General features: G+C 74.1%; 42 protein-coding genes (2 of these 42 cut by a window edge). 17 read left to right on the top strand and 25 right to left on the bottom strand.

Annotation, left to right across the window (positions count from 1 at the left end; all coding sequences use genetic code 11):
- Window positions 1-7: the end of an FAD-binding oxidoreductase gene (locus tag ABD126_RS02885; protein ID WP_343931995.1), read on the top strand. 1,310 nt of this gene lie to the left of the window's left edge; the window shows 7 of its 1,317 coding nt (coding positions 1,311-1,317); its start codon lies off the left edge, out of view; the stop codon is at window positions 5-7.
- A 634-nt stretch (window positions 8-641) separates the two neighbouring features.
- On the opposite strand, the gene ABD126_RS02880 is transcribed toward ABD126_RS02885, so the two are convergent.
- The 15 genes from ABD126_RS02880 to ABD126_RS02810 all read right to left on the bottom strand — a co-directional run bounded on the left by ABD126_RS02880 (window position 642) and on the right by ABD126_RS02810 (window position 29,185).
- Window positions 642-1,601 carry a class I SAM-dependent methyltransferase gene (locus tag ABD126_RS02880; protein ID WP_343931994.1) on the bottom strand — a complete coding sequence of 320 codons (960 nt, stop codon included), beginning with the start codon at window positions 1,599-1,601 and terminating at the stop codon, window positions 642-644.
- Window positions 1,602-1,644: 43 nt separating this feature from the next.
- Entirely contained in the window at window positions 1,645-6,006 is a 4,362-nt protein-coding gene (locus ABD126_RS02875; protein WP_343931993.1) for a non-ribosomal peptide synthetase, read from the bottom strand.
- Complete coding sequence (locus ABD126_RS02870) at window positions 6,003-7,313, bottom strand: MFS transporter (RefSeq protein WP_343931992.1); 1,311 nt, start codon at window positions 7,311-7,313, stop codon at window positions 6,003-6,005. The genes ABD126_RS02875 and ABD126_RS02870 overlap by 4 nt, the downstream gene beginning before the upstream one ends.
- On the bottom strand, window positions 7,310-10,609 hold the full coding sequence (locus tag ABD126_RS02865) for an amino acid adenylation domain-containing protein (RefSeq protein ID WP_343931991.1): 3,300 nt from the start codon (window positions 10,607-10,609) through the stop codon (window positions 7,310-7,312). Before ABD126_RS02865 ends, ABD126_RS02870 begins: the two co-directional genes overlap by 4 nt.
- 2 nt (window positions 10,610-10,611) lie before the next feature.
- Window positions 10,612-11,295 carry a DUF6875 domain-containing protein gene (locus tag ABD126_RS02860; protein WP_343931990.1) on the bottom strand — a complete coding sequence of 228 codons (684 nt, stop codon included), beginning with the start codon at window positions 11,293-11,295 and terminating at the stop codon, window positions 10,612-10,614.
- Window positions 11,292-12,620, bottom strand: coding sequence for an FAD-dependent oxidoreductase (locus ABD126_RS02855; RefSeq protein WP_343931989.1), 1,329 nt, complete (start codon window positions 12,618-12,620; stop codon window positions 11,292-11,294). The genes ABD126_RS02860 and ABD126_RS02855 overlap by 4 nt, the downstream gene beginning before the upstream one ends.
- Entirely contained in the window at window positions 12,617-15,697 is a 3,081-nt protein-coding gene (locus ABD126_RS02850) for an amino acid adenylation domain-containing protein (RefSeq protein WP_343931988.1), read from the bottom strand. The genes ABD126_RS02855 and ABD126_RS02850 overlap by 4 nt, the downstream gene beginning before the upstream one ends.
- On the bottom strand, window positions 15,694-21,471 hold the full coding sequence (locus ABD126_RS02845; RefSeq protein ID WP_343931987.1) for an amino acid adenylation domain-containing protein: 5,778 nt from the start codon (window positions 21,469-21,471) through the stop codon (window positions 15,694-15,696). The genes ABD126_RS02850 and ABD126_RS02845 overlap by 4 nt, the downstream gene beginning before the upstream one ends.
- Window positions 21,472-21,592: 121 nt before the next feature.
- Window positions 21,593-21,805, bottom strand: a complete 213-nt coding sequence (locus tag ABD126_RS02840; RefSeq protein WP_343931986.1) for an MbtH family protein — start codon at window positions 21,803-21,805, stop codon at window positions 21,593-21,595.
- Window positions 21,806-22,058: 253 nt separating this feature from the next.
- Window positions 22,059-23,225 carry a metallophosphoesterase gene (locus tag ABD126_RS02835; RefSeq protein WP_343931985.1) on the bottom strand — a complete coding sequence of 389 codons (1,167 nt, stop codon included), beginning with the start codon at window positions 23,223-23,225 and terminating at the stop codon, window positions 22,059-22,061.
- A gap of 64 nt (window positions 23,226-23,289) precedes the next feature.
- The gene (locus ABD126_RS02830; RefSeq protein ID WP_343931984.1) at window positions 23,290-23,955 is read right to left on the bottom strand and encodes a TetR/AcrR family transcriptional regulator; all 666 of its coding nucleotides are present in this window, start codon (window positions 23,953-23,955) and stop codon (window positions 23,290-23,292) included.
- Between the two features lie 160 nt (window positions 23,956-24,115).
- Window positions 24,116-24,679: a hypothetical protein gene (locus ABD126_RS02825; RefSeq protein ID WP_343931983.1), complete on the bottom strand. Its 564-nt coding sequence runs from the start codon at window positions 24,677-24,679 to the stop codon at window positions 24,116-24,118.
- An 85-nt stretch (window positions 24,680-24,764) separates the two neighbouring features.
- Window positions 24,765-26,372: a DUF885 domain-containing protein gene (locus tag ABD126_RS02820; RefSeq protein ID WP_343931982.1), complete on the bottom strand. Its 1,608-nt coding sequence runs from the start codon at window positions 26,370-26,372 to the stop codon at window positions 24,765-24,767.
- 165 nt (window positions 26,373-26,537) lie between these two features.
- Window positions 26,538-27,929 (bottom strand): pyridoxal phosphate-dependent decarboxylase family protein, encoded by a 1,392-nt coding sequence (locus tag ABD126_RS02815; RefSeq protein ID WP_343931981.1) that lies wholly within the window; start codon window positions 27,927-27,929, stop codon window positions 26,538-26,540.
- Window positions 27,926-29,185 (bottom strand): MFS transporter, encoded by a 1,260-nt coding sequence (locus tag ABD126_RS02810; RefSeq protein WP_343931980.1) that lies wholly within the window; start codon window positions 29,183-29,185, stop codon window positions 27,926-27,928. The genes ABD126_RS02815 and ABD126_RS02810 overlap by 4 nt, the downstream gene beginning before the upstream one ends.
- Before the next feature lie 105 nt (window positions 29,186-29,290).
- Between ABD126_RS02810 and ABD126_RS02805 the strand changes: the two genes are divergently transcribed.
- The 3 genes from ABD126_RS02805 (at window position 29,291) to ABD126_RS02795 (ending at window position 30,862) form a co-directional block, all read left to right on the top strand.
- The gene (locus ABD126_RS02805) at window positions 29,291-29,431 is read left to right on the top strand and encodes a hypothetical protein (RefSeq protein WP_343931979.1); all 141 of its coding nucleotides are present in this window, start codon (window positions 29,291-29,293) and stop codon (window positions 29,429-29,431) included.
- 88 nt (window positions 29,432-29,519) lie between these two features.
- Window positions 29,520-29,930, top strand: a complete 411-nt coding sequence (locus tag ABD126_RS02800) for an Hsp20/alpha crystallin family protein (RefSeq protein WP_343931978.1) — start codon at window positions 29,520-29,522, stop codon at window positions 29,928-29,930.
- 65 nt (window positions 29,931-29,995) lie between these two features.
- Window positions 29,996-30,862 carry an LLM class flavin-dependent oxidoreductase gene (locus ABD126_RS02795; protein WP_343931977.1) on the top strand — a complete coding sequence of 289 codons (867 nt, stop codon included), beginning with the start codon at window positions 29,996-29,998 and terminating at the stop codon, window positions 30,860-30,862.
- Window positions 30,863-31,546: 684 nt separating this feature from the next.
- Here the strand turns inward: ABD126_RS02795 and ABD126_RS02790 are convergent.
- Together ABD126_RS02790 and ABD126_RS02785 are read right to left on the bottom strand one after the other, a co-directional pair.
- Complete coding sequence (locus ABD126_RS02790; RefSeq protein ID WP_343931976.1) at window positions 31,547-32,917, bottom strand: pyridoxal phosphate-dependent decarboxylase family protein; 1,371 nt, start codon at window positions 32,915-32,917, stop codon at window positions 31,547-31,549.
- An 89-nt stretch (window positions 32,918-33,006) separates the two neighbouring features.
- Window positions 33,007-34,233: an MFS transporter gene (locus ABD126_RS02785; protein WP_343931975.1), complete on the bottom strand. Its 1,227-nt coding sequence runs from the start codon at window positions 34,231-34,233 to the stop codon at window positions 33,007-33,009.
- A 93-nt stretch (window positions 34,234-34,326) separates the two neighbouring features.
- Here ABD126_RS02785 and ABD126_RS02780 point away from each other — a divergent pair, with 93 nt between their 5' ends.
- Together ABD126_RS02780 and ABD126_RS02775 are read left to right on the top strand one after the other, a co-directional pair.
- Window positions 34,327-34,806, top strand: a complete 480-nt coding sequence (locus ABD126_RS02780) for a GNAT family N-acetyltransferase (protein ID WP_343931974.1) — start codon at window positions 34,327-34,329, stop codon at window positions 34,804-34,806.
- Between the two features lie 58 nt (window positions 34,807-34,864).
- On the top strand, window positions 34,865-37,105 hold the full coding sequence (locus tag ABD126_RS02775) for a LuxR C-terminal-related transcriptional regulator (protein ID WP_343931973.1): 2,241 nt from the start codon (window positions 34,865-34,867) through the stop codon (window positions 37,103-37,105).
- Between the two features lie 33 nt (window positions 37,106-37,138).
- Here the strand turns inward: ABD126_RS02775 and ABD126_RS02770 are convergent, their stop codons facing one another.
- Window positions 37,139-37,756 carry a response regulator gene (locus tag ABD126_RS02770; protein WP_343931972.1) on the bottom strand — a complete coding sequence of 206 codons (618 nt, stop codon included), beginning with the start codon at window positions 37,754-37,756 and terminating at the stop codon, window positions 37,139-37,141.
- On the bottom strand, window positions 37,753-38,883 hold the full coding sequence (locus ABD126_RS02765; RefSeq protein ID WP_343931971.1) for a sensor histidine kinase: 1,131 nt from the start codon (window positions 38,881-38,883) through the stop codon (window positions 37,753-37,755). The genes ABD126_RS02770 and ABD126_RS02765 overlap by 4 nt, the downstream gene beginning before the upstream one ends.
- A gap of 215 nt (window positions 38,884-39,098) precedes the next feature.
- On the opposite strand from ABD126_RS02765, the gene ABD126_RS02760 reads away from it, so the two are divergent.
- On the top strand, window positions 39,099-39,521 hold the full coding sequence (locus tag ABD126_RS02760; protein WP_343931970.1) for a PH domain-containing protein: 423 nt from the start codon (window positions 39,099-39,101) through the stop codon (window positions 39,519-39,521).
- Window positions 39,518-41,017 (top strand): PH domain-containing protein, encoded by a 1,500-nt coding sequence (locus tag ABD126_RS02755; RefSeq protein WP_343931969.1) that lies wholly within the window; start codon window positions 39,518-39,520, stop codon window positions 41,015-41,017. The genes ABD126_RS02760 and ABD126_RS02755 overlap by 4 nt, the downstream gene beginning before the upstream one ends.
- Here ABD126_RS02755 and ABD126_RS02750 read toward each other — a convergent pair.
- Window positions 40,990-41,265, bottom strand: a complete 276-nt coding sequence (locus tag ABD126_RS02750; RefSeq protein WP_343931968.1) for a hypothetical protein — start codon at window positions 41,263-41,265, stop codon at window positions 40,990-40,992. The genes ABD126_RS02755 and ABD126_RS02750 overlap by 28 nt on opposite strands.
- Before the next feature lie 168 nt (window positions 41,266-41,433).
- On the opposite strand from ABD126_RS02750, the gene ABD126_RS02745 reads away from it, so the two are divergent.
- Together ABD126_RS02745 and ABD126_RS02740 are read left to right on the top strand one after the other, a co-directional pair.
- Window positions 41,434-42,852 (top strand): S1 family peptidase, encoded by a 1,419-nt coding sequence (locus ABD126_RS02745; protein ID WP_343931967.1) that lies wholly within the window; start codon window positions 41,434-41,436, stop codon window positions 42,850-42,852.
- A 79-nt stretch (window positions 42,853-42,931) separates the two neighbouring features.
- A complete protein-coding gene (locus ABD126_RS02740; RefSeq protein ID WP_343931966.1) occupies window positions 42,932-43,906 on the top strand; it encodes a LysR family transcriptional regulator in 975 nt (324 codons plus the stop codon).
- 90 nt (window positions 43,907-43,996) lie between these two features.
- On the opposite strand, the gene ABD126_RS02735 is transcribed toward ABD126_RS02740, so the two are convergent.
- A complete protein-coding gene (locus tag ABD126_RS02735; protein WP_343931965.1) occupies window positions 43,997-46,255 on the bottom strand; it encodes an ABC transporter permease in 2,259 nt (752 codons plus the stop codon).
- A complete protein-coding gene (locus tag ABD126_RS02730) occupies window positions 46,252-46,938 on the bottom strand; it encodes an ABC transporter ATP-binding protein (protein WP_343931964.1) in 687 nt (228 codons plus the stop codon). The genes ABD126_RS02735 and ABD126_RS02730 overlap by 4 nt, the downstream gene beginning before the upstream one ends.
- 202 nt (window positions 46,939-47,140) lie before the next feature.
- On the opposite strand from ABD126_RS02730, the gene ABD126_RS02725 reads away from it, so the two are divergent.
- Window positions 47,141-48,412 carry a sensor histidine kinase gene (locus ABD126_RS02725; RefSeq protein WP_343931963.1) on the top strand — a complete coding sequence of 424 codons (1,272 nt, stop codon included), beginning with the start codon at window positions 47,141-47,143 and terminating at the stop codon, window positions 48,410-48,412.
- On the top strand, window positions 48,409-49,074 hold the full coding sequence (locus ABD126_RS02720) for a response regulator (protein WP_343931962.1): 666 nt from the start codon (window positions 48,409-48,411) through the stop codon (window positions 49,072-49,074). The genes ABD126_RS02725 and ABD126_RS02720 overlap by 4 nt, the downstream gene beginning before the upstream one ends.
- On the opposite strand, the gene ABD126_RS02715 is transcribed toward ABD126_RS02720, so the two are convergent.
- Window positions 49,055-50,302 carry a DEAD/DEAH box-containing ATP-dependent helicase gene (locus ABD126_RS02715; RefSeq protein ID WP_343931961.1) on the bottom strand — a complete coding sequence of 416 codons (1,248 nt, stop codon included), beginning with the start codon at window positions 50,300-50,302 and terminating at the stop codon, window positions 49,055-49,057. The two genes, ABD126_RS02720 and ABD126_RS02715, sit on opposite strands and share 20 nt — an antisense overlap.
- Window positions 50,303-50,659: 357 nt before the next feature.
- Between ABD126_RS02715 and ABD126_RS02710 the strand changes: the two genes are divergently transcribed.
- The 5 genes from ABD126_RS02710 to ABD126_RS02690 all read left to right on the top strand — a co-directional run bounded on the left by ABD126_RS02710 (window position 50,660) and on the right by ABD126_RS02690 (window position 55,237).
- On the top strand, window positions 50,660-51,787 hold the full coding sequence (locus ABD126_RS02710) for an acyltransferase family protein (protein WP_343931960.1): 1,128 nt from the start codon (window positions 50,660-50,662) through the stop codon (window positions 51,785-51,787).
- 107 nt (window positions 51,788-51,894) lie between these two features.
- A complete protein-coding gene (gene hisG, locus ABD126_RS02705) occupies window positions 51,895-52,758 on the top strand; it encodes an ATP phosphoribosyltransferase (protein WP_343931959.1) in 864 nt (287 codons plus the stop codon).
- A 124-nt stretch (window positions 52,759-52,882) separates the two neighbouring features.
- Entirely contained in the window at window positions 52,883-53,431 is a 549-nt protein-coding gene (locus ABD126_RS02700) for an NADPH-dependent FMN reductase (RefSeq protein WP_343931958.1), read from the top strand.
- Window positions 53,432-53,444: 13 nt separating this feature from the next.
- Window positions 53,445-54,395: an ATP-binding cassette domain-containing protein gene (locus tag ABD126_RS02695; RefSeq protein WP_343931957.1), complete on the top strand. Its 951-nt coding sequence runs from the start codon at window positions 53,445-53,447 to the stop codon at window positions 54,393-54,395.
- Window positions 54,392-55,237 (top strand): ABC transporter permease, encoded by an 846-nt coding sequence (locus tag ABD126_RS02690; protein WP_425542718.1) that lies wholly within the window; start codon window positions 54,392-54,394, stop codon window positions 55,235-55,237. The genes ABD126_RS02695 and ABD126_RS02690 overlap by 4 nt, the downstream gene beginning before the upstream one ends.
- 105 nt (window positions 55,238-55,342) lie before the next feature.
- Here the strand turns inward: ABD126_RS02690 and ABD126_RS02685 are convergent, their stop codons facing one another.
- Both ABD126_RS02685 and ABD126_RS02680 read right to left on the bottom strand, forming a co-directional pair.
- Window positions 55,343-56,320, bottom strand: a complete 978-nt coding sequence (locus tag ABD126_RS02685; protein ID WP_343931956.1) for an isopenicillin N synthase family dioxygenase — start codon at window positions 56,318-56,320, stop codon at window positions 55,343-55,345.
- Window positions 56,321-56,388: 68 nt separating this feature from the next.
- Window positions 56,389-57,671 carry the 3' end of an ATP-binding protein gene (locus tag ABD126_RS02680; protein ID WP_343931955.1) on the bottom strand. It continues 1,636 nt past the right edge of the window, so 1,283 of the gene's 2,919 nt are visible here — the last part of the coding sequence; the start codon falls outside the window, past its right edge — the gene reads right to left on this strand; its stop codon occupies window positions 56,389-56,391.

Raw genomic sequence — 57,671 nt, 5'->3', positions numbered from 1 at the left:
GCCGTAGGGCCTCGTGAGGTCACACCCCAACCCGGGCTTCTTGCTTGTGTCATCTCCGTATGGCCTGCCCGCAGGGCTACCACACTTTCCCGGGGTTGGGCCAAAAAGTTTTGCGAGGAACGAGCAAAAGTTTTTCGACCAACCCCGGGAAAGTGTGGTCGGCTCCGCCAGGCCATACGGAGATGACACAAGCAAGAAGCCCCCGCTCTTTCTTTTGCCATCTCCGGCGGCCTGCCCGCCGGCGAGGCTCTTTTGAGCTTTGAACTGAACGCTGACGCTCTCAAGCCCACGCTTCGCGGGTTCTCACGCGACGCGCTCCGCGCTCTCAAGCTCGAACGCGCTTCGCGCTTGGGAGCGCTTCGCGCTTGAGAGCGCGAAGTGCTTGAAAGCGTGAAGTGCTTGAAAGATCAAGAGCGCCTCGCCGGCGGGCAGGCCCCCGGGGGTGAAGGGCGTCGGTTCGTTCCCCGTACGGCCTGCCGGAGGCAACCACCCTTGGGTCTTCCCCGCAACCGGAAAAGCTGGTTGCGGGGAAGACCCAAGCGCGGTTGGGCTGCGCCCAGGCCGTACGGGGAACGAACCGAGGCCCTTCCTGTGCTTGGCAGCCCGCTGGGCCGCTTCGCGGCCGGGGTGGGCGTTTGCGGTCAGGTTGGTTTGGTGGCTGTGATCAAGGATTGGCCGGGGGAGGTGGTTAGGGGGTGGGTGGTGATGGTGGTCAGGCCGGCGGTGTGGAGCCAGTCTTCGATTTCCGTTGTCGGGTAGACCTGGCCGCCTTGCCCGTGGAACAGGTTGAGGCTGAAGACCCTCGCGAAGGCGTCGCCGGCTCGGTCCTCGCTGTGTTCGTCGTGTTCCAGGAGCACCACCGAGCCTCCTGGGCGCAGGGCGGCAGCCGCTCGGGTCAGCAGGGTTCGGTTCGCTTCGGCCGGGCGGCCGTGGACGACGTTGAACAGCAGGATGGTGTCGTGGTCGGCGCCCAGGTCCAGTTCGTCGTAGTCGCCGGGGCGGAGGGTGATGCGGTCGGTCAAGGCCGCGGCGGTTACCGCTTCCTCGCCCACGGCCAGGGCCTCGGGCAGGTCGATGACCGTGGCGTGCAAAGTCGGATTGGCCTTGCACAGGCGGATGGCGTACTTGGCGTGGCCGCCGCCTATGTCCAACAACGAACTGCCTGTGGGGACGTGGGTGGTCACCTCCGGGGCGATGCTGTCCGCGTGGCTGGACAGCATGCGTTGGAAGCGTTCCAACGTCTCCGGGCGGTCGGAGAGCCAGCCGTAGAAGTCCAGGGCGGGCTTGCCGGTGCGGATCGAGTCCTCCAGGCCGTCCCAGGACTCGAACAGCACCGTCGACCAGAAGCGGTCCACCTCGCTGTAGCCCTTGCCGGACAACCACTTCTCCGTGGGCGCGGTGTTGCTGTACGTGTCGCCCTCGCGTTCCAGGTAGCCGAAAGCCACCAAGGCCTCGGCCAGCAGGGCTGTGCCGCGCGGGTCGGTGTCTAGGGTGGTGGCCAGTTGGGGTGCCGTCAGGGGAGTGGGGGAGAGGGCCGCGAAGACGCCCAGGCGCAGGGCCGCGGCCATCGCGCGATAGCCCGCGGTGGCGATGAGGTCCACGAAGGACGGTGGGCCGTCGCCCGGCTCCAGGTGCAGGGGCATGTCAGGACCTTTCCGGCAGGACGCCCGCGGTGGCCAGGAAGTCGATGTGGCGGCCGATCATCTCCGCGTCGGCCGGGGGGAACTCCACGCCGCACTCGGCCGCCGCCGCCCACGTGGCCGTGCAGTCGAACACCGGGTGGGCGCGGCGGGTCGTGGTGAGGCCGAACGCCAGCGGGCCGAAGGCGCTGTCCGGGCTCTCCAGCATCAGGGCTCGCCACTCCTGGTAGTCCAGGGCCTTGGTCGGATAGCCCTTGGCGGTGAGGACGTCGCCCAGGTCGGCGTAGCGGAAGCCGTCGGCCCGGTAGTAGTGGAAGTCCTTGCCGTGGTGCTCGGGACGGGTGGAGATGCCGGCGATGGCGGCGGCGAGCCGGTCCACCGGGAGCATGTCGATCACGTCCTGCGTGCGGGGCACGGCCCCGGTGTGGGCGCAGGTCGCGATCTGGCGGCTCAGGTAGGACTCGGTCTTCGCCGTGCCGGTCCGCACGTCGCCGACGATCGCCGCGATCCGGTGGATCGACACGGGAACGCCGCGGTCGCGGGCCAGCACGCCCATCATGTCGGCCACCCACTTCGTGGTGTGGTAACCGGTGTCCAGGCCCGCCGGGTCCTCCGGCCGGTCGGTCTCCTTGACCACCTGCTGGTCGTAGGAGGCGCCCAGGAAGACCCCCAGCGTGGACATCAGGTGCAACGGCTTCGTGCGGTAGCGGGTGGCCAGGCGCAGGACGTCCACCGTGCTGCCCACGTGCGGCGGCATCATCCACTGGTAGGTCAGCACGAAGTTCATCACCGCGCCGTTGTGGTAGACGGCGTCCATGCTCTCGGCCAGGCCGTCGAAGTCGTGTTCCGACAGGCCCAGCATGGGTTTGGACATGTCGCCGACCACGGGGACGATGCGCGTCAGGACGTCCTCGGGGACGTCGAGGTGTGCTCGGCGCAGGTTGGCGCGGATGCGGGCGGACGCCACCGCCGGGGTTTCCGCCCGGACCAGGCAGTGGATCTCGGCGTCGGTCCGGGTGAGGAGTTCGGCGACCAGGTGTGCGCCCAGGAAGCCGGTCGCGCCGGTGAGCAGGACTCGCTGAGCCGGGCCGGTCACGGCCGGGGCGGTGGGGGCGATGTCGTCGGGTGGCGTGGCGTCGCGCCACATCTGCTCGACGCTGGGCAGGCCGGACTTGTAGCGCTTGGCGAAGGTGTGGTCCGACGCCGCCGCGCTCTCCACCACCTCGGCCAGCTCCGCCAGGTCGGCGGTGGCGAACAGGGCCCGCAGCGGCACGGTCACGCCCAGCAGGGTCCGGACCTTCGCGAGCACGGCCGCCGCGATCAGCGAGTGCCCGCCCAGCCCGAAGAACGAGTCGTGCCGCCCGACCAGCGGCGCGTTGAGCACCTCCGACCAGATTTCCGCCAGCACCCGCTCGACGGCCGTGCGCGGCGGCTCGTACGGCTTCGCGTCCACCACCGGCTCGGGCAGCTTGCGCACGTCCACCTTGCCGTGCGCGGTGAGCGGCAGCTCGTCCAGCGCCACCCGGGCGCCGGGCAGCATCGACTCGGGCAGGTGCTCGGCGCAGAACGCCCGCAGCTCGTCCAGTTCCGGCGCGGTCTCGCCGGGGCGCGCGACCACGTACGCCACCAGGGTGTCCGACCGCACCGCCACGGCCGCGTCGACCAGCTTGGGGTGCTTGAGCAGGGCCGCGCGCACCTCGCCGGGCTCGATGCGGTGGCCGCGCAGCTTCACCTGGTCGTCCACCCGGCCCAGGAACTCCAGCGTCCCGTCGGGCAGCAGGCGGGTCAGGTCGCCGGTCGCGTACATCCGGCCGCCCGGCACGGACGGGTCCGGCAGGTACACCGACGCCGTGCGGGCCGGGTCGCCGCGGTAACCGCGCGCGGGGGCCCGGCCGCCGATGTAGAGCTGCCCGGGGACGCCCACGGCGACCGGGCGCAGGTCGGCGTCCAGCACGTACGCGCGGACACCGGGCAACGGCCGGCCGATGGGCAGGGTGGCCGAACGGGCATCGACCTCGCCCGCGTCCCGCGTCCGGTACGCCGTCGCGCACACCGTGGTCTCGGTCGGCCCGTAGTGGTTGACCAGCGCGACCCCGGTGGCGGCGGCCCAGGCGGCGACCGTGGCGGGCGGCACGGCCTCGCCGCCGATCATCATGACCCGGAGCGGGCCGCCGGTGTCGGTGATGCCCTCCAGGTCGGCCACCCACCGCTTCCACAGCGCGGCCGGCGCGTCCACGGCGGTCAGCCCGTGCTCGGCGCACAGCCGCAGCAGGTCCGGGCCGCCGATCGCGGCCGGTTCCGGGTGCACGGCCACCGCCGCGCCGGCGCACCACGCCGGGAACACGTCACCCACGGACGCGTCGAAGCTCAACGGCGGGACCATCAGGATCCGCTGCCCCGGACCGAAGTCGTGCAGCTCGACGAACGCCCGGGCGAGGTTGGCCAGCGTGTCGTGCTGGACCTGCACGCCCTTGGGCACACCGGTCGAACCGGACGTGTAGATCACGTACGCGAGCCGGCCCGGGTGCGCGTCGAATGCCGGCGGTTCCCCGGCCTCCCCGGTGAACGCGTCGTCGGCGGTGTCCAGCAGGGCCCCGTGGAACTCGCCGAACCGGTCGCGCGTGCCCGGCGCGGTGATCACCACGGGCGCGCCGCAGTCCGCGAGCAGGCCGGCGAGCCGGGCCGGCGGGTGCGCCGGGTCCAGCGGCACGTACGCGCCGCCGGCCTTGAGCACCGCAAGCAGCGCCACGAACGCGTCCACCCCGGCCTTGAGCGCGAGCCCGACCGGGACCTCCGGCCCGACACCGAGGTCGGCCAGGACGTGCGCGACCTTGTTGGCCCGCCGGTCCAGCTCCGCGAAGGTCAACGACGACCCGCCGACCTCCAGCACGGCGGTGGTGTCGGGGTGCGCCCGGACCTGCTCGGCGATCCGGGTCAGCACGTCCGCGCCGTCCGGTGCGGGCTGGGCGTTGAGCAGTTCCGCCGCGACCCGGTCGGCCTCGGTCGTCCACTCCACTGTGGACAGCCGGCTCCCGGCGGTCCACGACGCCAGGACGGTCAGGAGCTGCTCGGCGAACCGGGCCACGGTGTCCGGCTCGAACAGGTCGGTGCTGTAGTCGAGGTTCGCGGGCCAGTCGCCGTCGGTCTCCCGCACGTGCAGGGTCAGGTCGAACCGGCTCGTGCCCCGGTCCACGGTCAGCGGCTCGGCGGGCAGCCCGGCCCACCGCCCCGCGCCGCCACCCCGGTTGAGCACCAGCATCACCTGGAACAGCGGGTGGTGGGCGAGGTCGCGGCGGGGCGCGACGCGCGCGGCCACCTCGTCGAAGCTGACCTCGGCGTGGTCGAGCGCGTCGACGGCGACGGCCTTGGCCCGCGCGAGCAGCTCGGCCACGGTCGGGTCGCCGGACAGGTCCATGCGCAGCGCGGTCGTGGTGACGAACATGCCCACCGACCGCTCCAGCTCCGGGAACGGCCGGTGCGTGGTCGGCGAGCCGACGACCAGGTCGTCCGTGCCCGACCGCCGCGACAGCACCAGGGAGAACGCCGCCAGCAGCCCGGCGAACGTCGTGCAGCCGTGCGCGCGGGTCAGCTCGGCCAGCCGCCCGGTCAGCGCGGCGGGCACGACGAACCGGTGGCTGCCGCCCGCGACCGTGCGGTTCGGGGTGCGCGCCCGGTCCGCCGCCAGGTCCAGCACCTCCGGCGCGCCGGCGAGCCGGTCCGCCCAGTGGTCGAGCTGGCGCTGCCGCTCGCCGTCCGCGAGCCGCCCGGACTGCCAGTGCGCGTAGTCGGGGAACTGCGCCCCGACCGGCTCCAGCGCCACGCCCGCGTAGGCGTCGCCGATCTCGCGCGCCACCTGTCCCAGCGACACGTCGTCGCACACGATGTGGTGCGCGGTCACGACGAGGGCCGAGGAGCCGGGCGCGACCCGGATCAGCCGCACCCGCACCAGCGGCCCGGCCTCCAGGTCGAACGGCGTGTCCACTTCGGACACCACCACGTCCTCCAGCGACCCGTCGAGGTCGGTCACCACGACCGGCGCCGACAGCGACGGCAGCACCCGCTGCGCCGGCGTCCCCTCGTCGTCCACGATCCGGGTGCGCAGCGCCTCGTGCCGGTCCACGACGACGTCCACGGCTTCCCGCAACCGCGCGGGGTCGAGGTCGCCGGCGATGCGCAGCGCGGCGAACATCGCGTACGCGCCGGCGTCCAGCCCGAGCCGCCCGGTCAGCCACAGGCCGCGCTGGTTGCCGGTCAACGGGACGACCGCGCCCTCCGGCCGGCGCGGCACGCTCTGGCGGCCCCCCAGGCCGCGCTGGGCGAGCAGGCGCTCCAGCAGCCGCTCGCGGTGGTCGGACAGTTCGGTCACGAGTGGGTCCTCTCCGGGTTCGCCCGGTCCGGGTGCGCCTCGGTGGCGGTCACCGCGTCGGGCAGGTCGTCCACGGTCCGCAGCCGGGGCCGCGACCAGGCGAACGCGGTCAGCGCGAGCATCAGCACGCCGACCACGAGGAAGATCAGGGCGATGCCGCGGCCCTCACCGGTGCCGATCAGCGCGCCCAGCGACGACGCCAGCGCGCCGTCGGGGGCCATCAGCGGTTCGGCCACGCCGTCGGACAGCGGGCCGATCACCAGGTAGGCCACGGGCATCGCGGCGGTGGACAGGGTCCGCACCACGCCGAGCACCCGGCCCAGCACGTCCTTGTCCACCTTGGTCTGCAACAACGTCACGCAGCACGTGTTCATCAGCGGCAGCGTGAACAGGAACGCCGGCGCGGCCACCGCGATCAGCCACGGCGAGGGCGCGAGGCTGTGCAGGACCAGGAACACCCCGCCCAGGCCCAAACCGGCGTAGATGCCCAGCACCCGCCGCTTCGGCCCGCCCCACGCGCCCATCACCAGGCCGCCGACGAACAGCCCGCTGCCGCCCGCCGCCATCAGCACGCCCAGCGTCGCCGGCGAGGAGAACGACAGGATCAGCGGCTGCACCAACCCGCCCGCCACGGCGAACAGGAAGTTCCACAGCCCGAACACCACGCACAGCGTGAACAGGCCGGGCGCGCCGCGCAGCCAGCGCAGGCCCGCGCCCAACCCCCGGGCGCCGCCGCCCCGGCCCCCGCTCGCGCCCGCGGGGAGCCGGGCCAGCAGCAGCGCGGCGACCGCGAAGACCATCGACACCACGTCGATGACCAGCACGCCGCGCAGTCCGACCAGGCCGAGCAGCGCACCCGCCACCAGCGGCGCGGCGATCTGCACGCCCTGGGTGAGCTGCATGAGGCCGTTGACGCGTCCCAGGTGCTTGGCCGGCACGAGCGCGGGCACCAGCGCCTGGTAGGCGATGAGGTGGAACGAGTTCAGCGTCGCGGTCAGCGCCGACGCCACGTACACCTGCCACACGGCAAGGGAATCCGTGCTCACCGACACCAGCAGCAACGCGGTCACCACGCCCGCGCCCGTGTCGGCGGCCAGCATGATCCGCCGCCGGTCGTAGCGGTCGGCCACCGCGCCCGCGTAGGGCGCGAGCAGGATGCCCGGCACCACCGCGCAGAACTGGATCAGCACGAACTGGGTCACCGAGCCGGTCCCCAGGTACACCCACACGCCCAGCACGAACGCGGTCAGCGCCGAGCCGATCACGCTGACCAGCTGACCGGCCCAGACGACGGCGAACCGCTTCACGAGCCCTCCCCGAGCATGGCCGCGACCTCCTCGTCGGACAGCCCCGCGAGCTGCACCCGCAGCTGCGCCACGGCCGTGATCCGGTCCGGCTCGTCCAGCGCCAGCAGCGTCGACGCCAGCCCGGCCACCGTCGGCGCGGCGAACATCCGCCCGATCGGCACCGACACGGCGAACGCCCCGTGCACCCGCGCCAACGCCTTCGCCGCCAGCAGCGAGTGCCCGCCCAGCGCGAAGAAGTCGTCGTGCACCCCGACTTCGGGCACGGCCAGCACCTCGCGCCAGATGCCCGCGAGCACCTCCTCGACCGCGTCGCGCGGCGCGACCCGCTCGCCGCCTGCCGTCCAGTCCGGCTCGGGCAGCGCCCGGCGGTCGATCTTCCCGTTCGGGGTCAACGGGAACGCGTCGAGCAGCACCGCGGTCGTGGGCAGCATGTAGTCCGGCAGCCGCCCGGCCAGCGCGGCGCGCAGCCGCGCCCAGTCCAGCGGGTGGTCGGCGACCAGGTAGGCGACCAGGCGGGAGTCCCTGGGCACCACCACGGCCTGCCGGACCTCGCCGGTCTCGACCAGGGCGGTCTCGATCTCGCCCAGCTCGATGCGGAACCCGCGCACCTTCACCTGGTGGTCGGCGCGGCCCAGGAACTCCAGCGTGCCGTCGGCGCGGTGGCGGACCAGGTCGCCGGTGGCGTACAGCCGCGCGCCCGGGGCGCCGGCGAACGGGTCGGGCACGAACCGGCTCGCGGTCAGCTCCGGGCGGCCCCGGTAGCCGCGCGCCACGCCCAGCCCGCCGATGTGCAGCTCGCCCACCACGCCCGGCGGCACCGGCTCAAGGCCCGCGTCCAGGACGTAGAGGCGGGTGTTGCCGATGGGCGGGCCGATCACGACCGGCGCGGGCGACGGGTCCACCAGGCCGGCGGCCGACCAGACCGTGGTCTCGGTGGGGCCGTAGACGTTCCACAGCAGGCAGTCGCCGGTCAGCAGGTCGTCGGCCAGGTCGCGGGGCAGCGCCTCGCCGCCGCAGATCCGGGTGGTGACGCCGGCCGGGACGCCACCGGTCTCGGTCAGCAGCCGCCAGGTCGCCGGGGTGGCTTGCAGCACGGTCACGTCCGCGAGGGCCGCGCGCAAGGCGACACCGTCGGCGGCGACCTCCGGCGGCACGACGGCGACCGACGCGCCGGCGGTGAGCGGCAGCAGCAGTTCCAGCACGGAGATGTCGAAGGACAACGTGGTGACCGCCGCCAGCCGGTCCTCCGGGCCCAGCTCGAACACCTGCTGGAACGACACGAGCAGGTTCACCACGGCCCGGTGCGGCACCTCGACGCCCTTGGGCGTGCCGGTCGAACCGGACGTGTAGATCACGTACGCCAGGTCTTCGGGGTGCACGGGGGTCGGCGTCGGCTCGGCGGGCGTGGCGTCGGCGGGTGTGAGGAACACGCCGTCGAACGGCAGCGGGTCCAGCGCGGGATCGGTCAGCACGACCTCCGCGCCGGAGTCGGCGAGCATGAGCGCGAGCCGGTTCGGCGGCCACCCGGGGTCGAGCGGGACGTAGGCCGCGCCCGCCTTCCACACGCCCAGGACGGCCGCGACCAGGTCCGGCGTGCGCGGCAGGTGCAGGGCGACCAGCGAGCCCCGGCCCACGCCGTGCGCTTGCAGCAGCGCGGCGATGTGGTCGGACCGCTCGCCCAGGTCGCGGTAGCTCAGCGCGGCGGGCGCGTCGGGGTGGCTCGGCGTGCCGACGGCTGGCGCGTCGGGGGCGCTCGGCGGGGCGGCGGCGGGCGCGTCGGGGTGGCTCACTGCGGTGACGGCGGGCGCGTCCGGGTCGCCGGCGATGAGGTCGAGCGCGGTCGTGGCGTCCGGCAGCGGCAGGTCGGTGGCGTTGAAGCCCTCCAGGACCTCCCAGCGGCGCACGCCGGTCAGCGCGTCCAGCTCGGAGATCCGCCGCCCCGGGTGCTCCGCGGCGGCGGTGAGCAGGGCGATCAGCCGGTCGGTGAAGTCGACGATCGTGTCCTCGTCGAACAGGTCCGTGCTGTACTCGACGCCCAGCGCGAGCGTGTCGCCCCGGTGCTCGGCCGCCACCGTGATGTCGAACTTCGAGACGCCCGGGTCGGGCGTGATCGACTCGACCGCCAGCCCGCGCAGGCCGAGCGCGAGCGGCGGCGTGTTCTGGAGGATCAGCTGGGCCTGGAACAGCGGCGCGTGGCCCAGGCTGCGCTGGGGCCGCAGGTGTTCCACCAGCCGTTCGAACGGCAGCTCGGCGTGCGCCAGACCGTCCACAGTGGACGTCTTGGCGCGTTCCAGCAGTTCGGCGAACGTCGGGTCGCCGGCCACCGTGGTGCGCAGGGCGATCGTGTTGACGAAGAACCCGATCAGCCCCTCCAGGTCCGGGTGCGAGCGGCCGGCGACCGGGGTGCCGACCACCACGTCGTCCTGGCCCGCCAACCGCCCCAGCCGGGCCGAGAACGCGGCCAGCAGCACCATGAACAGCGTCACGCCGTGCTTGCGCGCCAACGACTCCAGCGCCGCCAACGTCTGCGCCGGCACGGTGCCGTACCGCAGCGCGCCCCGGTACGTGCTCACGGAGGGGCGCGGCCGGTCGGTCGGCAGGGTCAGCAGTTCGGGCGCGCCGTCGAGGTGCCGCGCCCAGTACTCCAAGTGGTTCTCGGCGACCTCGCCCGCCATCCGGTCCCGTTGCCACACCGCGAAGTCCGGGTACTGCAACCGCAGCTCCGGCAGGTCCGCCGCCCGGCCGTCCAACGCCGCCGCGTAGGCCTCGCCCAGCTCGCCCAGCAGCACCGACAATGACCAGGCGTCGGAGGTGATGTGGTGCAGGTTGAGCACCAGCACGTGGTCGTCGTCGGCGAACCGGCCCAGCGAGGCGGTGAACAGCGGCCCGCGCTGGAGGTCGAACCCGACCGCGCCGCGCTGGTCGGCGAACTCCCGCGCCACCGCGTCCCGGTCACCCTCGGGCAGCGCGAAGTCCTCCAGCGTCGCCGTCCCGGTGGGCGCGACGAGCTGCACGGGTTCGCCGCCCGAGTCCGGGAAGGTGGTGCGCAGGGCCGCGTGCCGCGCCACGACGGCGTCCAAGGCCTCCTTCAGGGCCGCGCGGTCCAGCGGCCCGCGCAGGCGCAGCCCCAGCGGGATGTTGTAGACCGCGCCGCCGGGGGAGAACTTCTCCAGGAACCACAGGCGTTGCTGCCCGAACGACAGCGGGTAGGCGGCCGGTTTCGCCGCCCGCTCGCGCAGCCTGCGGGCCAGCAGCTCCCGCTTGCGCGCGGCGGACCCGGCGTCGGGGTGGGTCATGGTCAGCTCCCGGACGTGGCGAGTCGGTCGGCGGCGGCGCGGACGTCCCCGCGCAGGTGCGTGGGCACCCGGTCGCCGAAGCGCTCCAGGTACGCGGCGAGGGTCACGTCGTCGTCCCGCAGGAACGGGAAGTCGGTGGGCACCATGTGCCGGATGGCCAGCATGGGCACCGGGCTGTTCAACGGCCGGAACACCGGGTTCCACAGGCCCGCCTTGTCCGGCGGGCCCGGGTGGAACTCGCCGACCATCAGGCCGTTCGCGGTGTACTCGGGCTTGAGCAGCTCCTGCGTGCGGTCCACCACCGACCAGTCGGCCGGCTCGCGCAAGCCGGGGAACAGCACCAGGATCGTCTTGAACTGCGCGCCCGGCCCGGTCCGCGGCTCCAGCTCGGCGAACCAGTCGCGGTAGTGCAGCAGCAGCTCGGCCAGCTCCGCGGGGTCCGTCGGCCGGCCCGGGTGCACGGACAGGTAGAACAGGCCCTTCTTCATCGACGTGTCGGTGAACGGGCACACGTCGCCGCGCCGGCCCAGCTCGGGGTGCGGCGCGCACAGGTACTCGGCCGCCCACGCGAACACCGTCCGCAGCGCGGCCTCGTGGGCGGCGACCTGCTCGGGGAGCGTGGCGGCGGCGAAGTCCGACGGCTCGACCAGGGGATGGGCCGGCCGGTTCGGGTGGTGCAGCATCATGTCACCTGCCTCTTGCGGCGGGCTCGGTGTGTGAGCACCGCCAGTGCCGCGCCGGTGAGCGCGGTCGTCGTGGCCAACAGGCGGTCCTGGCGCCGAGAGCGGGCCAGGGCTTCGCCGTAGGGCGTGGTCGTGTGCGCGATCAGGGTGTAGAGCGGCACCCAGGAGCGCGGGAACAGCCGGTGCAGCACCAGGTCGGCCTTCTTGCGGGCCAGGAACAGCGGCGAGCGCAGCTTGTCGCGCAGTTCCACGAAGTTGCGCTTGGACAGCTCCGCCAGCACGTCGGTGTGCGGCCGGCGCGCGGCCTCGAAGGCGGCCAGCGCCGCCGGCAGGTCGCGCGGGTGGGCGGCCAGGCAGCGGTCCAGGACCGAGCAGTCCTCGAACGCCGCGTTCATGCCCTGCCCGAAGAACGGGTACACCGCGTGCGCGGCGTCGCCCAGCAGCACCACCCCGCGGCCGGACCCGGTGGCCAGGTGCCAGGGCGCGGTGCGGATGGTGACCAGGCTCGCGGGCGGGTGCGCCAGGAACTGCTCCACCACGTCCGGGATCAGGGTCAGCGTGTCGGGGAAGCGGCGGGCGAAGAACGCCCGCACCCGCGCGGGCGTGTCCAGCCCGGCGAAGCCCCGGGAGCCCTCGAACGGCAGGAACACCGTCGCGGTGAGCGAGCCGTCCGCGTTGGGGTGGGCCACGATCAGCCCGTCGTCACCCGGCCACACGTGCAGCGCCCGCAACTCCGTGCGCGGCTTGCCGTCGTCGCCGACCGGGATCAGCAGCTCCTTGTAGCCCCACTCCAGGTACTCCTGGTGCAGCGTCATCCGGCGGCCCCGCCCGAGGTGGGCGCGCACGGCGGAGAAGGCGCCGTCCGCGCCGACCACCAGGTCCGCCTCGAACTCGCCGCCGTCGGTCGCCACGGACGGCTGGTCGCGGTCCACGGACACGACCTTGCGGCCCCAGAAGAACTCCACGCCCTGCTTCTCGGCCTCGTCGATCAACGCCACGTTGAGGTCGTGGCGCAGCACCGAGTGCAGGATCTGGTCCTCTTCGGTCCCGTAGGGCTGGAACCGCAGCGCCCCGTCGGGCGCGTGCACCACCCGGCCGCGCATCGGCACGGTCAGGGGCTTCAACGAGTCCAGCAGCCCGATCTCCCTCAGCGCCACGATCCCGCGCTGGGACAGGCCCAGGTTGATCGACCGGCCCGCCTCGCGCGCGCCGGGCGTGCGCGGGTCCTCCCGCCGCTCCAGCACCCGGACGGTGAACCCGCGCCGGGCCAGGTAGACCGACACCAGCGAGCCCGCGAGGCCCGCCCCGACCACCACCGCGTCGCTCACAGCCCGTCCTCGCTCAACGTCCCCAGCAACCGGTCGATCTCCTCGTCGGACAGGTCGTCCAACTGGTCCAGCAGCGGCGCCGGCCCGCGCGCGCCGACCCCCGCGGTGTCCATCGCCGCGCGCAGGCCCGCGATGGTGGGCGCGGCGAACAGGGCCGCCAGCGGCAGGTCCGCGCCCAGCGTCGTGCGGACGCGGGCCAGCATCTGGGTCGCGGTCAGCGAGTGGCCGCCCAGCGCGAAGAAGTTGTCGTGCACGCCGACCTCGCCGGGCAGGCTCAGCACGTCCCGCCAGATCTGCGCGATCCGGGCCTCGGTGTCGTCGCGCGGCGGCACGTGCTCGGTCGCCGCGCCGGTCCACTCCGGCTCGGGCAGCGCGGCCCGGTCGATCTTGCCGGTGCCGGTGCGCGGCAGCGCCGCCAGCTCCACCACGGCCGCCGGGATCATGTACTCCGGCAGCCGGGCCGCCAGGTGCGGGCGCAGGTCCGCGACCGGCCGGTGCAGCACGACGTGGGCGACCAGCCGGACGTCCGCCGCGCCCGCCGACCACGTGGTGACCACGGCGTCGGCGACGTCGGGGTGCGCCCGCAGCACGGCCTCGACCTCGCCGGGCTCGATGCGGAACCCGCGGATCTTGACCTGCCGGTCGGCGCGGCCCAGGAACTCCAGCGTCCCGTCGGCGCGCGGCCGGACCAGGTCGCCGGTGGCGTAGAGCCGGCCGCCGCCGGCCGTGAACGGGTCGGGCAGGAACTTGTCCGCGGTCAGCGCGGGCAGGCCGTGGTAGCCGCGGGCCACGCCCGCGCCGCCGATGTGCAGCTCGCCGATGACGCCGGGCAGCACCGGGCGCAGCAACGGGTCCAGCACGTGCAGGGTCGTCCCGTCGACGGCCGGCCCGAGCCGCACCGGCGCGGGGCTGAGCGGCACCACGCCGGCCGTGGAGTACACGGTGGTCTCGGTGGGGCCGTAGCCGTCGATGAGGGTCGCCCCGCCGGACTGGAGGTCGTCGGCCAGGTCCCGGGTCAGCACCTCGCCGCCGGTCACCCGCAGCCGCACGTGGTCGGGCACCCCGCCCGCCGCCACGACCATCCGCCAACCGGCCGGGCCGCCCTGCACGACCGTCGCCCCGGACTCGGCGATCCGCCGGCGCAGCAGCGCGCCGTCGGCCACGTCCGCCGCGGGCACGGCGGTGAACCGGGCGCCGCTGAGCAGCGGCACGAGCATCTCCACCGTGGACACGTCGAACGCGGGCGTGCTGATGGAGGCCAGGCGGTCCTCGGGGGACAGGCCCAGCAGGCGGTTCATCGACGCGAGCAGCTCGGCCAACCCGCCCTGGGTGACCCGGACGCCCTTCGGCTTCCCGGTCGAACCGGAGGTGTAGATGACGTACGCCAGGCTTTCCGGGATCGGCGGCACGGCGTCGGGCGGCGTGTCGGGTCCCTCCACCCCGGTCAGGTCCACCCCGGTCAGGTCCACCGTCGTCCACGGCCCGTCGAGGGCCTTCTCGGGCGAATCGGTGACCAGCACGGGGATCCCGGCGTCGGTGGCCATCGTGGTCAGGCGTTCGACCGGCCACGACGGGTCCAGCGGCAGGTAGCCCGCGCCGACCTTCCACGCCGCGAGGATGCCGATGATCGTCGGCTCGCCGCGTTCCAGGCACAGCGCCACCGGGTCGTCCGGTCGCGCGCCCGCCGCCTTGAGGGCGTGGGCGAGGCGGTTCGCGGCCCGGTCGAGTTCCCGGTGGGTCATGGTGTCGAGCAGCGCGTCCGGGTGGGCGGCGAGCGCCTCTGCGATCAGGTCCAGGGCGCTGCGCGCGGCCTTGCCGGCGGGCTGTGGCCCGGGAGTCCCGGTGAGGGGGAGTTCGGCGACCTTCGTGCCGGGGTCGATGTCCCCGGTGAGCGCGGCGAAGGCGTCGTGCAGCGCGGCGATCGTCGCTTCCTCGAACAGCTCGGCGTCGTACTGCCAGCGGCCGAACCACGTGTCGCCGTCGCGTTCCACGGTCAGCGACAGGTCGAACTTCGCGCCGCCGTTGGACACCGGCTCGGGCCGCAGGGTCAGCGCGCCCGCCCGCCGCGCCGGCGGCAGCGGTTCGACGGCGAACATCACCTGCACCAGCGGCGCGTGGGCCAGCGTCCGCTCGGGCGCGACCAGGTCCACCACCTGCTCGAACGGCAGGTCCTGGTGCTCCAGCGCGGCCACGGTCGCCTGTTCGGCGGCCCGCACCACCTCACCCAGGGTGGTCTCGGGCTCGAAGGTGGCGCGCAGCGGCAGGGTGTTGGCCACGAACCCGACCAGGCCCTCGGTCTCCGGCCGGGTGCGCGCGGCGACCGGGGTGGCGACCAGGAAGTCGCCCTGGCCGGTGACCCGGTGCAGCACGCACTGGAACCGCGCGAGCAGGTGCGCGAACGACCCGTCGGCGACGGTCAGCTCCCGGCGCAGTTCCGCGCCGCGCCCGGTGGGGGAGTCCGGGCGCGGGCGGTCGCCGGGCAGCGGGAGGACGGTCGGCGCGCCGCGCAGGGCCTCCGACCAGTGGCGGGCGTCGTCGGCGAACGCGCCCGCGTCGACCTGCTCCTGCTGCCACAGCGCGTAGTCCGGGTACTGGACGGGCAGCTCGGGCAGGTCGGCGTCCCCGGCGTAGCACCGGGCCAGCTCGTCGAACAGCACCGCGCACGACCAGCCGTCGGCGATGCTGTGGTGCAGCACCAGGACCAGCACGTCGGCGTTGACCAGGGTGGCGCGCAGCAGCGGTCCGGTGTGCAGGTCGAACGGTTCGCGCACCAGGGCCTTGACCGCGGCGTCCACGTCGTCGGCGGCCACGGTCGGCAGCGGCACGTGCTGCGCCTCCGCCACGACCTGCACCGGGACGCCGTCCTCGGCGGCGAACCGGGTCCGCAGCGCCTCATGCCGGGCGACGACCGCGTTCAGCGCGCGGTGCAGCGCCTCGACGTCCAGCGGGCCGTCCAGCGCCACCCGCCAGCCGATGTTGTAGACCGGGCTGGCCGGCATGAGCTGGTCCAGCAGCCACAGCCGGCGCTGCCCCGACGAAGCGGGGAACCGGAACAGTTCGGGGGTCACCGTGCTCACCGCGTTCCTCCCTGGTGCCAACCCCGGCGGTCGACGGCGACCAGCCGGAACTCCGCGGTGTGCCGGTTGCCCTCGGCGTCGGTCAACCACAAGGCGTCCGGGCCCGGCAGCATCTCGCCGACCGCCAGGGGCGCGTCCGGCTCTTCCCGCTCCAACGCGCGCACCGCGTGCGCGAACAACTCCACCGACGGACCGCTTTCGAGGTCCACGTAGAACGGCTTGTGCTCGATCGGGCTCTTGACGAACACGAACCGCGGGACGCCGTGCTCCCGCCGCCACGCCTGCGCGCCCAGGAACCGGCTCGGCTCGTCCGGGGCGAAGGCGAACTTGCAGGAGGCGGGCGGTAACCGCCAGCTCTCCCGCGCCACCACCAGGCGGTCCAGCGTCACCCGCGGCGTGTGCGCGCCGGCGGGCAGCAGCCGGAACTTCTGGACCAGCTGGGCCATGATCTGCTCGTTGAGCAGTTCCACCAGTTCCAGGTCCACCCGGCCGTCGCGGCTGCGGGCGCGCAGCCGGCCGTCGACCTCGACCACCGAGCACGCGCCGACGGGCACCGCGCCGGCCAGGTCCGGGCCGCACGAGTCGTGCCCGAACACGATGCGCAGGTCGTGCGGCAGCACGAGGGCGTCGGCGAGGCGCTGCGGCGTGCCGCCCTGCTCGCGGGTGGTAGTGAGGACCACGCGCGGGCCGGCCATGTCCCGGCGCATCGCCTCCCGCAGTTGCGCGGGGTCGGGGTGCTGGGACACGAACAGCGCGGAGCGCATCGTGTTGACACCGGGGTGCACCTCGCCGAGCACCCAGTGGAAGTCGCCCGCGCGCACGGCGTCGGCGTCCTTGGCGGCCAGCAGCACGTCCGGGCTGTGCTGCACCGCGCCGCGCCACCCCGGCCGGGGCGCGGCGAACGCCTCCAGCACGGCGTCCCGGACCTCGTCGCTGTCGTAGTGGGCCTTGGGGCCGCCCAGGGCGGTGGCCCAGCGGGACTGGAGGGCGGCGACGAGCCGGTCCAGCAGCCGGTCGTCGAGGCGGAAGATGGCGTCGTTGGCCCACAGCCAGAAGTCGGCGAGGCGCACCTCGGTCCGCCCGGCGGCGTTCTGCCGGAACACCTCGTGCAGGGCCCGCGTGTAGAGGGCCGCGCCCGCGCGGGTGAACCAGCGGGCGGCTTCGAGGACCAGTTCCAGCGCGGGCCACAGGGTGTCCAGCAGCGCGGGGGAGAGGGTGACCTCCAGGTCGCGCCGGCACTCCTCGTGGACCAGCGTGCGGCCCGCGTAGAACAGGCCGGGCCGGCGGACGGCCTCCGCGCCGGTGATGGCGGTGAACTCCTCCTGGAGGTCGCCGATCGCCGCGACGAGCCGGTCCGGGTCGCCGACGGCCCGCGTGATCGCGTCCCGCGCCCGCTCGACGGTGGTCAGCTTCGCGCCGACCCCGTCCCGCAGGTCCGGGTCGCCGATGCGCTCGATCTGCTCGCGCAGGGCCAGTTCCGGGCGCAGCGCCGAGGGCGGCACCTCCATCGTCCACGCGATCCGCTTGGCCTGCCGGAGGCGGTCGAGGGTCTCCAGGACGGTGTCCCGGTCGGCGCCCAGGTGGTCGGCGATGTCCACGGCCCGGCGGCGGCCGTCGCACGCGCCGAGCACGGCGGCGTCCAGCGGCGGCAGCGTGATCGGGTCGGCCAGCGGCACGTGGAGGGTGTCGTGGTCGACGTCGATGAACGGCATCCGGCGCGGGACCGCCCACGGGCGGACGGCGTCGGTGGTCAGGGCCTCGGCGAGTTCGTGCACGGCCCAGTTCTCCAGGTAGACCGTGCGGCGGTCGACCAGGTCCGGGCCGGGCCGCACGGACAGCGCCTGCTCCGCGTCGTCCTCGACCCGCGCCCAGCCGACCGGGCCGAAAAAGCCGATGGTGTCGTTCTTCGCGCAGTAGCGCTGGAGGTAGCTGACGACCGTGTGCTCCCAGCGGCGGTAGTCGACGTTGCGCGTCTTGCTGCGCGTCTTGTGCAGGGCGTCGACGGCGGTCTGGAGGGCGCGCGGGTTCTGCCAGGCGACGGCCTCGCGGAACTTGGGGTCGCCGCTGATCTGGTGCAGCACCTCGGCGGTGTTCGCGCGGCAGGCCTCGAACCGCTCGGTGAAGTGGGCCAGCGCGGCTTCGTGCCGGGCGGCGGCGAGGGCGGCTGCGGCCAGCGCGGCGTCCACCTCGGCCGGTCCGTCCAGCGCGGCCCGCGCCTCGGCGAACCGTCCCTTGCGCACCAGCCTGCCGACGCGCCGGAGCTTGGCGCGCTCCTCGCCCTCGGCCGCGTCCTCGACCGTGCGCAGCACCTTGAACGCGGCCCACCGGGCTTCGCCCACCACGTCGTCGGCGGCGATCACCGCTTCGGCGGCGCGTGCGGCCCGCGGCGAGGCGACGGCGAGCAGCGGCTCGATGCCGAACCCGGTGCCACGCAACTCGACCCAGCGCCAAACCGCCCACTGCCCGGTGCCGCGCGGGACGACCAGGTGATCGGCCGGTGCGACGGACGTGGCGGGTTCGGCGCGCTTGGCGACTTCGACGGGCCCAGTGCCCTCGCTGGCCTCGCTGGCCTCGGCGGGCTTGCGGGGCGCGGGGACGCGGTAGGCCGTGCGGTCGCGGCGGGTGATGGTGGTCAGGGTCCGGGCGTTGCGGGTGCCGTCCACGACCGCCGCGCAGGCCGCCAGGGTCCGCGCGCGGTGCAGCTCCGCGACCGGCACGTCCACGCCGAACTCGTCGCGGACGCGGAACGCCAGGCGCACCGCCAGCAACGAGTTGCCGCCCACCGCGAAGAAGTCGTCCTCGGCGGACACGTCCTCGACCCCGAGCAGCGCCTGCCACAGACCGGCCAAGCGCCGCTGGGTCCCCTCGGCGGGCGGGGTCCCGGCACGCCGGCCCGTGGACCGCAAGGCGCGCAACGCGGCCCGATCGACCTTCCCGCTGCGGTTCAACGGCAGTTCCGGCAGCACCACGTACTGCGCCGGGCACAGGTAGGCGGGCAGGCGGTCGGCGATGTGGCGGCGGACCGCCGGGACGTCCACCTCACCGGTCACGTACGCCACCAGGTGCCGCGCCTCGCCCTCGCCGGACGGCAGCACCAGGGCCTCGACGACCCCGGCGCACTCGCGCAGAGCGCTCTCCACCTCGGCCGGCTCGACCAGGAACCCGCGCACCTTCACCTGCTGGTCCGCGCGCCCCAGGAACTCCAGCACGCCGTCCGGCCGCCACCGCGCCAGGTCACCGGTCCGGTACAGGCGCCCGCCCGGCGCGCCGAACGGGTCGGGCACGAACTTGTCCGCCGTCAACGCCGGGTTGGCCCAGTACCCGCGCGCCAGCCCCGCGCCGCCGGTGTAGAGCTCGCCGGGCACGCCGACCGGCACCGGCCGCATCCACTCGTCCAGCACGTACACCGTGCTGCGCTGGATCGGCGTCCCGATCGGCACCGACGCCCCGACCTGCCGCGGGTCGGTGACCACGCAGCACGACGTGAACGTGGTGTTCTCCGTCGGCCCGTACCCGTTGACCACCGGCTTGCCGCCGCGCGCGACCAGCGCCGCCCGCACGGCGTCCGGCGCGAGCACGTCACCGCCGGCCAGCAGTTGCGCCACCGGCTCCAGCACCTCGGGCGCGTGCGCCACGAGCTGGTGGAACAGCCCGGCGGTCAGCCACAGCACGCTCACGCCGTGCTCGCGCACCAGCGCGCCCAGCACCGCCGGGTCGGGCGGACCCTCGGGCGCGGCCACCACCCGGCCACCGGTCAGCAGCGCGCCCCACACCTCCAGCGTGGTCAGGTCGAACGCCGTCGCCGACAGGTGCAGGAACGTCTGCCCCGGCCCGAACTCCGCGAACGTCGGCCGCGTCACCAGCCGCACGACACCCCGGTGCGGCACCGCCACGCCCTTGGGCCGCCCGGTCGAGCCGGACGTGTAGTTCACGTACGCCACGCCCAACGGGTGCGCCCGCGCGGGCAGCGGCTCGTCGGAACCGTCCACAGCGGACACCGGGACCGCCGAGACGCCCTCGGGCAACGGACGTTCCCGATCGGTCACCACCAGCCGCGTGCCGGACTCGCGCAACGCCACCGCGTCCCGCGCCGCCGGGTTGGCCGGGTCCAGCGGCAGGTAGGCCGCGCCCGTCTTCACCACGGCGAGCATCGCGGTCACCAGGTCCGCGCCGCGCGGCAGCGCCAGGCCCACCGGCTCGTCCGGGCGTGCGCCCCGCGCCAGCAGGGTGCGCGCCAGCCGGTTGGAGCGGCGGTCCAGCTCGGCGTAGGACAGCCAGCCGTCGGGGGAGTGCACGGCGTCGGCGTCCGGCCGCAGCCGCACCTGCTCGGCGAACAACGCCGGCACGGTCGCGTCCGCGGGGTACTCGACGGCCGTGTCGTTCCACTTCTCCAGCAGCCGCACCAGCTCCGCGCCACGCGGCTCGGTCAGCTCCCGCACCGGCCGCTCCGGCGCCTCGGCCATGCCCGCGAGCAGCTCGCGGAACTGCCCGAGCAGCGCGTCCGGCGCCCAGTCGGGGAAGCGGGTGACGTCGTGGATGAGCTGCACGCTCAGGTGCGGCTCGGCGAACGCGTAGAGCGTCATCGCGTAGCCGGGGCTGCGCAGGATGCGGACCGTCCGGCCGGCGGGCGCGGTCGGCCGCGCGGACAGCACGGTGTTGATCTCCCGGTGCTCGAACAGCACGAGGCTGCGCATGAGCTGGTCGTGCCCGGCGGCGCGCTGGATGTCCGGCAACGGCGCGAGCTGGTGGTCCCGCGCGCCGACCGACCGCTCCCGCACCGTCCGCAGCCACTCCGCGACCGGCGCGTCGAGGTCGACGGGCAGGCGCAGCGGCACGGTGGCCAGCAGGAGGCCGACCATGTCCTCCGCACCCGGCACGGACCCGTGCCGGGCCGCGCGGGTGACGCCGAACACGGCTTCGTCGCCGCGGGCGTGCGTGGCGAGCACCAGTCCCCACGCGGCGAGGACGACCGTGTTGACGGTGACGCCGGCGGCGGCGGCCAGGGTGCGCACGGCGGCGGTCTCGGCGTCGGACAGGTCGGCGGCGGCCACGCCCATGACCGGCGTCGCGGAACCGTTGTGCTCCAACGGCAGCAGGCCCGGTTCGGGCAGGTCGGCCAGCTCGCGGGCCCAGAACTCGCGGTCGGCGACGGCCAGGGGGTGGTCGGGCGCGGTGCGCTCGGCGTACCAGCGGGCGTAGTCGGCGAACTCGGGCCGGTCGGGGAAGACGGCCGTGCCGCCGGAGGCGTAGTCGTCGTCGATCTCGGAGAGCAGGATCGCGAGCGACCGGCCGTCGAGGATGGCGTGGTGGAACGTGGCGACCACGACCCCGCCCGGCAACGCCCGCACCCGCAACGGCGGCCCCGAGACGGGATCGACGCCCGCGCGCCGGTCGGCGGCCAGGAAAGCGGCGAGATCGGTGCTGCTCGTGAAGCCGCCGGATGTGGGCGCGGTGCCGCCGGATGTGGGCGCGGTGCCGCCGGCCGTGCCCGCGGTGTCCGCGAGGTCCGCGATCACGGGCACGTCGGCCGCCGGGCCGGCCCACTGTTCGGCCTCCCCGTCGGCGCGCCAGCGGAACCGCGTGCGCAGGATCGGGTGCCGTTCGATCGCCCTGCGCCACGCGGCGAGGTAGGCCTCCGCGTCGAACGGCGCGGCGAACCGCTGCACGCACTGGATGACGTCCGTGCCCGCGGCCGGGTCGCGCAGACCGGCGGCGATCATTCCCCGCTGCAACGGCAGCGCGGGCGTGGTCCGGACAGCCGGATCCGGGTACACCAAAGCCTCCCCCAATAACGGCGCATTCGGGCGTGCCGATTCATCGGCCAATTGCGGGCAGTCTTCGACCGCCCGCAAAAAAGGTGTGCAACCAACCGGTGGAACGGGTGCGACCGGGCCCTCAGCCGTTCGCGGCGAGGTGCTCCCGCACGCTGCGGGGTCGCATGTCGGTCCACACCGCGGTGATGTGGTCGAGGCACTCTTGCCTGGTACCGGTCTTGCCCTCGGCGCGCCAGCCGAGCGGGAGGTCGCGGTCGGCGAACCAGACCGAGTACTGCTCCTCGTTGTTCACCACGACCAGGAATTCGCGGCCATCCGCGTTCTCGATGCCCATGACGGTGTTCTCCTGCCCCTTCGCCGGCGGGCGGTCGCCGGTCAGGCAACGCTACGTGGAGGGCAGACTCCGGTGAAATCCACTGAACGGTCGAACCGCTCATTCAGCAATCGATCGACCGGTTATTTGAATCGGCTATCGATCGTCGCGGTTCGTGGTCGGGCGGTCACGGAAACCGGCGTTGTTGCGACGTTCGAACAAATGACGCTCGCTCACCCGGGGGAGGAGGGCGTGCCGAACGGTCCCGTCCGCCTCAGCGCGAGCGCAACGTCAGCAGCGAGATCTCCGAGGGCGCGAAGACGCGGAAGGGCGGTCCCCAGAACCCCGCGCCCCGGCTGGTGTAGAGGCGCGTGCGGTCGCCGTGGTCGGACAGGCCCCGCACGACCGGCTGTTGCAGCCGCACGAGCAGGTGGAACGGCCAGATCTGCCCGCCGTGGGTGTGCCCGGACAGTTGCAGGTCCACGCCCGCCGCGACGGCCTTGCCGATCTCGCTGGGCTGGTGCGCCAGCAACACCACCGGGTCGGTCGGCTCGACGCCCGCCAGCGCCGCCGCGAGGTCGGCCCCGTGGCCCTGTTCGCCGGAGTGCGCGGCGGTGATGTCGTCGATGCCCGCGAACACCAGGCGCGCGCCGCCGCGTTCCAGGACGCGGTGCTGGTTGTGCAGGGACGTCCAGCCCAACTCGGCCATGTGCTCCATCCACGCCTGCGCGTTGCTCAGGTACTCGTGGTTGCCGGAGACGTAGAACCGTTGCGGCGCTTGCACTTCGGCCAGCGGGGTGGACTGGTCGCGGCGCTGCTCGACGGTGCCGTCCGCGATGTCGCCGACGTGGACCACGACGTCCGCGCCCACCTCGTTGACCCGCTGGACGGTCCGCCGCGACCACTCGGCGCGGTCGATCGGGCCGTAGTGGGTGTCGGCGAGCACCGCGATGGTCAGCCCGTCGAACGCCGGGTCCAGGCGCGGCAGCACGACGTCCGTCCGCCGCACGGGCGGCACGCGCATCGCCTGCCGGTACCCGTGCAGGCCCAGCCCGACGATGAGCGCCAGCAGCAGCACGGCGACGAACCGCGCGCGGAAGGGGTTCTCCACGCCCGCGACCGCCAGGGCGAGCCGCAGCACGTGGGTGACCAGCGTCCACGCGAACGCGATCCACGCGATGCCCAGCAACGGCATGGCGATCCGCGCGACCCGGTCCGAGTGGCGGGTGAACGAGCGCACGAGCAGCAAGGGGAACGCCACCCACGCCGCCGTGATCACCGCCGTGCCGACGACGACCACCGGTACCGGCCACTGCGCACCCGGCGCGAGCAGACCCGTCCACGGCACCCAGAACAGCAGCGTGCTGATCACGGTCAGCACCGCGATGAACACGAGCCGGCGGCGGGTGGACGGCCGGGGCGGGGCGTCGGTGCGGGCCATGGGCGCTCTCCGTGTTCTCGCGGACCGGCTTAACGGACCGGTGGTCTCTTCTGAGGGTACGCGGTCAGCTCGACCGGACGACCAGGCCGATGAGCTGGTCCACCAGGGTCTCCCGCAGGTCGGCGGCGAACACCTCGGCGGCCGGCGGCAGGCCCAGTTCGGCGGCGGCGCGGGCGACGTCCTCGGTCGGGTGGGCGTGCGGCCAGAGCCCGGCGGTGACGACCGCGACCGACCGGGCGAACCGGGTCGCGGCGCGGTCGTCGAGCTGGGGGAGCCCGGTGCGTACGAGGTCGGCCAGGCGGGCGGTGTGGTCGGTGACCCGCGCCTTGACCTCGCGGGCGGTGTCCAGCCCGATGTTGCGCTCCAGCACGCCCGCCATCGAGGCCAGCAGTTCGCACAGCAGCGGGTGCCGGTGCAGCGAGTCGGCCAGCGCGGTGCCGATCGCGATGGCGCGCCCGTAGGGGACCGGCTCGGCCTCGACGGCCCGGACGGCGGCCTCCGCGTCGTCCAGCCACGCGGCCCACCGCCGGTCGAGGACGCCCAGGAAGACGGCCTCGCGGCTGTCGAAGTAGCGCAGCACGTTCGACTTGGCCAGCCCCACGCGGCAGCTCAGCTCGCGCAGGCTGATCCCGGTCAGGGCGGTGTCGGCGAGCATCGCCTCGGCGGTGTCCAGGATCGCCGCGCGCCGCGCCGCGACCTGCTCGGGCCGCCGTGCCCGCCGGAACTCCACCCGACCAGGTTACCGGACCACCGGTCTGTTCCGAGTTGGGCGGAGGCCGGCCGGCCGGGTTGACCGCCGCGCCCCGCCCGCCGTCACCGCCCCGCCCGCCGTCACCGCAGCGGCCGCCGTCACCGCAGCGCCCGCCGTCACCGCAGCGGCCCAGCCGCCGTCACCGCAGCGCGTCGGCCAGCCGGTCCAGCGCGGTCGACCAGGGGCGGGCCGTGAGCAGCGGCACGCCGTGGCGCCCGGCCTCGGCGGCCAGCCACGCGGCGTACTGCGCGCTGTCGTGGGCGCGTTTGCGCTGGGTGCCCGACGACGGTTCGCGGATCAGGTAGTTGCGCTCCAGCTGCCCCGCCTCGGGCTCGTGCACCAGGACCGACCGCACCTCCGGCCCCCACTTCGCGCAGAACTCCGGCAGCAGGTAGTCACCCTCCAGCACCAGCGGCAGGTCGGTGTCCAGGTGGTTCTCGATCACCGCCGCCAGCGCCGGCTCCAGGGCGCGCGCCAGCGCCACCTGCGCCTCCACGACCTCGTCGGCCGTCAACCCCGCGTCGGAGTTCGTGCGCCAGTAGTGCAGGGCGGGTTGCGCGGCGGGCGTCGTGACCGCCTGGGTGGCGACCACCAGGTCGTCCACCTCCACCAACGCCGCACCCCGCGCGCGGGCGGTCGGGTACGACAACGCGCTCTTGCCGCTCCCCGAAGCCCCGCCGATCAACAACACCCGCCAGTCCACGGACCGAAGCGTGTCAACCGCCGCACGCGGCGGCAAGCCGGAAAGACCCGCCCTCAGCCAACGCTCAGGGCGGGCGTGACCCCGGTCACGCGGCGGTCCGGGTCCACGCCGTCACCACCTCCGACAGCAGTCCCAGCGGCACCCGGCCCTCCGAGAGCACGACCTCGTGGAAGTCGCGCGGGTCGAAACGCGCGCCCAGCGCCCGCTCGGCCTGCGTCCGCAGCCGCTGGATCTCCAGCCGCCCCACCAGGTAGGCCAGCGCCTGCCCCGGGTCGGCCAGGTACCGGTCCACCTCCGCCTCGATCGCCGCGTGCCCCATCGGCGTGTGGTCGCGCAGGAACGCCACCGCGCCGCGCCGCGTCCAGCCGTTGGCGTGCAAGCCGGTGTCCACCACCAGCCGCGCCGCGCGCAGCGAGTCCAGTGCCAGCATCCCCAGCCGGGACAGGTCGTCGGAGTACAGGCCCATCTCGTCGGCCAGCCGTTCCGCGTACAGCGCCCACCCGTCGGCGAAGGCGTTCATCGGCGCGGTGCGGCGCAGCGCCGGCAGGTCCGTGCGCTCCTGCCGCAGCGACACCTCCAGGTGGTGGCCGGGCACGCCCTCGTGGAACGCGGTCACCTCGGCCTCGTAGCGCATCCGCTCGCCCGGCCGCTTGGTGTTGACGTAGTAGGTGCCCGGCCGCGACCCGTCCACCGACCCCGTCAGGTACGCGGGCGGCGTGGTCGGCGACCCGGACCTCGGGTAGGCGGCGACGGCGCACGACCGCGTCGGGACGCGGTGGAACCACCGGGGTGCCGCCGCCTCCGCCCGCCGCACCGCCTCCCGCGCGGCGGCCAGCATCTCCGCGCCGTCGTGCCACCGCAGGGCCGGGTCGTCGCGCAGGCGGGCGAAGATGTCGGGCAGGTGCTGCGTGCGGAACACCCGCCACCCCAGTTCGGCGTACTCCTCGGCGAGCCCGGCCAGCACGTCCAGCCCCACCCGGTGCAGCCGCTGCGCGGAAAGGTCGGTGGTGGTGTGGGCGCGCACGGCCGTCTCGTAGGCCGCCTCGCCGCCGGGCAGCCGGCACACGCCCGCGTGGTCGTCGTCGCGGCCGTGCGGCAGCACTTCGGCCAACAGCATGTCGCGGTACTCCAGAATGGCGGTGGTCGCGATTTCCCGGCCTTGCCCGCGGCAGATCTCGTCGATGTTCGCGAGTTGGTTGTCCAAATGCGCGACTGCGGCCCGCACGAGTCGCGCGACCGGCGTTCGACCCGCCGCTGTTCCGGCACGGTGCCGTTCCGAGAGGGTGCGGAAGAATTCGGGCAGTCGCTCGATGCGGCGCAGGTGCGCGGCGCGCTGCCGGCGGGTCCGGACCGGCAGGGTGGCCAAGGTCAGCAACAGGCCGGGCACCGGGGTGGTCAGGGCGTCGCCGATGGTGAACTCCACCCACCGGCACGCGATCCGGTCCCGCTCGGCCCCGACCTGCTGGAGCACGACGTCCCGGGTGATGCGGTCGGTGGCGCGCAGGCCCGCCGGGTCCACCGCCCGCGCGCGCTCGCCCAGCCCGGCCAGCGCCCGGTCGAACTCCGCGTCGCGGTCCTCGCCGAAATCCGGCAGGCGGTCGTCTTCGGTGGTCCCGCGCAGCGCGGCGGTGGTGGGACAGCGGTTCGCCAGGGTGTCGTGAAGTTCGTCGGCAATGGCCCGGACAACGGACATGACGCCTCCCCCAAGGCAATCGGTGTTGTGCCCGGATCGTGCCACGGATTCCCGGAGAACGGGGAAGGAGAGGCGCAGGTGGACCCCGAAGAATTCGCACTCGGGACGATTGCTATGGTTGACGGCGTAGCTCGGGTTGAATCCCGGTCCGGGCGCAGCTGTGCCTCATGAGTACAGCACGCCGAGGAACTCCACCAGCAGCCGTTCGCGCAACGCGGGCCGTGCGGCGGCCAGCAGGGTGTTGACCGTGGCCATCCGCTCGGGCAGCGCCGCCCCGCCCCCCAAGCCCGCCGCCGCGAGCAGCCCGGCGAACTCCTGGGGCGTCAACGCGTCCGGGTCCAGCGCCTCGATGAACGCCACCACCTCCGCCGGCACGTCCACCGGCCCCGCCGCGCGCGCCGCGGCCACCGACGCCCGCAGGTCGGCCAGGAACCCGTCCTCCGCGCCCGCGTTGGCCGCCGTCACGGTCAGGTGCAGGTTCGCAGGCGACGAGCGGTGCGCGAACTGCGGCTGCACGTACCAGTTCCGCGCCCGCATCTCGTCGGCCACCACGAACACGTCCACGTCGTCGGAGGTGAACGCGACCAGCGTGGAGTCCGGCTCGCCCAGCACGCGCAGGCCGTCGATCCCCTCGATCCCGTCCCGGATCACGCGGGTGGACCCCAACGCCGTCGCGGCGAGCGTCCGGTAACCGTCGTCGCCGATGTGCCGCAGCACCGCCCACGCGGCGGCCACCGGACCGCCGGAGCGGGTGGACTGGGTGGTGGAGTTCAGCATCGTGTAGCCGGGCCACGCGGCGCTGGCGAAGTACTGCGGGCGGCGCAGGTCGGCGTTGGCGTGCAGCAGCACGGACGTGCCCTTGGGGCAGTACGCGTACTTGTGCAGGTCCACCGAGATGCTCGTCACGCCCGGCACGGAGAAGTCGAACGGCGGCGCGTCGGGCGCGAAGGGCAGGACCCACCCGCCGATGCACGCGTCCACGTGGCACCGCACGCCCCGCTCCAGGCACGCGGCGGCGATCGGCGGCACCGGGTCCACCACGCCGTGCGCGTACGACGGCGCGCTCACCACGACCAGCACGGTGGTGTCGTCGATCGCGGCGACCATCGCGTCCGGGTCGGCGCGGAAGGTCTTCGGGTCCACCGGCACCGCCACCACCCGCACGCCGAAGTAGTGCGCGGCCTTGTGGAACGCGGCGTGCGCGGTCTCCGGCAGCACGATCGAGGGCGACTCCACGGGCCGGGCGTCCCGCGCGGCGAGCACGGCCAGCAGGCAGGATTCGGTGCCGCCGGAGGTCACCGTCCCGACCGTCTCCGGAGTCCCGCCGAGCAGCCGCGCCGCCGTGGCGACGATGTCGTTCTCCAGCCGCAGCAGGCTCGGGAACGCCGTCGGGTCCAGGCCGTTGACCGAGGACGCCGACGCGTGCGCCCGCGCGGCGAGGTCGTCCAGGCCGGGCACGGCGCTGTCGTAGACGTAGGCCAGCGTCCGGCCGCCGTGCGTGGGCAGGTCACCGGCGCGCAGCGCGGCCAGCTCGGCCAGGACGTCCTCGGGGGTCATGCGGTCTCCTCACGGGGCAGCAGCGGCAGGGCGAGCACGACCAGCAGGGCGGGCAGGGCGGTGAACCCGAGCAGGGCGGCGGTCACGGCGCTGCCGGGCTGCACGGCGTCGCCGGTGCCGGCCACGTACCCGCCCAGTCCCAGCACCAGCCCGTACACCCCGGGTCCCAGCGCCAGGCCGAGCGTCTCGCCGGCCGTCCACACGCCGGAGAACAGCCCGGCGCGGGTGTCGCCGGAGCGCCGTTCCTGCGCGGTGATCACGTCCGGCAGCATGGCCAGCGGGAACACCTGCATGCCCGCGTACCCCACCCCGATCACCGCCATCAGCGCGAGCACGGCGGCCACCGGCAGCGCCCGGGACGCGGTCAGCCCGACCACGGCGGCGGCGAACAGCAGCGACGCCGCCACCAGCCCGAACCGCTTGCCGCGCCGCCGCCCGACCCGTTGCCACAGCGGCATCACCACCAGCGCCGGGCCGACGAACCCGACGAACAGCCAGGTCTGCAACGACTGGTCGCCCAGCACGAGCCGGGCGAAGTAGTCCACGCCCGCCAACATCGTGCCCAGCCCGACCGCCTGCACCACGAACACCGCCAGCAGCAGCCGGAACGCCCGCGACTCCCGCACCGCCCCGACCAGCTCGCGCAACCCCGCCGAGGCGGGCACGTGCCGCGCCACGTCCCGCGTGCCCAGCACCGTCACCACGGTCCCGACCAGGATCAACGCCCCGACCGCCACGCCCATCAGCCCGTACCCGCCGGCCAGGTCCCGCACGGCCGGCGCGCCCGCCCCGCTGACCAGGATCGCCAGCGCCAGGAACGTGATCCGCCACGCCATCAGCCGCGTGCGCTCGTCGTAGTCCTCGGTGAGCTCCGCCGCCATCGCCACGTACGGCACCTGGAAGAACGCGTAGGCCGTCGCGCATAGCAGGAACACCACGGCCACGTACGCCGCGCCCGCCGCGCCGGTGAACGGCCCGGCGAACAGCAGCGCGAACAGCACCGCCACCGCGACCCCGCCGCGCAGCAGGAACGGACGCCGCACGCCCGCCCGGTCGCTGATCCGCCCCGCGACCGGGTTGAACAGCACGTCCCACGCCTTCGGGGCGAGCACCAGCAGCCCGGCGACGGCGGCGGGCACGGCGAGCCGGTCGGTCAGGTAGGGCAGCAGGAGCAGGCCGGGCACGGTGCCGAACGCGCCGGTGACGAGCGAGCCCGTCGCGTAGCCGGCGCGGACCCGGGTGGTGAGCTGGGTCATAGGCGGAAGATCTTCGCATTTCCAGCGTGATCCACCCAACACCCGGGTGTGAACACCCGGGAGCACGGGTACGTGTCCCCGGAACCTGTGAGAGGGAGTACGACGATGGGCAAGCACAGACTCGGCACCGCCGACGGGCAGTGGGGTGGACCGGAACTGGTGGAGGACGCCGAGTCCGCCGCCGAGACCGCGCACCTGCCCGTGGTCGAGGAGCAGTCACCCTCCGGAGCCCCCGACACGGAGTAACAACTTCACCCGTTCGGACGAGAGTGTGCCCGCTTGGAGCGGGTACACCCCGTTCGACGTGCCCGAAACCCACCGAGAGGTGACGGTCGTGGAGTGGCTGACGGTCCACCGGGGTCGACCGGACCCGGGGCCGCTGCGCGAGATGGACCTCTGGTGGAACCTCATCGGCCGGACCCTGGGGCGGGACTGGGACGTCACCACCGACGACGGCGACCCGCACGCGGTGGACGTCGTCGTCACCCGCGACGCCTACCTGATCGCCACCGTCCTGCCCGGCCCGGACGTGCTGGTCGAGGTGCACGACCACGACGTGCGGGCGGACGGCGTGCCGGTGCTGCGCTCGCGCGTCGGCATCACGGCCCGCCGCCCGCCCGACGGCTTCTACTTCTGCGCCACCATCCCCGCCGTGGTCGACGTGGACCGCATCGAGGCGTGGCTGCTCGACGGCGTCCTGGTCGTGCGCGCCCCGCTCACCTGGGCGGGCCGGGCAACCGCGTGAGCCCCGCTTGACACACGAACATCGCGCGTGTTCGATCGAACAGATCGAGTGATTGGAGCTGGGGGATGCGCGCGGGGATCACGATCCTGCCGGAGTACCGCTGGACCGAGGCGAGGCCGAAGTGGCAGGCCGCCGAGCGGTACGGCTTCGCCAGCGCCTGGACCTTCGACCACGTCGCGTGGACCCCGTTGTCCGACGGCCCGTGGTTCAGCGCGGTGCCGACCCTGACCCTGGCCGCCACGGTCACGTCCCGGATCGAACTGGGGATGCTCGTGGCATCACCCAACTTCCGCCACCCGATCCCGTTCGCCCGCGAGCTGACGGCTCTGGACGACGTCTCCGACGGCCGCTTCACGCTGGGCGTGGGCGCAGGCGGCCAGGGCGGCTACGACACGAAGGTCTTCGGCGGCACCAACCTGGTTCGCAGCCCGTCCACCCGCTACGCGGAATTCGTGGAACTCCTGGACCTGCTCCTGACCCAGGACGACGTCACCTACAACGGTGAGTACTACCGAGCCGCCAACGCCCGCAACCTGCCGGGCTGCGTCCAGAAGCCGCGCATCCCGTTCATCGTCGCAGCCAACGGCCCGAAGTCCCTGGCGCTGGCGGCGCGCTTCGGCCGGGGCTGGATCACCACGGGAACCCGCCACGACACCCTGGACAACTGGTGGACGTCCTTGGCGGACCTCTCCGCACGCCTGGACGACACCCTGGGCGACAACCCGAACTTCCGCAGAATCCTCCAAACCGACGCCGCTCCGGTCTACTCGCTGTCCAGCACCGAGTGCTACCGCGACTTCCTGGGCAGGGCGGAGGCTCTGGGCTTCACCGACATGGCCGTCCCGTGGCCACGCGCCTCCGGCCCCTTCGCCGGCAAGGAAGACATCCTAGAAACAGTCGCCACAGACATCCTCCCGACCCTGCACGCCTGAGCGGCGAAGCCGAGCGGGCAGTCACCGGAGGGGACACACCCCAACCCGGGCTTCTTGCTTGTGTCATCTCCGTATGGCCCGCCCGAAGGGCTACCACATTTTCCCGGGGTTGGGCCAAAAAGTTTTGCGAGGAACGAGCAAAAGTTTTTCGACCAACCCCGGGAAAATGTGGTCGGCTTTGCCGGGCCATGCGGAGATGACACAAGCAAGAAGCCCCCGCTTTTTCTTTTGCTTTTGTGTCATCTTTGGCGGCCTGCCCGCCGGCGAGGCTCTTTTACGCTTTGGACTGACGCTGTCGCTCTCAAGCCCACGCTTCGCGGGTCCTCACGGAACGCGCTCCGCGCTAATTGAGGATGAACGCGCTTCGCGCTTGGGAGCGCTTCGCGCGTTGAAGGACGCGCTGGCGCGCTCTCAAGATCAAAAGCGGCTGGGGAGGCCGCCAGTGGGGGGAAGGGCCTGCGTGTTCCCCACCGCATGACCTGGCGGAGCCGACCACACTTCTCGGGGGTCGGTCGAAAAACTTTTTGCTCGTGCCTCGCAAAAACTTTTTGGCCCGACCCCCGAAAAGTGTGGTAGCCCTTCGGGCAGGTCATACGGTGGGGAACACGAAGGCCCCTTGTGGCTGGGAGCCCAGCCGAAAAGCACGCCGCTGCGCGGCGAAGAGCGGCGCTTGCGGCGAAGGGGCTAGTTCGGGAGCGCCTTGACGATCGCGGCGTAGACGCGGTCCGTGTCCTCGTCCGTCGTGCGCCAGTTGCTGAACGCCGCCCGCATTGCCGGCTGCCCGGCATAAACCGTCGGCGTCAGGAACGCCTCGCCCGACCCGTTCACGCGCTCCATCACCTCGCCCACCTCCGCCCCATCCACCGCGAAACACACGACATTCAGCCGCACCGGAGCCAACAACCGCACCCCGGCCGTCCCGTCAAGCAACGCCCCCAACCGCCGGGCCTGTGCCACGCACCGCTCCACCACCTCGCGATGTCCTTCCCGCCCATACGCCGCCAGCGCGAACCAAGCCGCCAACGCCCGCAACCGGCGCGAGTTCTGGGGAGTCAAGTGCACGAAGTCCGGGTCGTCGGTCGGCAGGCCGAGGTAAGCGGCAGCGTTCTGGAACACCCTCACCTGCAAGTCGCGTCGCCGCGTGAACTGCACCGCCGAGTCGTACGGCACGTTGAGCCACTTGTGCAGGTCCACGCACACCGAGTCGGCCTCCGCCAACCCGTCCACCAAGTGCGCGTGCTCGCCACTCAACGCGGCGAACCCGCCGAACGCGGCATCGACGTGCAGCCAGAACGGGTACCGCTCCCGAAGTCGCACCAACGCCCGCAGGTCGTCGAAATCCACCGTGTTGACCGTCCCCGCATTGGCCACCACGACCACCGGCCCCGAAACCGACCCCAGCACCCCCTCCAACGCCCCCACGTCGACCGCCTCCCGCTCGGCCAACGTCGGCACGAGTCGGACGCAACCCCTGCCCAGGCCGAGCATCGACAACGCCTTGTATACGCTCGAATGCGGCGAACCGGACAACACGGTCACCTCACCCAGCGCCGCGACCCCCTGCTCCGCCACCGAAACGCCGCGCTGCTCGCCCAGCCACTCCCGCGCGAGCGCGAGGCCGACGAAGTTCGACATCGTCGCGCCGCTGACGAAAGCGCCGGTGTGACCGTCCACTCCGAACAGTTCGGCCAGCCACCGCACGGTCTCCCGCTCCAGCTCGGTCGCGGCCTCCGCCCCACTCCGCGACGACGGGTTCTGGTCGAACGCGCCGGCCAGCCAGTCGCCCGCCACCGCCGCCGGCGTCGCGCCGCCGGTGACGAAACCCAGGTAGCGCGGACCGGCGGAGGCGGCGAACCCGTCCGCCCACCGCTCACCGAACTCCGCCAGCGCGCCCGCGAAACCCCCGCCCACCACCGGCAGCGCACGCGGATCGGCCGTCACCGCCGGGCTCACCGGGCGGTCACCCAACCCGGCCAGCACGTCCGCCGCGTACCGGCGGGTGGTGTCGAGCACGTCCGGCAGGGCGGCGAGGTCGGCGGCCAGCACGGGGTCCACGGGGTCACTCCAAGGGTCTCGGGGAACGCGTGCCGACCCTGACACGCGCCCGGAACCGCTGTCGCGGGCCACTTCCGCGAAACTGGACTTCAGCCCGACGCCTCCACCGACGCGCGCCGCACCAACCCGCGCACCTGCCTGCTGGACAACGACCAGCACGTGACCAACGCCAACACCACCGCCCCGGCCAGCAACGTCGTCTCCGTGCCGAACCGCGTCCCCAACGGCCCGGCCACCACCTCACCCGCCGGCAACGCGATGAACGACCCCAGCATGTCGTAGGAGTAGACGCGGGCGAGCTTGTCCGGCGGGATGTTCTCCTGCAACGACACGTCCCACGCCACCACGAACACCTCGCCCGACAAGCCGACCACGAACATCGCCAGCAGCAACGGCAGCACGTGCGGCGCCTTGGCGAGCGTGATCAACGGGATGACCTCCAGCAGCACCACCGCCACCCCGGCGAACAACGCCCGCCGGGGCCGCCAGTGCGCCATCAGCACCCCGCCGACCAACGCGCCCATCGTCTGCGCGGCGATCACGAAACCCCAGGCCGTGCGCCCGATGGACTGGTCGGCCACCGCCGGCCCGAGCACGAACAAGCCGCCCGCCAGCACCGCGTTCACGACCATGAACTGCAGCACCACCACCCACACCCAGGTGTGCTCGGTGAACTCGCGCCACCCGTCGGCCAAGTCCTTGAACGCCGACCCGGCCGCGCGCGGCGTCCGCTCGACCCGCACCGCCCGGTACGCCAGCGCCGCCGCGACGAACACCCCCGCGTTGACCGACATCGCCCACCCCGGCCCGAACACGCCGACCAGGACGCCGCCGACCGCCGCCCCGGTGAACCGGCCGCTGTTGACGAACATCCGCGCCACCGCGTTCGCCTGCGTCAGGATCGCCGCGGGCACGGTCTGCGGGGTCAGCGCGGCAGCCGCGGGCAGCGACATCGCCGACGTCACGCCGTTGGCGATGCTGAGCACCACCAGCAGCGGCAACGTCGCGAACCCGCCCAGCACGCCCACCGCGATCACGGCCTGCGTGGTGGCGGCCAGCAGCGCGGTGCCCTGCAGGATCACCGAACGCGGCAGCCGGTCGGCCAGCATCCCGCCGAACAGCACCAGCAGCACCACGGCCAGCGACCGCGCGCCGACCACGACCCCGAGCTGCACCAGACTCCCCGTCACGTCCAGCACGGCGAACGCCAGCGCCACGGGCGCGATCGCGTTGGCCAGCTCAGCGCACCCGCGCCCCGCCACCAACCGCCGGAACACCTGCTCCCGCAACGGTGTGAACAGCCCCCCGTCTCGCACCGCCCGACCCCCTGTCGAGTTTTTCCCGCCATTGTCCCGCTGTGCGGCGGAAAAACCGGCCGGTTTGCCGAACGGACCGGTTGACTGGGGGTCGTGGACGACATCGAGGTGCGTGCCGCGCGACCGCGTGAACTGGCCGCCGTCGGCGAGTTGCGGTGGCGGTGGGTGGAGGAGGTGCACGGGTCGGTGCCCGTGCCGCCGGCGGAGTTCGTGCCGCGGTTCGCGGACTGGGCGGCGGCGAACACGGCCTCGCACCGGTGTTCCGTGGCCGTGCGGGACGGCGTGGTGCTGGGGATGGCGTGGCTGGGCGTGGTGGCGCGGGTGCCGCACCCGCGGTCGTTCGACCGGGCGTCCGGGGACCTCCAGTGCGTGTACGTGCGGCCCGCCGACCGGCGGCGCGGGGTGGCCGGGCGGCTGGTCGGGGACGTGCTGGCGGCGGCCCGCGACCTGCGGCTGGAGCGGGTGACCGTGTACTCGACCGAGCGGGCGGTGCCGAGCTACGTGCGGGCCGGGTTCGCGGTGTCGCCGGTGCTGCTCCAGGTGGACCTGCGGGTGGCGCGCCCGTCCGGGTGATTTCCGCAGAAGGCGTATCCCCCGCCGGCCGGTCCCCTCCTTGTCCCCGGGAGGTGCCATGACCACGAGTTCCACCGACGTGCTGAGACCCGGCGGGCCGCGTGCGGTTCGCGTCGCGGGCGCCGGCCGGTCGCGGTGGCTGGCCGAGCTGGCCGGGGCGGCGCGGCGGGACGGGATGGCCGTGGTCCACGCGCGTGCCGCCGAGGCCGACCGGTTCGTGCCGTTCGGGGTCCTGCGGCGGGCGTTGCGCGGGGTGGAGGCCGTCACCGCGCAGAACGCGTTGTTGCTGCTGGGCGCTGTGCTGCACGCGTCGCTGGACCGTGCCGCGTGCCTGTTCAACGCCGTGGAACGGCACCGCGTGCACCGCACCGCCGCCGAACTGGTCGAGTCGATCGCGCGGACCCCGGGCCTGCTGGTCGCGGTGGACGAGGCGCACCTGGCCGACCCGGCGACCCTGGAACTGCTGGACCACCTGTTCCGCCACCCGCCGACGGCCCACGTGGTGATCGCGGTGGCCGACGACCACCGCCTTCGCCTGCCCGCCGACACCCACCTGGTCGAGACCACCGCCGCGGAGGACCGGAGCCGACCAGACGCCCCTTGCACGGCCGCATCTGCCGCGCCGAGCGGGTCCGGGTCGGGCGGGTCCGGGTCGGGCGGGTCGGCGTCGGGCGGGTCGGCGTCGGGCGGGTTGGGGTTGGGCGGGTTGGGGTCGGTCGAGGGACTGGTGGCCGCGGCCGAGGCTTCCGCCCGCATCGCGCCCGCCGTGGCCGCGCACTGGCTGGACGCCGCCCTCCGCCGCACGCCCCGCGCGGACACCGCCACCCGCCGCGACCTCCTGCGCGGCCTGGTCGCCGCGACCCACGCCGCCGGTCGGCCGCACGAGCACCGCCGGGCCGTGCGCGACCTGCTCGCCCTGTGCCCGCCCGACCGGCCCGAGATCGCCCTGCGCTGCGCCCTCACCGACCGCGCCCAGGGTCGGCACGCCGACGCGAACGCCCTGCTCGAACGCGAGCAGCGCGACCTGACCGACCGGCGTGGCCGGTTGCTGCTGGCGATCGGCCTGGCCGCCGACCCCGCCGCCGACCGCACCCGCGCCGACCACGTCGTGCGCGCCGCCCGCCGGCTGGGCGACCCGGCCCTGCTGGTGGCGGCGCTCGCGGTCCGGCTGGGCAAACCCGTCGACCGCCGCACGCCCCACCTCCTGGAGGAGGCCGTCGCGCTCGCCGCCGGCGCCGACTGCCCGCCGGAGGCCCTGCTGTGGCTGGGCCGCGCCCTCACCGCGCTGGAACGCCCCGCCGACGCCCTGCGCCACCTCGACCGCGCCGTCCGCGCCGCCCGCGACGAGGACCGCGGTGACGTCCTGGGCGACCTCGCCCAAGCGCGCGGCGAGGCGTTGGAACGCCTGGGTCGGCTCGCCGCCGCCGCCGAGTGCTACCGCGACGCCGCCGAGACCCACCGGACGACCGGCGCGTCCGACGCCCTGGCCCTGGCCGGCCTGGCGCGGATCGCCGTGTGGCGGGGCGAGGTCGCCGAGGGGCTGCGGCTGGCCGAGCAGGCGGTCGCGGCGAGCCCCGACTTCCCGGCGCACCACGCGCTGGGCCTGGCCGCCCTGCACTCCAACGACCCCGGCCGGTGCGTGGAGCGGCTCCTCGACGCGGGCGGCAGCCTCGACCTCCCGCTGGTGGACCCGCTGGCCACCGTCGAGTGGTGCGCCCTGCTGGCCCTGGCCGACAGCGCCCGCAACCGCACCGCCGACGCCGTCCGCTGGGCGGAGTACGCCCGGTCGATGGTCGCGGAGTTCCCCGGCCGCCTGCGGCACGGCTTCGCCCGCCTCGCCCAGGCCGCCGCCCTGCGCCACACCGACCCCGCCGAGGCCGCGACCGCCGCCGCCCAGGCCGCCGACCTGCTGGAGAAGGCGCACCACCCGGTCCAGGCCGGCCGGGCGAGGGTCATCGCCGCCGCGCTGTTCCGCCAGGCGGGCCGGCCCGAGCGCGAGCGCCGCGAGCTGGACCAGGCCCGCGCCCTGCTGGACGCCTGCGAACCGGGCCTGTTCGACCGCGCCGGCACGACCTGGGCGGGCACGGTCCCCGACCACGGCCTCACCGAGCGCGAGCACAAGGTCCTGACCGTCCTCGCGCAGGGCCTGACCGCCGAGGCCATCGCCCGCCGCATGGACATCTCACCCCGGACCGTCCACCGCCACCTCCAGAACGTCTACCGCAAGCTGGGCACCACCGACCGCCTGTCCACGGTGCTGCGCGCCCAGTCGATGGGCCTGCTGGTGGAGGCGTGCTGATCCGCCCCCCGGACGGCAACCCCCGCGACACCCCTACGCGAGCAACCCGCGCTCGACGGCGGCCATGACCGCGGCCGTGCGGTCGGACACGTCGAGCTTCTTGAACGACCGCAGCAGGTGCGTCTTCACCGTGGCCTCCGCGATGAACAGCTCGCGGCCGATCTCCGCGTTGCTCAACCCCCGCGCGACCAGCGCCAACACCTCGCGCTCCCGGCTGGACAACGCCTGGGGTCGGGGTGTCCGCGCGCGGAACAGCACCTGCGCCACCGAAGGCGACAGGACCGTCTCGCCGCGCGCCGCCGCCTGGATCGCCGTCACCAGCTCCACCCGCGAAGCGCCCTTCAACAGGTAGCCGGCGGCACCCGCCTCCACCGCGCGCAGGATGTCCGCGTCGCTCTCGTAGGTCGTCAGCACCACGACCCGCGTGCCCGGCGCCTCCGCCACGATCCGCGCGGTCGCCTCGACGCCGTCCATGCCCGGCATGCGCAGGTCCATCAGGACCACGTCCGGCTTCGCCCGCACGGCCAGCGCCACGGCCTCCGCGCCGGACGCGGCCCGGCCCACGACCTCGACGTCCGCCGCCTCCAGCATCGCCGACAGGCCCTCGCGGACCACCGGGTGGTCGTCGGCCAGCAGGACCGTCGTGGTCATCGCGCGCTCCCCACCGGCACGGTGGCCGTGATCATCGTGCCCTCGCCGGGGGCCGTGGTGACGGTGAGGCCGCCGCCGACCTCCTCCACCCGGGCCCGCATCCCGGCCAGGCCGAACCCTCCCGTCGCGGCGGCGGGGTCGAACCCGCGCCCGTCGTCCACGACCGCCAGCTCGACCTCGACCTCCCCGAACACCAGGGTCACCGCGACGCGGGTCGCGCCGGCGTGCTTGCGGGCGTTGGCCATCGCCTCCTGCGCCACCCGTAGCAGCACGACCTGCGTGGCCATCGGCAGCGGCACCTCCGTGCCCTCCACGTCGTAGTCGACGCCCGGCCCGGAGGCCTGGCGGCGCAGGGCGTCGGCCAGCGACCCGCCGCGCAGGGCAGGCGGGCTGAGGGCGGCGACGAAGTGCCGCGCCTCGGCCAAGCCGTCCTCCGCCGCCGCGCGGGCCAGCCCGAGCAGCCGGGCCCGGTCGGCGCGCGGGTCGGACTCAGCCGCGTCGATCAGGCTGATGACGCTGGTCAGGCTCTGCGCCAGGGTGTCGTGGATCTCGCGGGCCAGGCGCTCGCGTTCGGCGGCCACCCCCGCCGCGCGGGACAGGCGGGCGGCCTCCGCGCGGTTGCGGCGCAGCTCGTCGACGAGTTGGGCGCGTTCGCGGTTCTGGCGGACGACCTTGGTGATCCACAGGCCCATCAGGGTCGAGACGGCGATGCCCAGCGCGGTGATCGGCAGCAGCCCCCGCAGCTCGGGACCCGCGCCGAAGTGCCACCACACCACCACCGCGGGCAGCAGGTTGCCGACGGTCGCCAGGACCAGCGCCGGCGCGGTGGGCAGGGTCGTCAACAGCATCGGCACGACCGCGAACAGCGCGAACCCGCTGACCGGCTTGAGCAGCACGGCCACCGCGAACAGTCCGAACAGGACACCGGCGAACACGCCGCCGCGCCGGTCCTCCACCGCCATCGCCGGCCGGCCCGCGACCACGTACCAGACCGCGCCGGCGGTGAGCGGCACGACGGCCGCGCTGTCCAGCACCAGCACGGCCGTGACCAGGTAGGAGACCGCGAAGTAGAGGTCCCACAGGACCAGTCGGCGCTGCGGCGCGACGGCCGTTCCCGCTTCGGACACGCGCCCAGTCCTACCAGAGCCGGGTCACCCGCCGGTGTCCACCGGTCGACGGACAGCCGGGTCCACCGACCGGTCGTCCCGGGCCGACCGCGCGCGGACCTAGCGTCGAAGGCGTCGGCGAGCAGGGAGGTAGGAGTCCGTTGTGGACTGGGGAAGCGGGGCTCCGGCCGCCGCGGCACCGGCTGGACCGCCGGGCGATCGGGTGGTGGACGGCCGTGGGGTCGCTGTGGGCGTTGCCGCCGGTGGTGGTGTTCGGGGTGCTGGCGTTGACGATCCCGCCGACGCGGTTCCTGTTCGGACCGTCGGCGGTGGTGTCCGCTGTGGTCGGTCTGGCGTACGTGGTGGTGATGCCGCGGTGGCGGTACCGGGTGCACCGGTGGGAGGTGACCGAGGACGTGGTCTACGCGCGCAGCGGGTGGTTGTGGCAGAAGTGGCGGGTCACGCCGCTGGCGCGGGTGCAGACCGTGGACTCGCTGCGCGGGCCGGTGCAACAGGCGTTCGGGCTGACCGGGGTCACGCTCACCACCGCGTCCACGGCGGGCGCGGTCACCATCAAGGGGCTGGACCGGGCGGTGGCCGAGCGGTTGGTGGACGAGTTGGCGCAGGCCGTGCGGCGGCACGGGGGTGACGCGACGTGACCGGGTGGGAGCGGCTGCACCCCCGGTTGGTGCTGGTCGGGGTGTCGTGGGTGGCCGGGCCGCTGGTGGCGGCGGTCGGGGTCGTGCTGCTGGACGGGGTGACCCCGGCGGCGGTGATCACGCTGGCGAGCCTGGTGGTGACCTCGCTGGTGGTGGCGGGCGTGGTGGTGCTGCGGTGGGCGACCACGCGGTACCGCGTCACGGCGGCCGGGGTGGAGGTCCGGTCGGGGCTGGTGTTCCGGCGGGTGCGGACGGCGGCGGTGGACCGGATCCGGGGTGTGGACGTGACCGCGCGGCCCGTGCACCGGGTGTTCGGGCTGGCGACCGTCGAGGTGTCGACGGCGGAGGGCGGGCTGCGGCTGGACGGCGTGACCCGGGCGCGGGCGTCGGCGTTGCGGGACCGCCTGTGGCCGTCGGGGCGTGAGGAGCCACTGGCCGTCGTGGACCGTGCGTGGCTGAAGTACGGGCCGTTGACGTTCTGGTCGGTCGGCGGGGTCGGGGTGGCGCTGGGTGGCGCGTACCGGGCCTTGGACGCGTTCGGGGTGGAGCCGTACGAGCTGGGGGTCGTGCGGGGCGTGTACTCCTACGTCGCCGGCCTGCCCGGGTGGGTGGCGGTGCTCGGGTTGGTGGCGGCGGTGGTCGTGCCGGGGGCGTGCGGCTCGACGGCGTGGTTCGTGGAGACGTGGTGGGACTTCCGGCTGTCCCGGGTGGGGGAGGCGTTCCGGGTGCGGCGGGGGCTGCTGACCACGCGGTCGCTGACCGTGGACCGGGCGCGGGTGCGGGGTGTGCAGGTGACCGAGCCGCTGCTGTTGCGGCTGGTGGGCGCGGCGCGGACGAACGTGATCGCGGTGGGGGTGGGCACGGCCGATGACCGGTCGTCGGCCGCCGGGTCGGCGCTGCTGCCGCCCGCGCCGGTGGCGTTGGCGTGGCGGGTGGCGTCGGCGGTGCTGGGCGGAGGCGCGGTGGCCCCGCGGCGGCACCCGGTGTCGGCTCCGGGGCGGCGCCCGGTGGCCTTGCGGCGGCACCCGGTGTCGGCTTTGCGGCGTCGCCTGGGGCGGGTTCCGCTGGTCGTGGTGCCGCCGGTGCTCGTAGTCGCGGCGCTCGGCGTGCTGGCTCCGGTGTTCGCGTACGCGGCGCTGGCGGTGGGCGTGGTCGCGTCGGCGGCCGGCGTGTGGCTGGCTTTCGACGCTTACCGGGCGTTGGGGCACGGTGTGGCAGGCGATGTCGTGGTCATGCGGTCCGGCACGTTCGCCCGGCGCACGGTGGTGCTGCGGCGGGAGGGCGTGGTCGGGTGGCAGCTGACCCGGTCGCCTTTCCAACGCCGCAACGACCTGGCCACCCTGACCTTCGCCACGGCCGCCGGCGTGCACGCTTACCGCGTCCGCGACGTCCCGCTAGCGGATGCGCTCGACCTGGCCCGGTGGTCCCTGCACCCACCCGCGCCCGCTCACGCGCCGGCCGTGCGCCCTCACCCCCCGGTCCGGTCCTCGACGTAGCCGGAGGTGGGCCGGTCGACCCGTCCGCCGCCCGCTTCGCGCTGCTCGATGTGCAGCGCCTGCTCCTCGGGGCCGCCGGAGTAGGCGGTGCCCGCGTCCTGGGCGACCTCGTCCGGCTCGTCGTCCACCGGCTCGCCGCCACCGCCGGGCGTGGTCACCTGGATGGCGTCGCGCGCGTGCTCCTCCGGCAGGTAGTCGGCGCGCTCGACGTCTTCCTGCTGCTCCGACCGGATCCGTTCATCACCCATGACCCCCGACTACCCGCCCGCCACCGGCACAAACACCCGCGGCCGGGCCGGCGCCGGCGGTGCTATGGGTTGTTGTGAGGTACCCGGGCCGGTGGGGCGCGCTTACGTTCCGGGGAACCGGCCGGTCCTGCGCCGTGCCGGGGTTCCCTGCGTCGTGAGGAGAGTCGCGTGTTCGGGTTGCGGTCGTCGCCTGTGGTCGTGTCGGTGGTCGGTGTCGTGGTGGCCGGGTTGGTGGGTGGCGCGCCCGCGGTCGCCGGGGAAGATCGGGTGTTGTCGGCCATCCAGCGCGACCTCGGGGTCGCCGACCCGGTTTCGCTGCTCGCCGCCGAGCGGGTCGCGGCCGGGGTCGACCGGAGCGTGCGTCGGGCGTTGGGGGACGGGTTCGGCGGGAGCTGGTTCGACGCCGAGGCGCGGGTGCTGGTCGTCGGGGTGACCGAGGGGCGGCTCGCGGACGACGTGCGGGCGGCCGGTGGGGTGGCTCGGGTGGTCGCGCGGTCCGAGGCGGAGCTGGACCGGGCCAAGGAGAAGCTCGACGGGGTCGCCGGCCGAGCGCCCGACGGGGTGCCCGGCTGGCACGTGGACGCCGCCGCGAACGTCGTGGTGGTCAAGCACCGGCCCGGCACGCGGGACGCCGTCGCCGCGTGGGTCGCGCGCAGCGGGGCGGACGCGCGGGCGGTGCGGCTGGTCGAGAGCACCGAGCGGGCCCGGCCGCTGATCGACGTGGTCGGCGGGAACCGGTACTGGACCAGCCAGTACGGGTGCTCGGTCGGGTTCTCCGTGGTGGGCGGGTTCATCACGGCCGGGCACTGCGGCGACGTCGGGGAGACGACCACCCAGCCCGGCGGCCGGTTCGAGGGGTCCAGCTTCCCCGTGGACGACATGGCGTTCGTGCGCACCGACGCGGGCAACACCCCGGTCGGCGCGGTGAACGACTACAACGGCGGCCGGGTCGCCGTCGCGGGCGCGGAGGAGGCGCCGGTCGGGGCGTCGATCTGCCGGTCCGGCGGCACGACCGGCTGGCACTGCGGCACCATCCGCTCCCGCAACGCGACCGTCGACTACGGGCCGTCCATCGGCAAGGTCTACCAGGCGATCGAGACCACGGCCTGCGCCGAGCCCGGCGACTCCGGCGGGTCGGCCATCTCCGGCAACCAGGCCCAGGGCGTGACCTCCGGCGGTTCCGGCGACTGCAAGGGCGGCGCGGCCACGACCTACTTCCAGCCCGTGCCGGAGATCCTCCAGCGCTACGGCGTCACGCTGGTGACCTCCGACGGCGGACCGCCGCCCGCCTGCGGCACCGCGTCCACCGGCACCCTGGCCTCCCAGGGCACGGCGGTCGAACCGAAGTCCGGCTACTACGAGGCCGCGGCCGGCGCGCACCGGGCGTGCCTCACCGGTCCGGCGAACACCGACTTCGACCTCTACCTCCAGAAGTGGAACGGCACGGCCTGGCGCACGGTCGCCTCCGGCACCGGCCCGACGTCCACCGAGAAGGTCACCTACACGGGCACGGCCGGCCGCTACCGCTGGCAGTTGCGCTCCTACAGCGGGTCCGGCCAGTACACGCTGGAATCGGCCAAGCCGTAGCCGACCCCTTCCTCACGTGCGCGCGGCGGCGGTACGGTCGCGCCAGCCGCCGCGCCTACGTGGAGCAGGGGAGTGGCCCGTGGAGCTGGAAGTGCGGCACCTGCGCGCGCTGATCGCGATCGACGACACCGGCAGCCTCACCCGGGGCGCCCGCCTGCTGGGGATGTCCCAGCCGGCGCTGTCCGGGCTGCTCAAGCGGATCGAGCACAGCCTGGGCGGCGCGTTGTTCTTCCGCACCGAGTACGGCTGCCTGCCCACCCCGCTGGGCACCGACGTCCTGGCGCAGGCCCGCGTCGTGCTGGGCGGGATGGGCGCGATCGCCGAGCGGGTCGCCGAGTGGTCGCGGCGCGGGAACCCGTCGGACCCGCTGCGGGTGGGCGGGTACTGCGGGTTCCTGCACGTCGTGGTCAGCCGGTGGTTGCGCGAGCAGCCGTGGTGCGCGGACGTGCACCTGGTGGAGGACACCGACGACCGGATCAGCGTGGAGAAGGTCGCGATCGGCGAACTGGACCTCGCGCTGGTCTACCGGCCGCCGCTGCCCGGCACGACCACCCCGCCCGGCGTGGCCAGCGTCCTGGTGCACCCGGCCGAGCCGGTCTTCGTGGCCATGGCCCACGACCACCCGGTGGTGCGGCCGGGACCGGTGGCGCTGGCCGACGTCCTGGACCACCCGTGGGTGGACGAACCGCCCGGCACCACCCGGTGGTCGGCGTACCTGAGCCGGACCTGCCGGGAGCACGGCCTGGTGCTGCGCCAACCGCACAGCACCCACTGCCTGGCCACGATGCTGGAACTGGTGCACGCCAAGCTCGCCGTCGCCCCGGCCCTGGCCACCAGCCGCGACCGGCCGGGCAGCATCGCCGTCCGGGCGCTGGAGGACCAGCCGCTGTGGCAGGAGCTGCGCCTGTACTACCGGCCGGACACGGTGGTGGCGGCGCACGTCGAGGAGATCCACGCCCGGGTCCTGGCCGCGTACGCCGCCCGCGAGGGCTGTAGCCCCGCCTTCGACGCGTGGTGGCACGACCGGGGCCGGGAACTGCTGCCCACCGGCTGACCCCCGGCTCGCTGTCGGGCTTCTGCGCGCCGGCCGGCTTTCGGCCCGCGGGCCGGGCACCCCGAGCGGGCCGGCCGGCTTCCCGTCCGCCTACTCGGTGCGCAGCGCGGTGGCCGTCCGGGTCCGCGCGGCCCACCCGGCGGGTGGCAGCGCGCCCAGCACGGCGATCACCACCCCGCCGGCCACCAGCGCCGCCACCACCCACGGCGAGTACACGGTGAACGCCGCCGCCGGCAGGTTGGTCCCCGCCCCCCGACCCATCGCGGGCACGATCCGGTCGTGCAGGGCCACCCCCAACGGCACCCCCAACCCGCCGCCCACCACACCGACCACGCCCACCGACGACACCACCAGCGCCATGGTCTGCCGCGGCGTCATGCCCAACGACTTGTGGATGCCCAGGTCCCGCACCCGGTCCCGCGTGTCGAGCAGCACCGTGTTCAGCACACCCATCGCCGACACCGCCACCAGCATCAACGTCAGCAGCGCGGTCAGGGCGCCGATCACCGCGATCGTGTCGCTCAGCTGCCCCGCGTCACCGGGCCGCGCCTGCGAAGCCGACCCGAGCGCCGCGTTCAACCCGTCCACATAGGACTGGACAGCCACACCTTCCTTCACCGCCACGAAGAACGTCCCCGCCTTCAGGTCCGGGAACGTCGCCGCGTCAACGTACACCGCCAGGCCGTCGTGCCGGGTGTCGAACAGCTCGCCCACGATCCGCACGGGAACCGCTTCCCCCTTGTGCCGCAGGGTGACGGTGTCCCCGATCCGGCTCCCGGTCGCGGTCAGGAACGCGGTCGGCACGACGGCCTCGCCGGGCCGCGCGTACCAACTCCCGGCGATCATCGGGTGACCGCCCCAGCTCGCGTCCCCGTCGTAGGCGAACACCTGCGAGAACCCCGCCATGCCCGGCACGGTCACCTCCGTCCGCGCCAGGCCGAAGTACCGGTCCGTGCCCGCCTGCGCCGCGATGGCCGCGCCCACCACCGCCGGGTCGGGATCGACCGCGCCGGGCCGCGGCGGACCCTCCCGCCCCACGGTGACGTCGGACGTGTCGTAGTCCCGCGCCCCTTGGATGACGCCCAACGACATCCCCAACCCCATCGCGAAGGTGACGGCGGCGGTGCCGAACACGACCGCCGCGACCATCCCGAACGCCCGCGCCGGCCGCGCGAACGGCCGGGCCAGGCCCAGCGCCAGCGGCAACGGCAGCCCGCCGAACCACCGCAGCGCCGAACGGCCCCGCGTGGCGCCCGTGCGCCCCACGGCCAGCGCGTCCACGGTCCGCAACCGCCCGGCCCGCAGCGCGGCCACCCACGCCGTCCCGGTCACCACGCCCAGCGCGCCGACGACCACCACGACGTCGATCCACAGCGGCACGGACAGGTCCGCGTCGTAGACCTCCTCGGTCTGCCCCAGCACGGGGATCGCCAGCAGGTTGCCCGCGACCACCCCCAGCGCGACCCCGGCGACCGCCGGCACGAGCGCCTGCCCGACGTACGCCCACACCACCTGGCCGGGCGTGCACCCCAACGCCTTGAGCACCCCGATCCGCCGCACCCCGGACCCGACCGCGCCCGCGACGACGTTGCCCACCACCAGCACCGACATCACCAGCCCGAGCACGCCGAACGCCACCAGGAACGGCACGAACAGAGCGCTTTCCCGCACCGCCTCCCGCTTCGCGGTCAACCACGACCGCGACCCCGCGACCGCGTCCGGCGGCACCGCCGCCGTGATCGCCGAGAGAGCGCTGTCCACCTCCAGCGGCGCGGCCAGCCGGTACAGCACCTGGTAGCCCCGCGGCTCGGTGAGCACGGCCGGCGCGACCCACGCCTCGGCGGTGCGCGTGACCGACCGGGCCACGCCGACGACCTCCAGCGACGGCGAGCCGGGCAGGTCGGTGAGCGTCACCCGCCTGCCGACGAACCCCGTCATCGGGAACGAGGTCGCCACGACGATCTCGTCCGGGCCGTCCGCCCACTCGCCGTCGACCAGGGTCAGCCGGTCGACCGGCCCGCCGGGGTCGGCGCGGCCCACGACCGTCACCGGCGGCAGGTCGATCCCGTCGGCGCGCACGGCCGACGACGCGCTCGGGAACGGACCGGCGGACGCCGCCGCCGTGCCCGCGGTGGCCGCCGCCTCCCGCGCCGTCGCGGTGAACTCGACCGACAGGTGCGCGCCCCGCTGGGCGGCGAACGCGTCCTCGAACGGCGCGGACGACACGACCAGCAGCGACCCGCCCAGCACCGCCGCGGTCACCGACATCATCGTCGCCAGCCCGATGACCGCCGACTGCACGCGCCGCCGGGCAACCCCGGCGCGCACCAGGCTCAGCAGAGCGCTCACCGGACGGTCACCTCGTCCAGCGCCACCCGGCCGTCGACCAGCCGCACGGTCCGGGTGGTGCAGCGCCGCGCCAACTCCCGGTCGTGCGTCACCAGCACCACGGTCTGCCCGTCGGCGTTCAGCTCGACCAGCAGGTCCGCGACGTCCGCGCCGGACGCGCCGTCCAGGGCCCCGGTCGGCTCGTCGGCCAGCAGCAGCGGCGGCCGGTTCACCAGCGCCCGCGCCACCGCCACCCGCTGCCGCTCCCCGCCGGAGAGCCGGCCCGGGTGGGCGGCGGCGTGCCGCGCGATGCCCAGCCGCTCCAGCAGCGCGGTCGCGCGCCGCCGGGCGTCGGCCCGGCCGGTCCCGGCCAGCCGCGCGGGCAGGACCACGTTCTCCAGCACGGTCAGGTCGTCGAGCAGGTTGAAGAACTGGAACACCATGCCGACGCCGGCCCGCCGGTGCCGCGCCGCGCCCGCCTCGCTCAGCCCGTCCACGCGCGTGCCGGCCACGGTGATCGTGCCCTCGTCCGGCCGGTCCAGGCCCGCGACCAGGTTGAGCAGGGTGGACTTGCCGCTGCCCGACGGCCCGAGCACGGCCACCGCCTCGCCCTCCCGCACGGTCAGCGACACGTCCCGCAGCGCGGGTGGGCCGTTCTCGTACCTGCGGGTGACGCCGTGCAGTTCGATCAGCGGTGTGGACATCGCTCCCCTTACCCCCGGGATTTTTCGGTGCCGGGGACGCTAGGAGCCGGGCGGGGGCGGGCGCGTCGGTCGCCGGGGGCATTACCGGTACCGCGTCGGGAGTACTCGACACCGTGTCCTCCGAGCGGTGTAGTCGAGGGTCGTACGGCGGGGAGACCTCCGGAGGGGTGTCGTGGCGGGGCGCGTCGGACAGAATGGGCCGGTGATCGACCGACTGCGCGCGTGGGCGGCCCTGGTGGCGCGCCCGACCGGACCGCTGCCGCGGCCCGGTCGCCGCAGCCTGGTCTTCGACGTCGCGGTGGCGCTGGTGCTGTGCGTGGCGTCGCTGGACTTCGCGCTGAACATCACCGACTTCGACGCGCCGGTGGGACTGTTCCCGCCCGGTCCGATGGCGCCCCCGCCGCCGGACGTGGTGGTGCGCGTCGGCGAGCCGGCGTCGGCCTACGCGGGCTCGGAGGTCAGCGCGGTGCTGGTCGCGCTGGTCGCGTCGCTGGCGCTGGTGCTGCGCCGCCGGTACCCGCTGGCCGTGCTGTGGGTGGTCGTCGGCGTCGGCCTGCTGGTGCCGGACGCGCCTCGGCTGACGTTCTACGCGTGCGTCATCGCCGCCTACACCGCCGCCGCGTACAGCCCGTACCGGGTGGCGACCCTGGCGTCCCTGCCGCTGGCGGTGCTCGCGGTGTGGCTGCCCGAGCACCCGGTCCTGCCGACCGTGCCCGACGAGTACGTGCCGCTGCTGGTGGTCGTGCCGCTGGTGCTGGCCGCCAACGGGCTGCGCACGTGGAAGCTGCGCGCCGACGAGCGCCGCACCCGGCTGTCGGTCCTGGAGCGCGAGCAGCGCGACGCGCTGCGCCGGGCCGTCGAGCAGGAACGCGCCCGCATCGCCCGCGAGCTGCACGACGTGGTGACGCACAACGTCAGCGTGATGGTCATCCAGACCGGCGCGGCCCGCAAGGTCATGGGCTCCGCGCCCGACCAGGCCCGCGACGCGCTGCTCGCGGTCGAGGCGGCCGGCCGCGCGGCGATGGCCGAGCTGCGGCACGTGATGGGCCTGCTCACCCCGGACGGCCCGGACGCCGACGACCTCGCGCCGCAGCCCGGCATCGACCGCCTGGACGACCTGGTCGGCCGGATGCGCGGCGCGGGCATGCCGGTGGGCCTGACCGTGGCCGGCGACCCGCGCCCGGTGCCCAGCGGGGTGGGGCTGGCCGCGTACCGGGTGGTGCAGGAGGCGTTGACCAACACCGTGAAGCACGCGTCGGGCGCGTCGGCGACGGTCACCGTCGAGTACACCCCCGAGCACCTGTCCGTGGAGGTCGCCGACACCGGCGGCAAGCCCACCGGTGCGGCCGGCAGCGGGCGCGGCCTGATCGGGCTGCGCGAACGGCTGTCGGTCTACGGCGGCACCCTGCACACCGGTCCGCGCCCGACCGGCGGCTACCGGGTGCGCGCCCTGATCCCGCTGGAGGCGACGTGACGCCGCGGGTCGTGGTCGCCGACGACCAGGTCCTGGTGCGCACCGGTTTCCGGATGATCCTGTCCGCCGACGGCATCGACGTGGTGGCCGAGGCGGCGGACGGGGAGCAGGCCGTGGCGGCGGTCCGGCGCACCCGGCCCGACGTGGTCCTGATGGACATCCGCATGCCCGAGCTGGACGGCCTGGAGGCCACCCGCCGCATCCTCACCGGCCGGCCCGACGAGCCGCGCGTGATCATGCTGACGACGTTCGACCTGGACCACTACGTGTACGCGGCGCTGGCGGCCGGGGCGAGCGGGTTCCTGCTCAAGGACGTGACGCCCGAGCACCTGGTGTCGGCGGTGCGCCTGGTCCGCACCGGGGACGCGCTGCTCGCGCCGACCATCACCCGCCGGCTGGTGGAGCGGTTCGCGCACCGGGACGACGCGGGGGCGTCCGCGGTGCACCGGGACCTGGCCGCGCTGACGCCGCGCGAGCTGGAGGTGCTGGGGATGTTGGCGCGCGGCTTGAGCAACGCGGAGCTGGCGGGTCGGCTGCACCTGTCGGAGGCGACGGTGAAGACCCACATCGCGCGCATCCTGGCGAAGCTGGGGCTGCGCGACCGGGTGCAGGCGGTGATCGCGGCCTACGAGACGGGCCTGGTCACCCCCGGCGGGTCGTGAGGGCGGCGAGGACTTCGTCGTGGGCGCGGGTTTCGGGCAGCGCCAGGACCGGGGACTCGCGGGACAGCGCCGGCAGGTCGCCGACCAGCACCAACTGCTCGGCCGCCCGCGTGGCCGCCAGCGCCGCGCCGGTGCGGCCGAGGTCCGCCCGGTCGCGGGTGAAGCCGTAGAGGACCACCTGCCGGTCGCCGCCGCGGAAGTCCTCCGCGCCGACGTTGCGCCGGGCCCGCGCGTGCGCCCCGACGATCGCCACGATCCGCGCGGTCACCTCCTCCGCCTGCGCGGCGTACGGGACGACCACCGCCCAGTCGCGCCCGGTCGCCTCGTAGTGCGCCGCGAGCCGGGCGAGCAGGTTCGCCTCGACCGGGTTGTAGAAGCCGGGCCGGCCGCGGTCGCGCCGCCGGGCGGGACGTTCGCGCCGCCGCCGCCCGGGCAGGCCGGAGGTGTCGACGAAGGCGAGCGGACCGGCGAACACGTCGTCGCGGCGCGCGGGCCGGGCCACCGCCGCCGGGTCCCCGCCGAGCAGGCGGGCGCAGAACTCGGCGATCTCGGGCGGGGCCGTCCGCCGCCGGCCCAACCGCACGACGTTGCGGCCCGGCAGCCGCGCGGCCAGTTCGGCGAGCAGACCGCCGTCGCCCAGCAGCACCGCCCGATCGACGGTCACCAGCCGCGCCACCAGGTCCGGCAGGCCCAGGCGGTGCGCATCGTCCACAGTGGACACACCGTGGCCCGCCAGGGCCCGCGCCAACCGGGTCTTCCCGCTGCCCGGCCCGCCGAGCACCACCAGCAGGTCGGGGACGGCCAACGCCCGGCGGAACGCTTCCCGCTGGTCCGCGTCGAGTTCGGCGGGCGCGTCCGGGGTCGGCGTGAACGGCGCGACCCGGCCTTCGGACAGCGGCGCCAGGAGCCGGTGTGCGCGCAGGGCGGCCAGCGCCGCGCGCTGCGGCGCGAAGGACGCGACGGCGGGCTCCAGCACCCCGGTCGGCGGCGGCTGCACGGGCTGCTCGAACCGGACCGCCACCGTCCGCGCGTCCACCCGGGTGACCAGGCCGCGCACCCCGCCCAGCCGCACCGCCGTGCCGACCTCGGGCAACGCGGTGCCGGTGACCACGAACCGGCCGTCCGCCAGCCGGTACGGGTACCACGGCTCGACGCGGGCGGCGGCCACGGCGGCGCGCTCGTCCGCCTCGATCGCGCGGGCGATCCGGTCCAGGAAGCCAGTGTTCACGGCACTCACCGCCAATCGGCGAAACAGGGTAGTGGGCGGCGCGCGGGTGGTCCCGGTCGAGGCCGCAACCCGAAGCCGGCTCACCAAAGCCGGCTCACCAAAGCCGGCGCACCGCGACCGGCTCATCGCAACCGGCCCGCCGGAGCCGGCTCACCGAAGGCGCGCATCGCAGCCGGCCCGCCGGAGCCGGCTCATCGCAACCCGCCCGCCGGCCTGGTGCTGCGCTCCCCGTTCACCGCGCCGGCCGACGTGGGCCGCGTGCACTACCCGTTCCCGCCGGTGCGATGGACGGACCGGAACTGCTCGAAGCCATCACGGCCGTCGCCTGAGCAGGCGCGTCGGCGTTACCTTTGACGGATGACCGCGCAGGTGGGACAGCGGTCGCGACTGACCGCGGTGGACAACCTGAAGGTGCTGCTCGTCGCCTGGGTGATCGGCGGGCACGCGCTGCTCGGGTACTCCGCCGTGGGCGGGTGGCCCTACGACGAGGTCAACGAGGTCACCTTCACGCCCCGCGTGGAGGCCGTCCTGGCGGCGGTCCTCGGACCGTCGGGACTGTTCCTCATGGGCACCTTCTACCTGCTGTCCGGGCTGTTCACGCCCGGCTCGCTGGCCCGCAAGGGCCGCGCCCGGTTCGTCCGCGAACGCCTGGCGCGCCTGGGCATCCCGTGGGTGGTGTCGGCGCTGCTGGTGTGGCCGCTGTCGCTGTGGGTGGCCTACCGGGCGGCCGGGCACGACGTGTCGCCGTGGTGGGTCTTCACCCACCGCGACCCGTTGCTGGACTCCGGCTCGCTGTGGTTCGTGGCGATCCTGCTGCTGTTCTCCCTGGTCTACGCGGTGGTCGGGCGACCCTCGGACAGGCCGTTGACCATCAGGACCGGGCACCTGGTCGCGGTGGCGGCGGGGGTGGCGCTGTCCACGTTCGCCGTGCGGCTGTGGGTGCCGGCGCGCAGCGGCCAGGTCGGGGACCTGCACGTCTGGTGGTGGCCGCAGCTGGTCGCCCTGTTCGGGCTGGGCATCGCCGGCGCGCGGGCCGGGTTGGCGGCGCACGTGCCGGAGCGGATGTGGCGGACGTGCCGGGTGGTGGCGTTCGCGGCGATCGCGTCCGTGCCGGTGGCGGCGGTCGCGGCGGGGGTGTCGGACCTGTCCGGGCAGTCCGGGCCGTTCCTGGGCGGGTGGCGGTGGGAGGCGCTGGTGCTCGTGGTCGTGGAGTCGGTGCTGGTGGTCGGCGGGTCGGTGTGGCTGCTCGGGCTGGCGCAGCGGCGGCTCACCGGCGGCGGCGCGCTCGCGGGCGCGTTGGCGCGGTCGGCGTTCGCGGCGTTCGTCGTGCAGGGGCCGGTGCTGGTGCTGCTGGCCGTGGCCGCCCGACCGGTGCCGCTGCCGGCGGAGGGCAAGGCGTTCCTGGTCGCGGCGGCGGCGATCGCGGCATCGTTCGGACTGGGCCGGCTGCTCACCGCGCACACCCGTTTGGGACGTCTTTTCTGACGCTTTGCCGGTGTGTCGCGAATGGTGTGATTTCCATTCATTTCCCATTGAGTGGAACCCCGGCCCCAGGTCAGGGCGGTGCGCGGCGGTGTGGGAGACTGCGGGCCATGGCTCCTCTTCGCTTCGCCCTGCCCAACAAGGGCTCCCTGAGTGCTCCCGCGGCGCAAATGCTGGCCGAGGCGGGGTACCGGGTCCATCGGTCGGGGCGCGAGCTGATCGTGGCCGACCCGGCGAATGATGTGCAGTTCTTTTTCCTGCGCCCGCGCGACATCGCGGTCTACGTCGGCGAGGGTTCGCTCGACGTCGGCATCACCGGCCGGGACCTGCTGCTGGACTCCAGCGTGTCGGCCAAGGAGATCCTGCCGCTCGGGTTCGGCAAGGCGTCGTTCTACTTCGCGTCCAAGCCCGGCGGGATCAGCGACCAGGCGGGCCTGGAGGGCAAGCGGATCGCCACCAGCTACCCGAACCTGGTCGAGGAGTACCTGTCCGAGCAGGGCATCAAGGCCAAGCTGGTGCGCCTGGACGGAGCCGTGGAGACGGCGGTCGAGCTGGGCGTGGCTGACGCCATCGCGGACGTGGTGGAGACCGGCGTCACGCTGAAGACCTCCGGCCTGGAGACGTTCGGCAAGCCGATCCTGAAGTCCGAGGCCGTGCTGATCCAGGGCGACACCGTGGCGGAGATGCCGGAAGCGGTGCACTCGGTGGAGATCCTGCACCGGCGGCTCCAAGGCGTGCTGATCGCGCGGCGGTACGTGATCCTGGACTTCGACTGCCCGGTGTCGGCGCAGGAGGAGGCGTTCAAGCTGGTGCCGGGCATCGAGTCGCCGACCGTGTCGCCGCTGGCGCGGGAGGGCTGGGTGGCCGTGCGCTCGCTCGTGCCGCGGGACGACGCGCCGTTCATCATGGACCAGCTGTGGCAGGTCGGTGCGCGGGCGATCCTGGTCAGCTCGTTGGACACCTGCCGGATCTGATCTTGTTCGGTTCGGGCCCCGCGCCGCTTGGCGCGGGGCCCTTCGCGTTCTCGCGTGGTCCGGCGGTCCGCTAGACCGCGTCTGGCACCCCGTCTAGCGCCTCCTGGGTGAGAGGAGGTGGCGGATGCGGCCGGTGCGGATCGCCGTGGTCGTCGGCAGTACGCGGGAAGGCCGGGTCGGGGACGCTTTCGCGCTGTGGGTCGCCGAGGTGGCCGGGGCGCGGGGTGACTGCGCGGTCGACGTGCTCGACCTCGCGGGGTTCGACTTCCCGGCGCACTACCCGCGGCAGCCGACCGCCGAGGTGCGGCGCTTCGCCGAGCGGATCGGGCGGGCCGACGGGTTCGTCGTCGTCACGCCCGAGTACAACCGCAGCTTCCCCGCCTCCCTCAAGCAGGCGATCGACTTCGCCTACGACGAGTGGCACGCCAAGCCCGCCGGGTTCGTCTCCTACGGCTACCGGTCGGCCGGGCTGCACGCCGTCGAGCAGCTGCGCTCAGTTTTCACCGAGCTGCACGTCATGACAGTGCGCAACACCGTCGGCTTCGACCTGGGCGACGCCGACCCGCTGGACACGGAGGCCCGCAGGCTCGCCGCGGCGGCCATGCTCGACCAGCTCGTCTGGTGGGCGTGCGCCCTGCGGGAGGCCCGTGGCCTGCGGCCCTACGTCACATGAGAGGGGACACCACGTGAACGCGATCGAGACAGCGGGACTGGTGAAGGTCTTCGGCGACACCCGCGCGGTGGACGGCGTCGACCTCACCGTGCCCGCCGGGACCGTGTACGGCCTGCTCGGCCCCAACGGCGCGGGCAAGACCACCACCGTCCGGATGCTCGCCACCCTGCTGCGGCCCGACGACGGCGAGGCGAGGATCTTCGGGCGCGACGTCCGGGCCGACCCGGACGGGGTGCGCTCGCTGGTCAGCCTGACCGGCCAGTACGCGTCGGTCGACGAGGACCTGACCGGCACGGAGAACCTGGTCCTGCTCAGCCGCCTGCTGGGCCACTCCCGCCGGCACGCCAAGGACCGCGCCGCCCAACTGCTGGCCGCGTTCGGCCTCACCGACGCCGCCGCCAAGCAGGCCAAGCACTACTCCGGCGGCATGCGGCGGCGCCTGGACATCGCCGCCAGCATCCTCAACACCCCGAAGCTGCTGTTCCTGGACGAGCCCACCACGGGCCTGGACCCGCGCAGCCGCAACCAGGTGTGGGACATCGTCCGCGCGGTCGTCGCGCACGGCACCACCGTGCTGCTGACCACGCAGTACCTGGACGAGGCCGACCAGCTCGCCTCCCGCGTCGCCGTGATCGACCACGGCAAGGTCATCGCCGAGGGCACCAAGGGCGAGTTGAAGGCGTCGGTCGGCGTGGGCGCGGTGCACCTGCGGCTGCGCGACGCCGACCAGCGGCCCACCGCGCGGGCCCTGCTGGCCCGCGTGCTGGACGCCGACGTGCTGCTGGACGCCGACCCGGTCGCCCTGACCGCGCGGCTGTCCGGCCGGGCCACCGAGCAGGCCGCCGAGGCCCTGGCCCAGCTCGCCCGCGAGGGCATCACGGTGGACGACTTCTCCCTGGGCCAGCCCAGCCTCGACGAGGTGTTCCTGGCCCTGACCGACAAGAAGAAGGAGGTTGCGGCGTGACCGTCACCAAGGAGCCCGAGGCCGCCCTGGCCGCGCCCCGGCCGCAGGACCTGGCCGAGCTGCTGCTGGAGTCGTCCACGCCGCGCCGGCCCAGCGCGGTGTCCGCGTCGCTGACCTTCGGGTGGCGGGCGGTGCTGAAGATCAAGCACGTGCCGGAGCAGCTGTTCGACGTCACCGCGTTCCCGGTGATGATGATCCTGATGTTCACCTACCTGTTCGGCGGCGCGCTGGCCGGGTCGCCGGGGGAGTACATCCAGTACCTGCTGCCGGGCATCACGGTCACGAGCGTCGTGATGATCACGATGTACACCGGTGTCGCGGTGAACACGGACATCAGCAAGGGCGTGTTCGACCGGTTCCGCACGCTGCCGATCTGGCGGCCCGCCCCGATGGTGGGCTACATCCTGGGTGACCTGCTGCGCTACGCGCTGGCGTCGTTGGTGATCCTGGTCGTCGGGTTGGTGATCGGGTTCCGGCCGGACGGCGGGTTCGTGGGCGTCGTGCTGGGGATCGCCGTGCTGATCGGCTTCTCGTTCGCGTTCTCGTGGGTGTGGACGATGTTCGGGCTGATGATGCGCAGCGAGAAGTCCGTGATGGGCGTGAGCATGCTCTTCCTGTTCCCGCTGACGTTCCTGTCCAACGTCTACGTCAGCCCGACGACCATGCCCGGGTGGTTGCAGGCGTTCGTGAACGTCAACCCCATCACCAAGTTGGTCGAGGCGGTGCGGGCGTTGATGGCGGGCCAGGTGGACGGGGACGCGATGATGTGGACCGGCGGATATGCCGCTTTGTTCACCATTGTGTTCGGTGCTTGGACCATGCGGCTCTACAACCGCAAGTAAAGCAGGCTCGAAAAGCTCCGGGGGTGGAAGGGCGTCGGTTCGTTGCCGTAAGGTGGGCGAACCGACGCCCTTCCCGTGCTGATAGCCCCGATCAAAAGCAGGTGGTCAGGCCGGCAATTCGGGGGCGAAGGTCTGGCGCATTTTGTGGGAGAACCACTCACCGACGGTGACGCGGTCGAACTCCTGCGCCCCGGTGGTCGGCGGGTGGATCGGCTCGATCGACGTGTCGTGGTTGGGCAGGTGGAAGAACGGGATCGAGATCCGGGACCTCGTGTTGCCCTGTTCCGGGTTGACCACCCGGTGCACGGTGGACGCCCACCGGCCGCCGGTCCAGAAGGCCATCAGGTCGCCGATGTTCACCACGAAGCTGCCGGGGACCGCCGGCAGGTCGCGCCACTCGCCGGTGTCGGTGAGCACCTGGAGGCCGCCGAGGTCGTCCTCCTGGTACAGGATCGTCAGGGTGCCCCAGTCGGTGTGCGACTCGCGGCGGATCCGGCCGGCCGGCGGCACAGCCGGTTGCGGGTAGTAGAAGTTGGCCAGCAGCAGGGACACGTGCCGGTCGAACTTCTCGTCGAAGTACGCCTCCGGCAGGTCCAGGGCCAGCGCGAACAGGCGCATGACGTCCTCGGACAGGGTGGTCATGGCGGCCAGGTACTCGTGCCACGTCGCCTTGAACGCGGCGGGGGTGTCGGGCCAGATGTTGGCGACTTTCCACGTCGCCGGGTAGGCGCCCAGCGCGGCTCGTCGCTCCTCCGGCAGGTCGCCGGTCGCGTGGGCCGCGAAGGCCTCGTAGAGGCCCGGTGGGGTGTCCGCCGTGCCGAGGAAGCGGCGCAGCCCCGAGACGCCGGCCACGCTCGCGGACTTGTCCTTCTCCTGTTCCGGCAGGGTGAAGTAGGTGTTGGTGACGTGGTGCATGCGGTCCACCAGGTCTTGGGGGACGCCGTGGCCCACGATCGTGAAGAAGCCCGAGCGCCGGCAGGACTCCCCGATGGCGTCGGCGATCCGCCGGCGGCCTCCGGGGGTGGTGCGGGTCGACAGGTCGATGACCGGTACGAAATCGTCGACCGCTGGTTTTTCACTCATTTATTCCTCCCTGTGAGGAATGTTAGGAGCGCTCGGTCATCGGTCGGTCGTGTTTCGCCGGCGTGGGGCTAGAGGCGGAACCGCTCGTGGCCGGAGTACGTGCAGGTGCTGCCGGTGGAAACGTGTTCACGCAGGTGCGCCGCCAGTTCCGGATGGCGTTCGGTCAATTTGCGCAGCGTGTCGCGGATGCGCGCGGTGACCGTTTTGCGGGCGCGTTCCGCCTCGTCGCCCAGGCGGCGGGTGCGGCCCGCCAGGCCCGCGGCGGCGCGGAGTTCGTCGAGGAGGGCGGCGCGCTCCCGGTCGAGTTCGGCGGCGCGTGCGTCGGTGGGGGCGTTGTCGATCTCGTCGTCCAACCGGGCCAGGCGGCGGCGGTAGGCGGCCTTGGCCTCCTCGTCCAGGACCGGGTCGCCGCCCAGGCGCGCGGACGGCGCCGCCTCCGGGTCCAGCAGGCTCACCGCCGGGACGGGGGAGCCTGCGTTGCCGAGCAGCACGTGCAGGTCGCGCAGGCCCTTGGAGTCCGGCATGCGAACGGTGGAACCGTTGTAGGACAACGACCACACGTCACCGTCGCGGCGGAACTCGTTGGCGGGCGCGGCGTGCTCGCCGGTGGCGGCCTCCAGGTGGCGGCGCACCTCCTCCGCCCACGGCCGGGCGTGCATGGCCTCCGCCGAGCGCAGCGCGGCGGTCAGCTCCGCCACGGCCTCGTCGCGGCGGCCCAGGGTGAGGTCGACCAGGCCCAGCCAGAGGTCCACCGGGCCGCTGAGGTCGCACCCGTACAGGCCCACCAGCCACTGGCCGCGGTGCGGGGCGAGCTGGTCGCGGATCTCCGCCGCCAGCGCCCGGTCGCCCGCGGCGTGGGCGAAGTGCGCGCGGAAGCGTTGCCACAGCGGCTCGAACAGCCAGTGGAACCGCAGGTCGTCGGGGTCGTAGCCGGCCAGCAGGACGCGCGCGGTGGCCAGGTCGCCGCGCTGCACGGCGGCGATCCCGCGCAGCAGCCCGGGGTAGGGGTGCCCGCCCAGGTCCAGCTCGTCCAGCTCGGCGAACCGGCCCTGGGCCAGCAGCAACGCCCAGCGCAGGTGGGCGTGCATCATCGAGTAGCCGCCGTGCTCGTGTGCCACGCCCAGCGTCTCCGCGCGGGCCATCAGCGCCTCGGCCTCGGTGAAGCGGCCCTGGAAGGTGGCGATGATGCTCTGGTCCACCGCCGAGGCGAACGTGAAGCGCGGCTGCGCCCACCGGTCGGACTGCGCGACGAAGGTCTGCAACTGCTCGCGGTAGCGCGGGTCGCCCAGTTCCAGCAGCGCCACCCAGCGCAGGGACGCCGCGTAGCTCTCGGCGCTGTGGTCGGCGGTGC

Origin of the sequence: Saccharothrix mutabilis subsp. mutabilis (genome assembly GCF_039521145.1) — a bacterium.
Classification (GTDB): domain Bacteria; phylum Actinomycetota; class Actinomycetes; order Mycobacteriales; family Pseudonocardiaceae; genus Actinosynnema; species Actinosynnema mutabilis.
Note: the sequence above shows the minus strand (reverse complement) of the source record. Positions and strands in the feature narration are given on the sequence as shown.

What these genes read in the sequence shown, in the direction of transcription:
- ABD126_RS02865 (WP_343931991.1), bottom strand. Translation starts at nt 10,609, where the DNA reads ATGACCCACCCCGACGCCGGGTCCGCCGCGCGCAAGCGGGAGCTGCTG.
- ABD126_RS02860 (WP_343931990.1), bottom strand. Translation starts at nt 11,295, where the DNA reads ATGATGCTGCACCACCCGAACCGGCCGGCCCATCCCCTGGTCGAGCCG.
- ABD126_RS02840 (WP_343931986.1), bottom strand. Translation starts at nt 21,805, where the DNA reads ATGGGCATCGAGAACGCGGATGGCCGCGAATTCCTGGTCGTGGTGAAC.
- ABD126_RS02835 (WP_343931985.1), bottom strand. Translation starts at nt 23,225, where the DNA reads ATGGCCCGCACCGACGCCCCGCCCCGGCCGTCCACCCGCCGCCGGCTC.
- ABD126_RS02820 (WP_343931982.1), bottom strand. Translation starts at nt 26,372, where the DNA reads ATGTCCGTTGTCCGGGCCATTGCCGACGAACTTCACGACACCCTGGCG.
- ABD126_RS02815 (WP_343931981.1), bottom strand. Translation starts at nt 27,929, where the DNA reads ATGACCCCCGAGGACGTCCTGGCCGAGCTGGCCGCGCTGCGCGCCGGT.
- ABD126_RS02810 (WP_343931980.1), bottom strand. Translation starts at nt 29,185, where the DNA reads ATGACCCAGCTCACCACCCGGGTCCGCGCCGGCTACGCGACGGGCTCG.
- ABD126_RS02805 (WP_343931979.1), top strand. Translation starts at nt 29,291, where the DNA reads ATGGGCAAGCACAGACTCGGCACCGCCGACGGGCAGTGGGGTGGACCG.
- ABD126_RS02795 (WP_343931977.1), top strand. Translation starts at nt 29,996, where the DNA reads ATGCGCGCGGGGATCACGATCCTGCCGGAGTACCGCTGGACCGAGGCG.
- ABD126_RS02775 (WP_343931973.1), top strand. Translation starts at nt 34,865, where the DNA reads ATGACCACGAGTTCCACCGACGTGCTGAGACCCGGCGGGCCGCGTGCG.
- ABD126_RS02770 (WP_343931972.1), bottom strand. Translation starts at nt 37,756, where the DNA reads ATGACCACGACGGTCCTGCTGGCCGACGACCACCCGGTGGTCCGCGAG.
- ABD126_RS02750 (WP_343931968.1), bottom strand. Translation starts at nt 41,265, where the DNA reads ATGGGTGATGAACGGATCCGGTCGGAGCAGCAGGAAGACGTCGAGCGC.
- ABD126_RS02730 (WP_343931964.1), bottom strand. Translation starts at nt 46,938, where the DNA reads ATGTCCACACCGCTGATCGAACTGCACGGCGTCACCCGCAGGTACGAG.
- ABD126_RS02710 (WP_343931960.1), top strand. Translation starts at nt 50,660, where the DNA reads ATGACCGCGCAGGTGGGACAGCGGTCGCGACTGACCGCGGTGGACAAC.
- hisG (WP_343931959.1), top strand. Translation starts at nt 51,895, where the DNA reads ATGGCTCCTCTTCGCTTCGCCCTGCCCAACAAGGGCTCCCTGAGTGCT.
- ABD126_RS02700 (WP_343931958.1), top strand. Translation starts at nt 52,883, where the DNA reads ATGCGGCCGGTGCGGATCGCCGTGGTCGTCGGCAGTACGCGGGAAGGC.
- ABD126_RS02685 (WP_343931956.1), bottom strand. Translation starts at nt 56,320, where the DNA reads ATGAGTGAAAAACCAGCGGTCGACGATTTCGTACCGGTCATCGACCTG.